The 57,349-nt window shown below is 74.7% G+C and carries 44 protein-coding genes (1 of these 44 cut by a window edge); 23 read left to right on the forward strand and 21 right to left on the reverse strand.

Going from position 1 to position 57,349, the window contains the following annotated elements:
• Positions 1-386: 386 nt before the first annotated feature.
• Positions 387-1,886 (reverse strand): Ppx/GppA phosphatase family protein, encoded by a 1,500-nt coding sequence (locus HWY08_RS21085; RefSeq protein WP_176068976.1) that lies wholly within the window; start codon positions 1,884-1,886, stop codon positions 387-389.
• Positions 1,887-2,099: 213 nt separating this feature from the next.
• Here HWY08_RS21085 and ppk1 point away from each other — a divergent pair, with 213 nt between their 5' ends.
• The 4 genes from ppk1 (at position 2,100) to HWY08_RS21105 (ending at position 10,036) form a co-directional block, all read left to right on the forward strand.
• Positions 2,100-4,328 (forward strand): polyphosphate kinase 1, encoded by a 2,229-nt coding sequence (gene ppk1, locus HWY08_RS21090; protein ID WP_176068979.1) that lies wholly within the window; start codon positions 2,100-2,102, stop codon positions 4,326-4,328.
• 122 nt (positions 4,329-4,450) lie between these two features.
• On the forward strand, positions 4,451-5,755 hold the full coding sequence (locus HWY08_RS21095) for an inositol-3-phosphate synthase (RefSeq protein ID WP_176068981.1): 1,305 nt from the start codon (positions 4,451-4,453) through the stop codon (positions 5,753-5,755).
• Between the two features lie 139 nt (positions 5,756-5,894).
• Positions 5,895-7,271: a TolC family protein gene (locus HWY08_RS21100; RefSeq protein WP_176068983.1), complete on the forward strand. Its 1,377-nt coding sequence runs from the start codon at positions 5,895-5,897 to the stop codon at positions 7,269-7,271.
• An 86-nt stretch (positions 7,272-7,357) separates the two neighbouring features.
• Positions 7,358-10,036 carry a M1 family metallopeptidase gene (locus HWY08_RS21105; RefSeq protein WP_176068985.1) on the forward strand — a complete coding sequence of 893 codons (2,679 nt, stop codon included), beginning with the start codon at positions 7,358-7,360 and terminating at the stop codon, positions 10,034-10,036.
• 6 nt (positions 10,037-10,042) lie between these two features.
• On the opposite strand, the gene HWY08_RS21110 is transcribed toward HWY08_RS21105, so the two are convergent.
• The 4 genes from HWY08_RS21110 to HWY08_RS21125 all read right to left on the reverse strand — a co-directional run bounded on the left by HWY08_RS21110 (position 10,043) and on the right by HWY08_RS21125 (position 13,960).
• Positions 10,043-10,492, reverse strand: a complete 450-nt coding sequence (locus tag HWY08_RS21110) for a hypothetical protein (RefSeq protein WP_176068987.1) — start codon at positions 10,490-10,492, stop codon at positions 10,043-10,045.
• A 73-nt stretch (positions 10,493-10,565) separates the two neighbouring features.
• Positions 10,566-12,650 (reverse strand): OPT family oligopeptide transporter, encoded by a 2,085-nt coding sequence (locus HWY08_RS21115; RefSeq protein ID WP_176068989.1) that lies wholly within the window; start codon positions 12,648-12,650, stop codon positions 10,566-10,568.
• A gap of 79 nt (positions 12,651-12,729) precedes the next feature.
• Positions 12,730-13,653: an RluA family pseudouridine synthase gene (locus HWY08_RS21120; RefSeq protein WP_176068991.1), complete on the reverse strand. Its 924-nt coding sequence runs from the start codon at positions 13,651-13,653 to the stop codon at positions 12,730-12,732.
• A 28-nt stretch (positions 13,654-13,681) separates the two neighbouring features.
• Entirely contained in the window at positions 13,682-13,960 is a 279-nt protein-coding gene (locus tag HWY08_RS21125; protein ID WP_176068993.1) for an FmdB family zinc ribbon protein, read from the reverse strand.
• 151 nt (positions 13,961-14,111) lie between these two features.
• On the opposite strand from HWY08_RS21125, the gene HWY08_RS21130 reads away from it, so the two are divergent.
• Entirely contained in the window at positions 14,112-15,470 is a 1,359-nt protein-coding gene (locus tag HWY08_RS21130; protein WP_176068995.1) for a hypothetical protein, read from the forward strand.
• Positions 15,471-15,476: 6 nt separating this feature from the next.
• Here the strand turns inward: HWY08_RS21130 and HWY08_RS21135 are convergent, their stop codons facing one another.
• Entirely contained in the window at positions 15,477-15,800 is a 324-nt protein-coding gene (locus tag HWY08_RS21135; RefSeq protein WP_176068997.1) for a hypothetical protein, read from the reverse strand.
• 187 nt (positions 15,801-15,987) lie between these two features.
• Here HWY08_RS21135 and HWY08_RS21140 point away from each other — a divergent pair, with 187 nt between their 5' ends.
• Positions 15,988-16,437, forward strand: a complete 450-nt coding sequence (locus HWY08_RS21140; protein WP_176068999.1) for a CoA-binding protein — start codon at positions 15,988-15,990, stop codon at positions 16,435-16,437.
• Here HWY08_RS21140 and HWY08_RS21145 read toward each other — a convergent pair.
• From HWY08_RS21145 to hflX, 3 genes are all read right to left on the reverse strand, one after another.
• Positions 16,434-17,141, reverse strand: a complete 708-nt coding sequence (locus HWY08_RS21145; RefSeq protein ID WP_176069001.1) for a hypothetical protein — start codon at positions 17,139-17,141, stop codon at positions 16,434-16,436. The genes HWY08_RS21140 and HWY08_RS21145 overlap by 4 nt on opposite strands.
• Before the next feature lie 81 nt (positions 17,142-17,222).
• The gene (locus tag HWY08_RS21150) at positions 17,223-18,203 is read right to left on the reverse strand and encodes a hypothetical protein (protein WP_176069002.1); all 981 of its coding nucleotides are present in this window, start codon (positions 18,201-18,203) and stop codon (positions 17,223-17,225) included.
• Positions 18,204-18,256: 53 nt separating this feature from the next.
• The gene (gene hflX / locus HWY08_RS21155) at positions 18,257-19,942 is read right to left on the reverse strand and encodes a GTPase HflX (protein WP_176069005.1); all 1,686 of its coding nucleotides are present in this window, start codon (positions 19,940-19,942) and stop codon (positions 18,257-18,259) included.
• 129 nt (positions 19,943-20,071) lie between these two features.
• Between hflX and HWY08_RS21160 the strand changes: the two genes are divergently transcribed.
• Entirely contained in the window at positions 20,072-21,712 is a 1,641-nt protein-coding gene (locus HWY08_RS21160) for an AMP-binding protein (protein WP_176069007.1), read from the forward strand.
• Positions 21,713-22,043: 331 nt separating this feature from the next.
• Here HWY08_RS21160 and HWY08_RS21165 read toward each other — a convergent pair whose 3' ends face one another.
• From HWY08_RS21165 to HWY08_RS21175, 3 genes are all read right to left on the reverse strand, one after another.
• Complete coding sequence (locus HWY08_RS21165) at positions 22,044-22,934, reverse strand: transposase (RefSeq protein WP_176069060.1); 891 nt, start codon at positions 22,932-22,934, stop codon at positions 22,044-22,046.
• Positions 22,935-23,062: 128 nt separating this feature from the next.
• Entirely contained in the window at positions 23,063-23,680 is a 618-nt protein-coding gene (locus tag HWY08_RS21170; RefSeq protein WP_176069009.1) for a DUF3761 domain-containing protein, read from the reverse strand.
• 22 nt (positions 23,681-23,702) lie between these two features.
• Complete coding sequence (locus HWY08_RS21175; RefSeq protein ID WP_176069011.1) at positions 23,703-24,098, reverse strand: YidB family protein; 396 nt, start codon at positions 24,096-24,098, stop codon at positions 23,703-23,705.
• Between the two features lie 237 nt (positions 24,099-24,335).
• On the opposite strand from HWY08_RS21175, the gene proB reads away from it, so the two are divergent.
• The 10 genes from proB (at position 24,336) to HWY08_RS21225 (ending at position 38,516) form a co-directional block, all read left to right on the forward strand.
• Entirely contained in the window at positions 24,336-25,475 is a 1,140-nt protein-coding gene (gene proB, locus HWY08_RS21180) for a glutamate 5-kinase (protein WP_176069013.1), read from the forward strand.
• 4 nt (positions 25,476-25,479) lie between these two features.
• Positions 25,480-26,766 carry a glutamate-5-semialdehyde dehydrogenase gene (locus tag HWY08_RS21185; RefSeq protein WP_235969741.1) on the forward strand — a complete coding sequence of 429 codons (1,287 nt, stop codon included), beginning with the start codon at positions 25,480-25,482 and terminating at the stop codon, positions 26,764-26,766.
• An 11-nt stretch (positions 26,767-26,777) separates the two neighbouring features.
• Positions 26,778-27,401 carry a ribosome silencing factor gene (rsfS, locus tag HWY08_RS21190; RefSeq protein WP_176069015.1) on the forward strand — a complete coding sequence of 208 codons (624 nt, stop codon included), beginning with the start codon at positions 26,778-26,780 and terminating at the stop codon, positions 27,399-27,401.
• A 210-nt stretch (positions 27,402-27,611) separates the two neighbouring features.
• Positions 27,612-29,237, forward strand: coding sequence for a B12-binding domain-containing radical SAM protein (locus tag HWY08_RS21195; RefSeq protein ID WP_176069017.1), 1,626 nt, complete (start codon positions 27,612-27,614; stop codon positions 29,235-29,237).
• A gap of 172 nt (positions 29,238-29,409) precedes the next feature.
• Positions 29,410-33,015, forward strand: a complete 3,606-nt coding sequence (gene nifJ, locus HWY08_RS21200; protein WP_176069019.1) for a pyruvate:ferredoxin (flavodoxin) oxidoreductase — start codon at positions 29,410-29,412, stop codon at positions 33,013-33,015.
• Between the two features lie 96 nt (positions 33,016-33,111).
• On the forward strand, positions 33,112-34,737 hold the full coding sequence (locus tag HWY08_RS21205; RefSeq protein ID WP_176069021.1) for a thiamine pyrophosphate-dependent enzyme: 1,626 nt from the start codon (positions 33,112-33,114) through the stop codon (positions 34,735-34,737).
• A gap of 2 nt (positions 34,738-34,739) precedes the next feature.
• The gene (locus tag HWY08_RS21210) at positions 34,740-35,225 is read left to right on the forward strand and encodes an indolepyruvate oxidoreductase subunit beta (RefSeq protein WP_176069023.1); all 486 of its coding nucleotides are present in this window, start codon (positions 34,740-34,742) and stop codon (positions 35,223-35,225) included.
• Positions 35,222-36,556 (forward strand): phenylacetate--CoA ligase family protein, encoded by a 1,335-nt coding sequence (locus HWY08_RS21215; protein WP_176069025.1) that lies wholly within the window; start codon positions 35,222-35,224, stop codon positions 36,554-36,556. Before HWY08_RS21210 ends, HWY08_RS21215 begins: the two co-directional genes overlap by 4 nt.
• A 12-nt stretch (positions 36,557-36,568) precedes the next feature.
• On the forward strand, positions 36,569-37,006 hold the full coding sequence (locus HWY08_RS21220) for an ACT domain-containing protein (RefSeq protein WP_176069027.1): 438 nt from the start codon (positions 36,569-36,571) through the stop codon (positions 37,004-37,006).
• A gap of 55 nt (positions 37,007-37,061) precedes the next feature.
• Positions 37,062-38,516, forward strand: a complete 1,455-nt coding sequence (locus tag HWY08_RS21225; protein WP_176069029.1) for a S41 family peptidase — start codon at positions 37,062-37,064, stop codon at positions 38,514-38,516.
• Here HWY08_RS21225 and HWY08_RS21230 read toward each other — a convergent pair.
• Both HWY08_RS21230 and HWY08_RS21235 read right to left on the reverse strand, forming a co-directional pair.
• On the reverse strand, positions 38,513-38,959 hold the full coding sequence (locus HWY08_RS21230) for a methylglyoxal synthase (RefSeq protein WP_176069031.1): 447 nt from the start codon (positions 38,957-38,959) through the stop codon (positions 38,513-38,515). The genes HWY08_RS21225 and HWY08_RS21230 overlap by 4 nt on opposite strands.
• A 219-nt stretch (positions 38,960-39,178) precedes the next feature.
• A complete protein-coding gene (locus HWY08_RS21235; protein ID WP_235969742.1) occupies positions 39,179-40,753 on the reverse strand; it encodes a ligand-binding sensor domain-containing protein in 1,575 nt (524 codons plus the stop codon).
• A gap of 247 nt (positions 40,754-41,000) precedes the next feature.
• Between HWY08_RS21235 and HWY08_RS21240 the strand changes: the two genes are divergently transcribed.
• Together HWY08_RS21240 and rlmH are read left to right on the forward strand one after the other, a co-directional pair.
• Positions 41,001-41,633 (forward strand): hypothetical protein, encoded by a 633-nt coding sequence (locus tag HWY08_RS21240; protein ID WP_176069033.1) that lies wholly within the window; start codon positions 41,001-41,003, stop codon positions 41,631-41,633.
• On the forward strand, positions 41,630-42,091 hold the full coding sequence (rlmH, locus tag HWY08_RS21245; protein ID WP_176069035.1) for a 23S rRNA (pseudouridine(1915)-N(3))-methyltransferase RlmH: 462 nt from the start codon (positions 41,630-41,632) through the stop codon (positions 42,089-42,091). Before HWY08_RS21240 ends, rlmH begins: the two co-directional genes overlap by 4 nt.
• Positions 42,092-42,522: 431 nt before the next feature.
• Here rlmH and HWY08_RS21250 read toward each other — a convergent pair whose 3' ends face one another.
• The gene (locus HWY08_RS21250) at positions 42,523-43,692 is read right to left on the reverse strand and encodes an HNH endonuclease (protein WP_235969743.1); all 1,170 of its coding nucleotides are present in this window, start codon (positions 43,690-43,692) and stop codon (positions 42,523-42,525) included.
• 137 nt (positions 43,693-43,829) lie between these two features.
• Here HWY08_RS21250 and HWY08_RS21255 point away from each other — a divergent pair, with 137 nt between their 5' ends.
• On the forward strand, positions 43,830-44,420 hold the full coding sequence (locus HWY08_RS21255; RefSeq protein WP_176069039.1) for a DUF2239 family protein: 591 nt from the start codon (positions 43,830-43,832) through the stop codon (positions 44,418-44,420).
• 12 nt (positions 44,421-44,432) lie between these two features.
• Here HWY08_RS21255 and HWY08_RS21260 read toward each other — a convergent pair whose 3' ends face one another.
• The 6 genes from HWY08_RS21260 to HWY08_RS21680 all read right to left on the reverse strand — a co-directional run bounded on the left by HWY08_RS21260 (position 44,433) and on the right by HWY08_RS21680 (position 51,176).
• Positions 44,433-46,175, reverse strand: a complete 1,743-nt coding sequence (locus tag HWY08_RS21260) for a DUF885 domain-containing protein (RefSeq protein WP_176069041.1) — start codon at positions 46,173-46,175, stop codon at positions 44,433-44,435.
• A gap of 42 nt (positions 46,176-46,217) precedes the next feature.
• Complete coding sequence (locus tag HWY08_RS21265; RefSeq protein ID WP_176069043.1) at positions 46,218-46,631, reverse strand: HEPN domain-containing protein; 414 nt, start codon at positions 46,629-46,631, stop codon at positions 46,218-46,220.
• Positions 46,621-46,953 (reverse strand): nucleotidyltransferase domain-containing protein, encoded by a 333-nt coding sequence (locus HWY08_RS21270; RefSeq protein ID WP_176069045.1) that lies wholly within the window; start codon positions 46,951-46,953, stop codon positions 46,621-46,623. The genes HWY08_RS21265 and HWY08_RS21270 overlap by 11 nt, the downstream gene beginning before the upstream one ends.
• Before the next feature lie 9 nt (positions 46,954-46,962).
• Positions 46,963-47,928 (reverse strand): MvdC/MvdD family ATP grasp protein, encoded by a 966-nt coding sequence (locus HWY08_RS21275; RefSeq protein ID WP_176069047.1) that lies wholly within the window; start codon positions 47,926-47,928, stop codon positions 46,963-46,965.
• 10 nt (positions 47,929-47,938) lie between these two features.
• A complete protein-coding gene (locus HWY08_RS21280; RefSeq protein ID WP_176069049.1) occupies positions 47,939-48,130 on the reverse strand; it encodes a hypothetical protein in 192 nt (63 codons plus the stop codon).
• Between the two features lie 73 nt (positions 48,131-48,203).
• Positions 48,204-51,176, reverse strand: a complete 2,973-nt coding sequence (locus HWY08_RS21680) for a serine/threonine-protein kinase (protein WP_209005203.1) — start codon at positions 51,174-51,176, stop codon at positions 48,204-48,206.
• A 166-nt stretch (positions 51,177-51,342) separates the two neighbouring features.
• Here HWY08_RS21680 and gpmI point away from each other — a divergent pair, with 166 nt between their 5' ends.
• The 3 genes from gpmI to HWY08_RS21300 all read left to right on the forward strand — a co-directional run.
• The gene (gene gpmI, locus HWY08_RS21290; RefSeq protein ID WP_235969744.1) at positions 51,343-52,893 is read left to right on the forward strand and encodes a 2,3-bisphosphoglycerate-independent phosphoglycerate mutase; all 1,551 of its coding nucleotides are present in this window, start codon (positions 51,343-51,345) and stop codon (positions 52,891-52,893) included.
• Between the two features lie 72 nt (positions 52,894-52,965).
• Positions 52,966-53,685, forward strand: coding sequence for a ComFC family protein (locus HWY08_RS21295; protein ID WP_176069053.1), 720 nt, complete (start codon positions 52,966-52,968; stop codon positions 53,683-53,685).
• Between the two features lie 111 nt (positions 53,686-53,796).
• Positions 53,797-57,349, forward strand: the 5' portion of a protein-coding gene (locus HWY08_RS21300; RefSeq protein ID WP_176069055.1) for a transglutaminase family protein. The gene runs 176 nt beyond the window's last position; the window shows 3,553 of its 3,729 coding nt (coding positions 1-3,553); it begins with the start codon at positions 53,797-53,799; the stop codon falls past the right edge of the window.

Here is a 57,349-nt window from a genome sequence, read left to right on the forward strand (position 1 = left end):
GAGCAGTTCCGGAAGGGCGCGGACCGGAGCGCTCCACCTACTACCGCCAGCGGAAGCACTTTAGGGGCGTGCGGCGCGGGCGCTGAGACCGCTGGCTCGACGTGAACGCTCGGACGGCGCAGTACCGCATCGTGAGCCGATCTTGCGGCCGGCGCCGCGGCCGGGGAATGACGCCTCGCTGGCGCCGGTCGCCGGACGGTGCCCTGCCTCGACGAGGCGGCGGCCGCGAGACGGCCACGCACCTCTCTGCTGGCTTGGACGGGCGGCGGAGACCTGTGGGCAAGCACGAGCCCCGGCCCTCGCCCCGCTACGCGGGGCGAAAGGGATCGGACGGGAGAGTGCGCCCGCTCCCCGGGGCGAGGGCGTACGCGACCCACGCACACAGCTCACCCGCGCCGGGCGGTGAGCTCGACGCGGCGCCGGAACACCTCGCGGAAGAGCTGCGCCTCGCGGGCGACGTCCCACAGCTCCAGGTCGGCCGGTGCGCGGAGGCGCAGCCGGAGCGCCACCGCGCGGCCGCGGCTCTCGACCGACAGCGCGCGGACCGGCTGCTGGTGCGAGGCGTCGAGGGCGTTCGCGAGCCGGAGCAGCGCCGCCAGCTTGCGCACGGTGGTGAGCTCCGCCGACGAGAGGTGCGACAGGTCGGCGCGGGCGCGGTCCGGCAGGGAGCGCCGGTGGTAGCGCGCCACGGTCGCGACGAGCTCCCGCTCGCGGTCGGAGAACCCGGCCATGTCCGAGTTCGCGACGAGGTAGTAGGTGTGCTTGTGGTGCTTGTGGAAGGCGATGGCCACGCCCACGTCGTGGAGCAGCGCCGCCGCCTCGAGCAGCCGGCGCGCCGAGGCGGGGAGCCCGTGCAGCGTCGCCAGGTCCTCGAAGAGCGTCACCGCCAGCGCGCCCACCTGCACCGCGTGCCGCTCGTCGAAGCCGAAGCGCCGCCCCACCGCCAGCGCCGACTCCGCCGCCGACCGGTCGTCGGGCTGCCGCGCCCCGCGCCGCATGAGGTCGACCAGGATGCCGTTGCGCAGCCCCGTGTCGACGCTCGTCACCGCCTCGAGCCCGAGGTGCTTCATGGCGGCCTCGAGGATGACGGCGCCGGCCACGATCACCTCGGCGCGCCTCGGCTCGAAGTGGCGCCGCCGCTCCTCGACCCCCATCCCCGCCAGCGCCTCCACCGCCCGCCCGATCTCCTTTCGGGTCGCGCTCCGCCCCTTCGAGCCGGCGAAGCCCACCACCGCGTTGATGGTGCCGCTCGAGCCGAGCGCGACGGCCGGGTGGGCGAGGCGCTGGGGCAGGCCCTCGCGGAAGGCCTCGGCGGCGTAGCTGCGGACGAGCGCCAGCCGCGCCGGCGTCGTCTTGCCGGCGATCCCGAAGGTCTCGGTGACCCGCACCGCGCCGAGCGCGACGCTGCGCAGGGCGGTGGGCTCCTCGCCCACGGCGGTGGCCACCTCGGTGGAGCCGCCGCCGATGTCCAGGACGAGCGAACGCGCGCCCGGCGGCTTGCCGTGGAGGACGCCCAGGCAGATGAGGCGCGCCTCCTCCTGCCCGGAGACCACCTCGAGCTCCAGGCCGGCCTCCTCGCGCGCGCGCCGCACGATCTCGGCCCCGTTGCGCGCCTCGCGGATGGCGCTCGTCGCCACCGCCCGCACCCGCGTCGCGTCGCGCCGGCACAGCGCCGCGTAGCGCCGGAGGGTGGAGAGGAGGCGGTTCGCGACCGGGCGCGGGATCGAGCCGGTGGCGAAGACCCCCTCGCCGGGCCGCACCGGATCGCGCTCCTGGTGGAGCGTCTCGAGCGAGCCGTCGGAGAGCGGGCGCGCCAGCTCCAGCCGCACGGCGTTGGTGCCCACGTCGATCGCGCCCAGCACGGGCGCGCGCCCGGAACGCCGCAAAGGCCCCCTCCTCGCTGGCCGGCCCAAGCCCGGGTGGGCGCTCGGGCGTCACCGCCGGAAATTGTATACGCGCCAGCGCGGTGAGCGCCCGTCCATCCGGCGATAGCGGGCGCAATCGGCCCAGCACCTGCCGTCACCCGTTCGTCACGTCCGGTGCCGAGCCCCTCCGCCCCGGGCGCGCTACGATCGACGGTAGCCCGGAAAGGGTGACGCATGGCCACCCCCCAGCCCACCCCGAGCGGCTCCGACGCGCCCATCCCTCCCGCCGCCGAGGCGGCCGCGCCGCGGCAGGCGCCGGCGGGCGACCTCTACATCAACCGCGAGCTCTCCTGGCTCGAGTTCAACCAGCGCGTCCTCGACGAGGCCGCCGACGCCTCGCTGCCGCTCGCGGACCAGCTCAAGTTCCTCGGCATCGTCGCCTCCAACCTGGACGAGTTCTTCATGGTCCGGGTGGCCGGCCTGAAGACCCAGCTCCGCTCGGAGCAGGAGGAGGACGAGGCGCCGCGGCGCTCGTGGGACGGCCTCGACGCCGCCGAGCAGCTCCGGTACGTGAGCGCCCGCGCCCACCGCATGGTCGACGACCAGTACCGGCTCTGGCGCGAGGTGCTGCGGCCGCAGCTCGAGCGGGCCAAGGTGCGGATCGTCCGGCCGGCCGACCTCAACGCCGAGCAGGCCGCCGGCGCCGGGCGCTGGTTCCAGGAGCGGGTGCTGCCGCTCCTCACCCCGCTCGCCAAGGACCGCAGCCACCCCTTCCCGCGGCTCCGGAACAAGGCCATCGCGCTGGCGGTGCAGCTCCCGCGGGCGGCCGGCCGCCGCCGCCGCGGCGGGGCCAGCACGCTCGCGGTGGTGGGCATCCACGGCGCGCTGCAGCGCCTCGTCCCCACCGGCGACGGGCGCACGTTCGTGCTGGTGGAGGACCTCGTCCGCGAGCACGTGAGCGAGCTCTTCTTCACCGGCGCCAAGCTCCGCACCTTCGCCTTCCGGGTGACGCGCAACTGGGACCTCGAGTTCGACGAGGAGGAGGGCGGGGAGCTGCTCGCGCTCGTCTCGGACCGGGTGCGCCGGCGCGACCGCGGCGCGGCGGTGCGGCTCGAGGTGGAGGCGGACACGCCGCGCGAGCTGGTGGCGGAGCTCGCGGGCGAGCTGCGCCTCGACGCGCCCGACATCTACCAGGTGGAGGGGCCGCTCCAGCTCCAGGACATGCCGCAGCTGCCCGTGCCGGAGCCGGAGCGGCGCCGCCCGCGGTCGCAGGGCGGGTACGTCCCGCCCGAGCTGGCGGAGGGCTCGATCTTCGAGGCCATCGCGCGGCGCGACTGGCTCCTCCACCACCCGTACGACGCGTTCGACCCGGTGGTCCGCTTCATCGAGAGCGCGGCCGAGGACCCGCAGGTCCAGGTCATCAAGCAGGTGCTCTACCGCACCGGCAAGGAGAGCGCGTTCGTGCGCGCGCTGCAGCGCGCCGCCGAGCGGGGCAAGGAGGTCGAGGCGGCCGTCTTCCTCGAGATCCAGGCCCGGCTCGACGAGACGGTCAACATCGACGCGGTGAACGCGCTCAAGGACGCCGGCGCGAGCGTCGTCTACGGCTACGACGCGAAGAAGACGCACTGCAAGATCTCGCTGGTGGTGCGGCTCGAGAACGGCGTGCCGCGGCGCTACGTGCACGTCGGCACCGGGAACTACAACACCACCACCGCCCGCCTCTACACCGACGTGTCCCTGCTCACCGCCCGCCCGGAGCTGGCGGAGGAGGTGGCGCAGGTCTTCAACATGCTGACCGCCAACACCACCGGCGAGCTGGCGGCGCGCGGGATCACGCCGCAGTGGCCGTGGAAGCGGCTGGCGGTGGCGCCGCACGGCCTCAAGGAGCGCGTGCTCCGGCGCATCGAGGAGGAGGTGGCGGAGGCGGCGGCCGGCCGGCCGGCGCGCGTGCTCGCCAAGATGAACTCGCTCGTGGACCGCGAGGTCATCGAGGCGCTGTACCGCGCGAGCCAGGCCGGGGTCACGGTGGAGCTGCTCGTGCGCGGCATCTGCTGCCTGCGGCCGGGCGTGCCCGGGATCTCCGAGCGGATCCGGGTGCACCAGGTGGTGGACGGGTACCTGGAGCACAGCCGGATCTTCATCTTCGGCGAGGGGAAGCGGGCCCGGTACTACATCTCCTCCGCCGACTGGATGCCGCGCAACTTCCACACGCGCGTCGAGGTCATGGCGCCGGTGGACGACCCCGAGGCGCGGCAGCGGCTCTTGCAGATCGTCGAGGCGGGCCTGGCGGACACGGTGAAGGGGCGGGTGCTGCGCGCGGAGATGCGCGACCGCTCGCCGGTGTACGAGCGCCCGGCGGCCGGCGCCCCGTTCCGGAGCCAGGAGCTCCTGGAGCGCTCGCCGGCGCGCGACCCGGCGCCTCCGCCGGCGGAGCTGCGCCCCTTGCCTGGTGGTGCAGGGTAGGGGGAGGAAGGCGCATGCCGGGTTGACGCCCCCCCGCCGAGGGTCTAAAGGGGGGCGGGTAACTCGTCCCCCAGGCGGCGCCTCCCGCGCCTCCCGCGCCACTCCCATCCGAGGAACTCGAAATGTCGAAGCTCAGCATCCGTCCCCAGCGCCCTGGGGATCGCCTGGCCGTGCTCATGCCGGGGCTCGGCGCGGTGGCCACCACCGCCATCGCCGGCGTCGAGGCGGTCAAGCGGAAGCTCGGGCAGCCCATCGGCTCGCTCACGCAGCTCGGCTACCTCCTCGAGGAGGACGGAAGCTTCGGGCCCTCCATCCAGAAGGTGGTCCCGATGCCCCAGCTCGACGAGCTGGTCTTCGGCGGCTGGGACCCGATCGCCGACAACGTCTACCAGGCGGCGCGCCGGGCCAAGGTGCTCGACCACCACCTCGTCGACCAGCTCGAGGAGCCGCTCTCGGCCGTGAAGCCGATGAAGGCCGTCTTCGACAAGAGCTGGGTGCGCCGCCTCGACGGCCCGAACGTCAAGACCGGCTCCAAGAAGGCGATGGCCGAGGCGCTCTGCGAGGACATCCGCGGCTTCCTGCAGAAGAACGGCTGCGCCCGCGGCGTCATGGTGTGGACCGGCTCGACCGAGGTCTACGCCGAGGTCGGCCCCGCCCACCAGTCGCTCAAGGCCTTCGAGGCGGCGCTCGAGAAGAGCGACCCGACCATCGCCCCCTCGATGATCTACGCCTACGCCGCGCTGAAGTGCGGGCTCGCCTACCTGAACGGCGCGCCCAACCTCTCGGCCGACATCCCGGCGCTGCGCGAGCTGGCCGAGCGCGAGGGCCTGCCCACCGGCGGCAAGGACTTCAAGACCGGGCAGACGCTCATGAAGACCACCCTCGCCCCCATGCTGCACGCGCGGCTGCTCGGGCTCGAGGGCTGGTTCTCCACCAACATCCTCGGCAACCGCGACGGCGAGGTGCTGGACGACAAGGACAGCTTCAAGACCAAGGAGGTCTCGAAGCTCGGCGTGCTCGACGCCATCCTGGACGCGGAGAAGTACCCGGAGCTGTACCAGGACATCGACCACAAGGTGACGATCCACTACTACCCGCCCCGCGGCGACAACAAGGAAGGGTGGGACGCGATCGACATCAAGGGGTGGCTCGGGTACGGGATGGCCATCAAGGTCAACTTCCAGTGCCGCGACTCCATCCTGGCGGCGCCGCTCGTCCTCGACCTGGCGCTGCTCGGCGACCTCGCCCACCGCGCCGGGGAGAAGGGCCCGCAGGAGTGGCTCTCCTTCTTCTTCAAGAGCCCGGTGACCGTGCCGGGCCGCAGGGCGGTGATGGACCTCTTCCGGCAGCAGCGGAACGTCCACCAGCAGCTCCGCCGCTACGCCGAGGCGATCGCCGCCTCGGCCGCCGGCGCCAAGGTCGGCTAGGGCCCCCTGCGCCTCGCCCGGGCCCAAGGGCCCGGGCGAGCGCGCCGGCGCGGGTGTAGGTCGAGGTGCGGACCCGCCCGCGCCGCGCTCCCGTCGTGACGCTCGTCTTCGGGCGCCGATCGCGGTAGTGCTTGCACCGATGTCCCTCGCCGTCGCGCTCGCGATCGCGCTCACCGCACCCGCCACGGCGCCGGCGGCGGCCGACGCGGAGCCGAAGGCGTGGACCCTCGAGGCGCTGACGCAAGCGGCGCAGGCCGCCGACCCGCGCGTGCTGGCGGAGGCGGCGGAGCTGGCGCGGCTGCGAGGCGCCGAGGCGGAGGCGAACGCCGCCCAGCGGCCGGTGCTCGACTGGATCGTCTCCGCCGACGGCCCCATCCCCGAGCTGCGGAACGACCCCAACCACCTCGACGCGGTGAGCCCGTCGTCGCGCCTGCGCACCGGAGATCTCGGGACGCCGGGCGTGCACGGGCACCTCGGCGCCAACCTCACCTGGCCCGTCTTCACCTTCGGCCGGGCGGCCGCGTCCTCGCGGGCCGCGGCGCGGGCGGCCTCGGCCGGGGCCGCGACCGGCGAGGCGGCGCGGGCGCGCGCGGCGCGCGACGCGGCCGACATCTTCTGGAGCTACCAGGTCGCCCGCCGCGGCCTGGCGTCGCTCGACGAGACCGACCGCCAGCTGGCCGGGGCGCGCGAGCGGGTGGAACGGCTCCTGGGAGAGGGCTCGGCGAAGGTCTCGCGGCAGGACCTGGCGCAGCTCGACGTCTTCCGCGCCGAGCTGGCGGCGCGGCGCGCCGAGGCGAGCGCCGCGCGCGACCTGGCGCTCGAGGCGGGGCGCACGGTGGCGGGGCTGGCGGAGGACGCGCCCTTCGCCATCGCCATGGCCCCGCTGGAGGTCCCCCCGGCGACCCTCGCGCCACTCGCCCGCCACGCGGCGGCGGCGCAGGCGCTCCGGCCCGAGGTGGCCGCGGCGCGCGACCTGGTGGCCTCGCGCGAGGCCGCGCTCCTGGCGCGGCGGCGCGCGCTCTACCCGGAGCTGGTGGTGACGGGGAACCTCGACCTCAACTGGACGGGCTCGGCCACCCCGCAGACGAACCCCTTCGCCTGGGACCCGTACAACCGGCTGTGGGCCGGGCTGGGCCTCGCGCTGCGCGGCTCCATCGACCTGTGGCGCCCCTCGGCGCAGCTCCGCCAGGAGGAGGCGCAGGTGAGCCGGGCCCAGGCGGAGCTGGCCGGGGCCGAGCGCGCCGTGCGGATGGAGGTCGCGCGCGCCCACACCGGGCTGCGCGCGGCCCAGGAGCGCGCCGCCCGCCTCCGCGACCAGGAGGCCGCGGCCCGCCGCTGGCTCGCCCAGGCGGAGGCCTCCTTCGACGCGGGCAGCGCCGGGGCGGAGGCGGTCCTGCTCGCCGCGATGGCGAGCGCCCGCGCCGGCGCCGAGCGCCTCGCCGCCGTCCGCGACGCGCAGCTCGCCTACGCCGACCTGGCCCTGGCCGTGGGCGCCGACCCGAAGACGGTCAAGTAGTCTGGGAGCCGGGTGAGGCGCCGGTTGTGACGAGCGCCCGGTTCTCGCGCGCCCGCGCCCCCCTCCACGCTACACTGCCGGCGCACATGCGCGCGCTCTCGCTCGCCGCCGCCCTGGCGTTCGCCCTCGGCTGTGCCCGGCCGGTGCAGGCTCCGCCGGGCGGCGAGGACAGGCCCCCGGAGCTGGCGCTCCCGTCCGACGTCCGCCCCCTGCGCTACGCGCTCGAGCTGACGGTGCTGCCCGATCGCGAGGGGTTCGAGGGCGCGGTGGCCATCGACGTCGAGCTGGCGCGGCCGCTCTCGCGGCTCTGGCTCCACGCGCGCGACCTCACCGTGCGCGAGGCGACGGTGGAGGTGGGGGGCCTCGCCCGCCCCGCCACCCTCCAGGACGCTGGCGCCGGCGGGGTGGCGCGGCTCGCGGTGGCCACCCCGCTCCCGGCCGGGCGGGCGACCGTCCACCTCCGCTTCGAGGGCGTCTTCGCCGAGGGCGGCCCGGGGCTCGCCCGCGCGGCGGAGGGCGGGCGCGCCTACGCCTTCGCCCGGCTCGGCGCCGGCGAGGCGCGGCGCGCCTTCCCGTGCTTCGACGACCCCGCGCTGCAGGCGCCCTTCGAGGTGGCGCTCACGGTGCCCGCCGACGCGGTGGCCCTCTCGACCGGCGCCGCGGCGTCGGAGGAGCCGCTCGCAGGCGGTCTGAAGCGCGTCCGCTTCGCGCCGACGCCGCCCATCCCGGCGCACCTGCTCGCGCTCGCGGTGGGGCCGTTCGAGGTGGAGGCGCCGCCCCCGCTGGCCGCAGGTGGGCCGCGGGCGGGGGCGCTCCAGGTCCGGCTGCTCCGCCCGCGCGGGGCGCCCGCCGGCGACTTCGGCCCGGCGCTCGAGGCGGCGCGCCAGCTCGCGCCGCTCCTGGAGGTGTGGCTCGCGACCCCCTTCCCGTACCCACGGCTCGACGTGGTGGCGGTCCCGGCGGCGGACGGCGCCGTCGGCGCCGCGGCCGGGGTCGTCCTCGCCCCGGCCGCGCGCCTCGCGGCCCCGCGCGACGGCGAACCCGTCGCGCGCGAGCTCCCGGCCGGCGCGCTCCTCGCGCGGGCGCTGGCGCGCCAGTGGTTCGAGGGGCTGGTCGCGCCGGCCGCGCCGGACGACGCCTGGCTCCCGGGCGGCCTCGCCGCGCTCCTCGAGCGCGTGGCGCTCGAGCGCTGGCGGCCCGAGGCGCGGAGGGCCGACGACGAGGCGCGCGCCGTCGCGGAGGCCCTGCGGAGCTCGGCGCTGGCGGTGGCGCGGCCGCTGCGGCCGCCGCCGAGGACGGGCGCGGCCGGCTGGCCCGCGCTCGACGCCGCGGGCGAGGTGCACGCGGTCGCCGTCCTGCGAGGGCTGGAGCGGCTCCTGGGCGAGGAGCGCTTCCGGGCGGGGCTCGCCGCGCACCTGGCGGAGCACGCGCGCGGGGCTGCCTCCACCGACGCGCTCGCGGCGGCGCTGTCGCGCGCCGGCGGCCGCGACGTCGGCGCCGCGCTGCGCGCGGGGCTGGACGAGCCGGGCGCGCCGCTGGTCGTGGCGCGCAGCGCCTGCGACGCGGCCGGAGCGCGCGTCGAGCTCACCGCCGGGCGGTACCGGCCGATCGGCAGCCGCGCCGCCCCGCTCGCCTCCACGCTCCCGGTCTGCGCCCGCTTCGAGGCGGGCGGCGCGCTGGGCGAGCGCTGCACGGTGGTGGAGCGGGGCCGCGGGTCCCTGGCGCTCCCGGCGTGCCCGCGCTGGATCATGCCCGACGCGGGCGGCCGCTCCTGGCTCACCTTCGCCCTGGGCGCGGCCGACGTGCCGCGGCTGCGCGACGCGGGCTTCGCCCACCTCGCCGCGCCGGAGCGCGTGGCGCTCGGCGCCTCCGTGCTCGCCGACGCCGAGGCGGGCCGGCTCGCCTTCGGCGAGGCGCTCGACGCGCTCGCGCCGCTGGCGCGCGACGGCGCGCCGGCGGTGGCGCTCCTGCCGGCGGAGGCCTTCCAGGAGGCCGCCGACCACCTGGTGCCGGACGCCGCCCGCCCGCGCGCCCGGGCGGCGCTGGCCGAGCTGTACCGGCCGCGGCTGCGCGCGCTGGGGCTCGCCCCGGCCGCCGGGGAGGACCCGGAGCGGCGCGCGCTGCGCGCCGCCCTCGCCCGGGTGCTCGTCGCCGGCGCGCGCGATCCGGAGGCCGTCCACGCGCTCGCCGGCCGGGGGGCGGTCTACGCGCGGCCGGGCGAGGGCCGCTTCCGGGCCGACGCGGTGAGCCCGGAGCTCGCGCCGGTGGCGCTGGAGGCGGCGGTGCTGGACGGCGACGTGGCCACCTTCGACGCGCTGGTGCGGCGGCTCCTCGACGGGCTCGGGGGCGACGAGCGCCGACAGGCGCTGGCGGCGGTGGGGGCGGCCCGCGACGCGGCGCTGGCCGAGCGGGTGCTGGCGCTCGCGGCCGAGCCGCGCCTGCCGGCGCCCGAGCGGCTCGCGCTGCTGCGCGACCAGGCGGCCGGCCCGGAGACGCGCGACGGCGCCTGGAAAGTGCTCCAGAGCCGATGGGCCGAGCTGGCGGTGGCGCTGCCGCCGGACGCCGCCGCCGCGCTGCCGCGGGTGGCCGCGTCACTCTGCGACCGCAAGCGGCTCGAGGAGGCGCGCCGCTTCTTCGAGTCGCGCCTGGCGAAGCTGCCCTCGGCGAGCGCGGCCGCCGCGGAGACGCTGGAGCGGATCGAGGGGTGCGTCGCGCTGCGCGAGGTGCAGGGGGCGAGCGCCGCCGCCTACTTCGAGGCGCGGTGACGGCGGCTAGTCGTCGTGGTGACCGTGCCCGTGCCCGTGACCGTGGCCCTCGCCGTGCTCGCGCCGCTCCTCCTTCCACTCGCGGCGTTCCTCCTTGCGGCGCTCCTTCCACTCGCGCCGCTCGGCCTTCGCCTGCTCCTTGTTCCAGTGGCGGTACTGGCCGGGCGGGATGCGCACCAGCGTCGGCGGGACGCGGCGCGGCTCGACGTAGACGAACGAGGCGCGCGGCTGGCGAGCGCGCCACCAGCGGCCGTCGCGGCGGACCCAGTACCAGCCGCCGGTGTAGAAGACCTCCTCGTCGTAGTTCTCCACCACCTGCACGCCGGGCTGGACGACCACCAGCGGCGGCGCCACGGGGAGCCCGAGCTGGATGTTCATGTTCACGCTCGCCTGGGCGCGGGCGGCGAGCGGGGCGAGCGAGAGGACGAGGGCGGTGAGCGCGATGAGCCGTTTCATAGGGCGCGCAGTGTAGATCCGGAGCTGTACCGTGAAAACGGTACGCGGATGTAGGCGGCGGGCGCCGACGGGGCTACCCCGGCGACGGCGCCTGGGGCTTGCGGGCGACGCGGAACAGCATGAGCGCCATGGCGGCGAAGAAGCCGACGCCGAGCAGCTGGAAGCCGTCGGCGCCGAGGATCGCCTCGAGCCGCGGCTGCAGGTTGAGCGTCTTCTGGATGAACGCGTCCACGCCGTCGTTCACCTGCAGGAGCGCCACGATGACGCCGGTGAGGGCGCCGCCCGCGACGAGCCCGGTCGCGAACAGGCTGCCGCCGCCGAGCTCGCCCTCCTGGGCCGGCTCGCCCTTCGCGGCCGCGATGCGGTCGACGAGCCCCTTCACCGCGCCGCCCGCGAAGATGGGGAGGGTGGTGGAGAGCGGCAGGTAGGCGCCGACGGCGAAGTTGAGGGACGACACGCCGCACAGCTCCATCGTCACCGCCAGGAAGGCGCCGACCAGGACGAAGTGCCAGTCGAGGTTGAGCGAGAGCAGCCCCTTGATGAGCGTCGCCATGAGCGTCGCCTGGGGCGCCGGGAACTTGTCGGTGCCGATCATGTGCACGACGCCCTGCCGGGCCAGCTCGCCGGTGGGCATGTCGAGCACCTTCACCGTGACGCCGATGACGATGGCCGAGGCGACCGCGCCCACGAAGAGCGCGATCTGCTGGGAGCGCGGGGTGGCGCCGACGAGGAAGCCGGTCTTGAGGTCCTGGCTGGTCGCGCCGGCGTTGGCGGCCGCGATGCACACCATGCCCCCCACCACCAGCGCCAGCGGCTCGAAGACGCGGCCGGTCCAGCCCACCGAGACGAACACCATGGCGGTCGCCATGAGCGTCGCGATGGTCATCCCGGAGATGGGGTTCGAGGAGGAGCCGATGATGCCGACGATGCGCGAGGAGACCGTGACGAAGATGAAGCCGAAGACGATGACGAGCAGGGCGATGAGGATCTTCTGCAGCACCGAGTGGCCGGGCACCTGCGGCAGCGCGACCAGCAGCACCACCAGGCCCAGGCTGCCCAGGATGACGGTGACGAACGAGAGGTCGCGCTCGGTGCGGGAGACCGACGCCGCGGCGGTCTTGTCGCCCATGGAGCGGATGCCGTCCCGCAAGGACGACCAGATGGTGGGGAAGGTCTTGGTGAGGGTGATGAAGCCGCCCGCCGCCACCGCCCCGGCGCCGATCTGGCGGATGTACGCGTAGTAGACGGCGCGCGGCAGGTTCGCGAAGGTGTGCAGGGCCGGGTCCCAGCCGAAGGCGGAGGGCTGGTAGCCGACCTTGGGCAGCTGGGCGGCGAGCACGTCCCCTGGCACCAGCACCGCCAGCAGCGGGATGAGGCCGAGCCAGGCGAGCACGCCGCCCGCCACCAGCACCCCGGCGATGCGCGGCCCGATGATGTAGCCGACGCCCAGGTACTCGGGCGTGATCTCGCCGTTCACGGTGGCGTTCGGCAGCCAGCGGTTCGCCTGGCGCGTCACGAAGGCCGGCGCCTCCGCCACCACGTGGAAGACCTTCTGCAGGACGGCGTAGACGAGCGCGGTCCCCACGCCCTGGAAGGCGGTGCGCGCGAACTCGCCGCCCCGGTCGCCGGCGATGAGGACCGAGGCGCAGGCGGTACCCTCGGGGTACTGCAGGTTCCCGTGCTCCTTCACGATGAGCGAGCGCCGGAGCGGGATCATCATGAGGACGCCGAGGAGCCCGCCCACCAGCGCCAGCGCGAAGAGGGTGAAGTAGCTGAAGTAGCCGGCGCCCACCGAGCCGCCGGTGGCGGGATCGGCCGAGAGGAACAGGAACCCCGGGAGCGTGAAGACCACCCCGGCCGCGATCGACTCGCCCGCCGAGCCCGCGGTCTGGATGATGTTGTTCTCGAGGATGGTGGTGCGGAGGAGCTTGCGGCCGAGCGAGATGGCGATCACCGCCACCGGGATCGAGGCCGAGACGGTGAGGCCGGCCTTGAGCGCCAGGTACACGGTGGCGGCGCCGAAGAGGATCCCCATGATCGCGCCGGTGAGGACCGCCTTCACCGTCAGCTCGGCCATCCGCGCCTCGGGCGCCACGTAGGGCCGGAAGGCCTTCGCGCCCGTCGCCGCCGCCTGCACCGCCTGCTCGCCCGCTGCCATGGAGACCCCTCCCGGAGGTGGAAACCGGGCGAGAAAACCACGTTTCCGGGGGCGCGTCGATCCCTTGGAAGGCCCGGAACTAGAGCGCTTCCGCCGGGTCGCCGCCGCCCGGCACGAGCGCGCGCACCACCGCCAGGAAGTCCTCCGGCAGCGGCGCCTCGAACGCCAGCGGGGCGCCGGTGGCGGGGTGGGGGAGGAGGAGGCGGCGGGCGTGCAGGAGCACGCGCGGGACGCTCGTCTCGAGCACGCGGCGCGGGCCGCCGTAGCGCGGGTCGCCGAGGAGCGGCGCGCCCAGGTGGGCGAGGTGGACCCGGATCTGGTGGGTGCGCCCGGTCTCCGGGCGGCACTCCACCAGCGCGGCCCCGCTCGGCCCGGCGCGGAGCGTCCGGTAGCGGGTGGCGGCCGGCTCGCCCGCGGCGAGCACCGCGCGGCGGCCGGGGCGCGCCGGGTCGGGGCCGAGCGGCGCCTCGAGGCGGCCGTCGGGCGGCGCCGGCGCGCGCGCGGCCAGGGCGAGGTAGGTCTTCTCCGGCTGCCCGGTGCGGAACGCCTCCGACAGCGCCGCCGCGGCGGCGCGGGTGCGGGCGAGCACGGTCACCCCGGAGGTCTCGCGGTCGAGGCGGTGCACCACCGTCACCGGCGCCCCCACCAGCGACGCGACCAGCTCGGGCAGCGCGCCCCGGTCCGTGGTGAGCGTGGGCTGGGCCGGGACGAAGGGCGGCTTGTCGACCGCCACCAGGTGCTCGTCGGCGTAGAGGAGGCGGGCGCGGTCGAGGGCCGCGACCACCGGCGCGGCGCGCCCCGACTCCTCCAGGTTCACCACCACCGCCTGGCCGGGACGCACGGTACGGCTCGCCACCTTGCAGCGGTGGCCGTCGAGGAACACGCCCCCGGCGTCGAGCACGCGGCGGGCGAGCCCGCGCGAGATGGCGCCCTGCTCGGCGATGAAGCGGTCGAGGCGCGCCCCGGCGTCGGCCGGGGCGACGCGGAGGGTGAGCCGGCGCAACGGAGGGGATCGCTCGGGGAGGGGGGTGCTACGCGGCGGCGGTCGACTTCGCCGGGCAGCTGGCGCACGCGTCGCTCTTCGGCGCGTCGGCCTTCTTCTTCTCGGGCTTCGACGTCTCGCAGGAGGAGCTCGACTGCTTCTTGTAGTCCGTGATGTAGAAGCCCGAGCCCTTGAAGGAGAACGCGCTCGCGCTCATCACCTTCTTCACCGGCTTGCCGCAGTCGTGGCGGGTGAGCGGGGCGTCCGACATCTTCTGCAGGACCTCGAAGCGACCGCACTTCGGACAATCGTATTCGTAGAGAGGCATGGGCTGAAATCTCCGCAAGGGAACTTAGACTTCCCCGGTCGCCTGTCAAGCAGTCGAGGTCTCGGACTGCCAGAAGCACCGGAAATCGCTCGCTGTAACGCCGGGTTGGGGCTCGTTGTTCCTGGTAGGTCTCGGTAGGGAAAGGTGGCGCATGGGCGCGGTGGTCGAGGTGGAGGTCATCCGGGGCGAGCTCGACGCGCTCGCTTCGGCGCTCGCCGAGGAGCGGTTCCGGCACGTGGCAGGCCTGGAGCCGGCCCCGGCGCTCGCCCGGCTCTTCCGGGCCCACGGCCGCGCGGCGCACCGCGAGACCGCGGCGGCGCTGGCGGCGGCGGGCGAGCCGGAGCTCGGGGCGCGGGTGGCGGCGCTCCGCGTCGAGCGGGTCCAGGCGGAGCGCGAGGAGGCGTGGCGCGAGGGGGAGGCGGCAGCGGCGGGGCAGGGGCCGGACGGGCCGCTGCCGCTCGGCGCGGCGCAGCTCGCCCAGACCCGGGAGCGCGACCGGGAGCGGCGGCTCGCCTTCGGGCGCGCCGCGCTGGACGCCGCGGCCCAGCCGGCGCGGGAGGCGGCCGTCGAGGAGCGCGCCCGGGCGCGCGGCGAGGCGGGCCTCGTCCCGGACTGGGAGCGGGTGGTGGAGGCGGACGCGCTCCTCTCCGCCACCGACGACGGCTACCGGGAGGTGCTCGCCTGGGCGGCCCGGCACGAGGCGGACCTCGCCCCGGCGCCGGCGGGCGACCTCGGGCGGGCGGACCTCCTGTTCGTCCTGGCCGCCCGCCGCTACGAGGCGCTCTTCCCGCGCGGCCTGCTGGCGCTCGCCCTGGGGCGGACCGCCGAGCCGCTGCGGCTCCCGCTCGGGCGGGTGCGGGTGGACGACGGGGACCGCCCGGCGCAGTGGCCGGGGGCGCACGCGCTCGGGCCGCGCGTCTCGCTGCGGCGCCAGGGAGGGGCCGCCGACTGGCTCGGGCTGTTCGGCGCGGTGGGGCAGGCGCTCGCCTCGGCCGCCGTCCCGCCGCACCGGCTCCACCCGGCGGCACCCTTCACGTTCGGCGCGCTGCTCTCGGGCCTGCTCCTCGACCGCGGCTTCCTCGCCGCGCGCCTCGACGTCGAGCGGCGCCAGGCGCCCGACGTCGCCCGGGCGCTGGCGCTCCGGGAGCTGTTCCGGCTGCGGGCCGCCGCGGCCGCGCTGCGCGTCGCGACCGAGGTCGAGCGCGGGCTCTCGGGGGCGGCCTGGCGCGAGGCGCACCGGGAGGCGCTCTCGCGGGCGGCGCTCGCGAGCTGGCCGGGCGGGCTCGCCGCGCGGGACGGCGACTCGGACCGGCTCGCCGCCCAGCTGGCCGGGGCCGCGCGCGCCGAGGTGCTGCGGCGCGGGCTCGTCGAGCGGTGCGACGAGGACTGGTGGAAGAACCCGCGCGCGGCCGACGTCCTCGGCGGCTGGCTGGCGGCGGGCGGGGCCTGGGCCGAGGAGGAGCCGAAGCCGCGGCTGGGAGGCGAGGCGCTGGTGAAGCGGCTGGAGTGAGCCGGCCTACTTCCGCCGCAGCGCCCGCACGATCTTCTCCTTCGTGCGGGAGGCGGTCGGGGTGGCGGTGCGCGCCGGGGCGGCGGCGGAGGCGCGGCGCGCCTTCAGCTTCAGGAAGCCCTCGATCTCGTAGGCGAGCAGCTCGATCTCGGCGTCGGTGGCGACCGCGATGCGCTCCAGCCGGGCGGAGAGCGGGAGCGAGGCGCCGAGGCGCATGCGCAGGGCGCGCTCCTCGGTCGCGTCGAGCTCGGGCGCGGCTCCGCGGCGCAGGGCGGACTGCCCCGCCTGCTCCGTCACCACCGCCGTCCGGGTCCGCCTCGTGCCTGACATGTGCACACCTTTCGCCGCGGCTCGCGCCGCCCTCGAGACGGCTCCATGGTAGGCGGCTCCGCCGCACCGTCCAGAATTCGGCTGCAGCGGGCAGGCGGGCGCTCGGGAGGCCCGGCGCTGGCCTGGCGCGCCGCGGAACCCCTCGTTATCCCGGTGCCGCGGCGCGCGTTGCCGCGGAGGGGGCACCTTGGACTACCGGCAAAACCTGGTCGTGGAGGAGGAGCGGGTGGCGGAGCTCATCCGCTCGTCGCGGCGCGTCGCCGTGCTCGGCATCAAGACCGAGGCGCAGGCGGGGCAGCCCGCCTTCTACGTCGCCGAGCACCTCGCCCGGGCCGGGGTCGAGGTGATCCCCGTGCCGGTCTATTACCCCGAGGTGAAGGAGATCCTGGGCCGGCCGGTCCACCGGCGGCTCGCCGACCTCCCACCGCCGGTCGATATCGTGGACGTCTTCCGGCGCCCGGCCGACATCCCGCAGCACCTCCCCGACCTCCTCGCGCTGCGGCCGCGGGCGGTCTGGTTCCAGCTCGGGATCCGGCACGACGAGGCGGCCCGCACCCTGGCCGAGGCGGGGCTCCTCGTCGTGCAGGACCGCTGCCTCATGGTGGACTGGCAGCGGTACGGGGCCGGTCAGCGCTAGCGACCCGTGCCGGTGCCGGTCTGCGGCGCCCCCAGCGGGACGGCCTGGGCCTGCGCCTGCCGGCGCGCGTCCTCCCACGTCTGCTGGGAGGCGGTGGCCTGCGCCTCCTCGTCGCGCGTCTTCTGCAGCGCGGCGTCGAAGTCCTTCTGCGCCTCGCCGACCCGCTGCTGGAACTTGGTCAGGTCGTACTTCGTCGCGGCGGGGATGCCGGCCTGCTGCAGCGCCTGGAGCTTCGCGAGCTCGACCTTCGCCTCGCCGAGCGCCACCTGCTTGTCGGCGGCGGCGACCGCTTGCTTGCGGGCGGCCGACGCCTTGTCGGCGTAGTCGGCGTGCGCCTTGGCGGCGCGCTGCTGGACGTCGGCCTGCTCCTTGAGGCTCCGCGCCAGCTCGAGCTGGCTCGGCTCGCGGCTGTTGTTCGCCATCTTCGACTGCGCGTCCGCGCGCTCGGCGGCGGCCTTCGCGGTCTGCGCGTCCGCTTTCGCCATCTGCGCCTCGCCCTGGCCCTCCTGCAGGCGCAGCTTCGCGCGCGCTTGCTCGTCGTGCGCGCTGGCGAGGAATTGCCGCGCCTGATCCACGGGTCCCATCTGGCCCACCTGCAGCCGGCCGAAGTCGGCGTCCGAGACGGTCGCGCCGCCGTGACCGCCGCCGCTCGTCGCGCACCCGGCGGCCAGCGCCAGGGCGATCCCCCAGGTCAGTCTGTTCATGGTCGTTGCCCCCTCACCCGAAGTTAGGGACTGAGGGAGCGCGGAGCAGGGGGGCGAGAGAGAGCGTGCAGCGGCGGGCGCTCACTCGTCCGGTGGGGCCTCGTCCTGCTCCTCCTCGGCCGCGGCGCCTCCGTCGCGCTGGCGCAGCCCGGCCGCCTCGAGCGCCCGTGCCACGCCCTTCGGCTTGCGCTCGTCGCCGAGGGCCCCCCGCGGCGGCGCGACGGGGGGGACGTCGCCGCCGAGCGAGCGCACGGTCGCCGCCAGGTCGACCTCGGCCCGGAGCTGAGGATCGGACTGCTGGGAGAAGGCGCCGCGCAGCGAGACCGAGAGCGGCAGGCCGCTGGCGGCGTCGAGGAGCAGCTCGCCCGAGAGCGCCGCCGGGACCCGGCCCTCGAGGAAGTCGAGCCGCTTGCGGGTGCCGGGGTCGTACTTGCCGTCCGGGAGCGCCGCCGGCGGCGGGCCAGCCCTGGCGGGCGCGGCGCCGGAGAGCGAGAGCACGTACCGCCGCGCGCGCCGCCCGAGGAAGGTCACCTCGCCCGAGGGATGGGCCACGAGCGCCGCGCCGTACAGGTCGGCGAGGTCGGCCGCCAGCCGGAAGCTCTCGTCGCGGAAGCGGCGCGCGTCGCGGCCGCGGTCGGTCGGCCGCTCGCGGAAGGGCGCCCAGCGGCCCCGCGCGTAGGTCATCCCGCCGGCGTAGACGAGCTGCTTGCCGGTCTCGGAGCCCGGGCCGGCGCCCGGGTCGAGGTCGGCCGAGACGTCGAACTCGCCGGTCGCGAGCTGGCGCACCCGGTGCCGCTCGACGAGGTGCACCGGCGCCGCGCCCGGCCTCGCCACGGTCCAGCTCACCTGCGCCTCCCAGGCGAAGGAGCCCGCCCGCGCCGCGGCGTCCCCGGCCGAGAGGCGGAGCGCCTCGAGCGGCTGGCCGGGGTCGAACGCCTGCGGCCGGCTGGCTTCAGACTCGGCGAGCGCCTGCGCGCGGCTGGCGCGGTCGCCGCCGCGGGAGCAGGCGAGGCAGGCGGCGAGGGCGGCGGCGAGCGCGAGCGGCGGCGGGCGGAGCGGCATGCGGCGGCGAAGGTATGTCATCCCGGGACGGCGTGAAAGCGGGCTGGCGGGCTTCAGCCGCGGCGGACCGGCGCGGCCGCCCAGGCGGCGGTGGCGGGCAGCGCCTTGCCGTCCGCCCACAACATCCGGTCGCACCGCTCGAGCAGCGCGTCGAAGCCCTCGCGACGGGCGGCCGAGACCGCCACCCCGCCCGCCTGGTGCGCCAGCGCGGCGGCCTGGCCGGGGGGCAGCTTGTCGGCCTTGTTGAAGACGAGGAGCCGCGGCTTCGCGTCGAGCTCGAGGTCGCGCAGGATCGACTCCACCGCCGTCACCTGGGCCTCCAGGTGCGGATCGGCCGCGTCGACGACGTGCAGGAGCAGGTCGGCGTCGCCGAGCTCCTCCAGCGTGGCGCGGAAGGCGTTCACGAGGTCCTCCGGCAGGTCGCGGATGAACCCGACGGTGTCGGTGATGATGACCTCCCGCTCGTCGGGGAAGCGCAGGCGCCGGCTGGTGGGGTCGAGGGTCGCGAAGAGCACGTCCTCGGCCACCACGCTCGAGTTCGTGAGCGCGTTGAGCAGGGTCGACTTGCCGGCGTTGGTGTAGCCGACGATGGAGATGACGGGCAGCCCGCGCTCGTTGCGCTGCTTGCGGCGCACGTGGCGGTTGGCGGAGAGGGCGTCGATGCGCCGCTCGAGCGCGGTGATGCGGTCGCGCACCCGGCGGCGGTCGATCTCGAGCTTCGTCTCGCCCGGGCCCCGTCCCCCGATGCCGCCGGCGAGCCGCGAGAGCGAGTCGTCGCGGCCGACGAGCCGCGGGTAGAGGTACTCGAGCTGCGCCAGCTCCACCTGCAGCTTGCCGTCGGCCGACTGCGCCCGCTGCGCGAAGATGTCGAGGATGAGCTGGGTGCGGTCGAGGATCTTGAGGCTGGTCGCGTCGGCGATGCCGCGCGCCTGCGACGGCGAGAGGTTCCAGTCGAAGACGATCACGTCCGCCATGAGCTGCATGGAGCGGAGCAGGATGTCCTCCAGCTTCCCCTTGCCGATGAGCGTGCGCGGGTCGATCTCGCGGCGCATCTGCAGCGTCGCGTCGACCACCGCCACCCCGGCCGTGCGGGCCAGCTCGCGCAGCTCCTCGAGCGAGGCCTCGGCGTCGGCGCGGCCGCGCTTCTTGCCGTCGCCGAAGCCGACCAGGAGCGCCCGCTCGCGCCCGCCGGTCCTGCGGAGCGCGGAGGCGCGGGCGAACTCGTCCTCGAGCGCGAGCGGCGCCGAGGCGGCGTCCCAGGCGAGCTCGTGCACCGACGGCGCCACCTCGTCCTTCCACATCGCGCCGGCGGCGTTCTCGGGGAGGAGGTGAGCGTAGTGGATCTTCCCGGGCAGCCCGCCCGCCAGCACCTCGATGGCGGCGACGAGGTCGAGCCGGAGCAGCGCCAGGTCGGTGTGGTCGTCGCGCGTGAGCGGCTCGCCGTGCAGGTGCGTGTGCACGAGCCGCAGGCCGCGCAGGCGGTGTGAGCCGGCGCGGGCGCGGCCGACGTCGGGGAGCTCGAGCTTGCGGGCGTCACCCACGATGACCGCCTGGACGTCGCCCTTGCGGTCGAGGAGGACGCCGATCTGCCGGCCGGTCTCGAGCGACACCTCGGCGAGGTGGCGGGCGAGCTCCGGCGAGACCACGTCCTCCGCGCTGACGCGGCGGCGGTACGTGCGGCGGAGGGCGTGGAGCTGGGAGGGCTTGAGGCCGAGGGTGTTGCCGGAGACTTCTTGCATTCGCGGACGGCGAGCATAACGGACGGGCCGCCCGGCGGCCACGCCCGGGGCGGCGCCGACGCGCCGCGCCTTCCCAGGAGGGGCCGGCCCGGCGTACCCTCGCCGCTTTCCTTTTTCGGAGGGATCCGCGTGTCGAACCCGTCCTACGTCCACGGCGTCAGCGCCACCCCGCTGCTCGGCGAGACCATCGGCCAGAACCTGCGCCGGACGGTTCAGCGGTTCCCGGATCGCGAGGCGGTCGTCGCCCCGTTCCAGGGGTACCGCGCCACCTACCGCCAGTTCTGGGAGCAGGTGAGCCTGGTGGCGCAGGGGCTCATCGCGCGCGGGGTGAAGAAGGGCGATCGGGTCGGGATCTGGTCGCCGAACCGGTACGAGTGGGTGCTCGTCCAGTACGCGAGCGCGCGGGTGGGCGCCATCCTCGTCAACGTGAACCCCGCCTACCGGCTGCACGAGCTCGAGCACGTGCTGAAGCAGTCGGGCACGAGCTTCCTCATCACCGCGAAGGGGTTCCGGCAGGCGAACTACGTGGAGATGGTGCGCGAGGCGGTGCAGCGCTGCCCGCTCCACCGCGAGACGCTCGTCATCGACGAGGAGTGGCGGGAGCTCCTGGAGGAGGGGCGCCGCGCCGGCGCGGGCGCGCTGGCCGAGCGCGAGCGCACGCTCGACCCGGACGACGCCATCAACATCCAGTACACGAGCGGCACCACCGGCTTCCCCAAGGGCGCGACGCTCAGCCACCACAACATCCTCAACAACGGCTTCTTCATCGGGGAGGCGCTGCGCTACAGCGAGCAGGACCGGGTGTGCATCCCGGTGCCGCTCTACCACTGCTTCGGGATGGTGCTCGCCAACCTGGCCATCACCACGCACGGCGGGTGCATGGTCTACCCGGGCGAGAGCTTCGACCCCGGGACGGTGCTGCGGACCGTGGAGCAGGAGCGCTGCACCGCGCTCTACGGCGTGCCCACCATGTTCATCGCGGAGCTCGAGCACCCCGACTTCGCGAAGACCGACTTCAGGACCCTGCGCACCGGCATCATGGCGGGCTCGCCCTGCCCGGTGGAGGTCATGAAGAAGGTGCAGAGCGCGATGCACATGCCCGAGGTCACCATCTGCTACGGGATGACCGAGACGTCGCCGGTGTCGGCCCAGAGCGCGGTGGACGACCCGCTCGAGAAGCGCGTCTCCACGGTGGGGCGCGTCCACCCGCACGTCGAGGTGAAGATCGTGGACCCCAGCACCGGGCGCGTGGTGCCGCGCGGGGTGACCGGCGAGCTGTGCACCCGCGGCTACTCGGTGATGCTCGGCTACTGGGAGGACCCGCACTCCACCCGGCAGGCCATCGACGCCGGGCGCTGGATGCACACCGGCGACCTCGCCACCCTCGACGAGGAGGGGTACGTGAACATCGTCGGCCGCATCAAGGACATGGTCCTGCGCGGCGGCGAGAACGTCTACCCGCGCGAGGTGGAGGAGTACCTGTACACGAAGGCGGAGGTGGCCGACGTGCAGGTGATCGGCGTGCCGGACATCAAGTACGGCGAGGAGCTCATGGCCTGGGTGAAGCTCCGCCCCGGCGCGACCGCGACCGCCGAGGAGCTGCGCGCCTTCTGCAAGGGCAAGATCGCGACCTACAAGATCCCGCGCTACTGGAAGTTCGTGGACACGTTCCCGATGACGGTCACGGGGAAGGTGCAGAAGTTCAAGATGAGGGAGCAGGCGATCGCCGAGCTCGGCCTCGAAGCCGCCGCGAAGGTCAAGACCGCCTAGCTCCCGACCCAGAGTAGTTTTGCAGGGGAAAGACCGGCTCTAGCTCCCCGGCTCTGGCTCCGTGTTTCGGTTGGTTCGCCGCCGCACCCAGAGTAGTTGGCACCGGAAGAACGCCTCTGCCGGCGGCATTCCGACTCATCCTGCGGCGCAGGCGTCGAGGGAACGCTCCAGGCACACGCGGTGGGGCACTGACCGTCGGTCTCCGGGGGGTGGAGAGGCGCGCCGGCGTGGTCAGCTGGAGGCAACGAGGGACCTCCGAGGCACCAAGCTGCAGCGGCGCGGGACGGCCGCGCTCTCCAAGAATGAGGCGGACCGCGCGAACAGCTCGGGCCTAAGTCGCCGCGCACGGCGCGCCGTGCGCGACCCGCAACAGATAGGTGCCGGGTGGGAACAGGGCGGCGAAGTCTCCGGCGCGCCTCGCCCGCCAGGCTGCGCGGTACCGCTCGAGGAAACCGCGGAGTCGCTGGAGGGCCTCGATGCGTTTCCACCTATCCCGCGCAGCGACGCGGGGGTTGAGCGTCCGCCGCGGCTCACGTTGCACGGCCCGCCTCCGGACCTCTTGTGCGAGCACGCGCTCGGCTCCGACCACGCGCACGCCTGAGCTCTCGCAGGCTCCAGCGGCGGCTTCCGCCCGGCCGAGAGCCGCGGCGACCCGCTCGCGAAAGTCGGCGGGGGAATCGAATCCGGGCGGCGCGGTGAGCGTCAACTCCACGCTCTCCGGCATGCTCCCGTTCTCGCGGAAGAAGGTCTGCGGTCGCCGCACGGTGAGTGGCTGACCGCCGACGAGCTCGGGCGCAGACCAGAGCCCCGGCCAATCCCGGCCGCGGCGGACCAGGCCGGCCGCGACCGGGTTCGCCAACACGTAGGCGGTCTTGTCGACGACGTCGGCGGGCGAACCAAGGGCGACGGCGCTGTAGCTCGACGGAGCCCAGAACGCCTCCCACCGGCCGAGGGAGGCGTTGATGGCGCGCGCGACGAGGGAGTCGAGGTACTGCTCGAAGGCGGGGAGCCGCGCGCCGGGATCCGTGAGGATCAAATGGAAGTGGTTGGACAGCACGCAGTACGCGTGGATGTTCATGCCGAACCGGCCGGCTGCGACGGCGAGCACGTAAAGGAAGATGGCGTTGGTGATCTTGGACGGACGGAGCAGGAACTGACGCTGCGCGCAGCGACGCGTGATGAGATACGTGGTCCCGGGCAGAACCTGGCGGGGCGCGGTCATGGCTCGGTCGGAGAGCAACCGCCGCGCCGATGTCAAACCACGAGTTTTCTTGAGCCTCATTTCGGTCGCACGCTCCGCCCGGCGGACCACGTGTCCGCCAGGCGGTACTCTGGGTCGGGGCCCGGGCGCTATTTGGCCGTCGATCCGTCGAGCCACTCCGCCACGCCGCCGTGCCGCGAGCAGGCGCCGGAGTGACCCTTGGCGTGCGAATAGGTGCCGTCCTTGCACTTCGCGATCGCGCCCGTGGCATCGGTGTTGGCCGCGTTCGCGGGCGCCGCGGCGGGCCGGCGGGTCACGGCGGAGGGCGCGGCCGGGGTCGCAGGCGGCGCGCTCGGAGCCTGGACCTGGGCGGGCGCAGCGGGCGGCGCCGGCGGCGCCGCACCGGCCGCGGCGGGAGGCTGGCCGCCCGCGGCGGTGGCCTTCTTGTCCACGCCACCGTGCCCTCTGCAGGCGCCGCGGCCACCCGGTGCCGTCGTCCCGTCCTTGCAGATCACCGTCCTTGCGGCCGCGGCCCCGGCCGGCGCCGCGGTCGCGGCGGGCGCCGCCGCCCCCGCCTTCGACTCGGCCTTGCTCGCCTTCTTGTCGACGCCGCCATGGCCGCGGCACGCCCCCCGCCCACCCGGCGAGGTCGTCCCGTCCTTGCACGTGACGGTCGTGGCCGTCGCCGCCGCCTGCGCGACGGCCTCGGCCGGCGAGAGGAGGAGTCCAGCGAGCACCAGGCACAGCGAGCCGAAGAGCAGCCTCATGTCATCCCCCTGCGTTGGAGCATCAGATGCCGAGCTTCGACCGGAGCGCCGCCAGCCCCTGCTCGGCCCCGGTGCCCTGGGGCAGCTGGCCGTTCGGCGTGAGGTGGTCGATGAGCTGGGGCAAGAGCTGAGAGAGCGCCTGGCTCACGGCGTCCGGGCTCAGCCCGTGCTGCTGGGCCAGCGCCTGCACCTTCGGGCCGAGCGCCTGCTGGAGCTGCTCCGCCGAGACCGGCAGGTTCTGGCCCGTGCCGATCCACGACTCGACGATCTTTCCGAGGCCGCCCTGCCTCAGCTCGCCGACGAGGCTCCCGAGCCCCCCGCCGCCGAGCATGCCGAGGACCGAGGCCGCCAGCGGCGATTGCGCCTGACCTGCTGCGCCACCGAGCAGCGAGCTGCGAAGGCCGTCGAGGATGCCCACGGGGACCTCCCGGTCGAGGGTGAGCGGCGCGCCGGCTTCACGATATGTCGCCCTCGCGCGGCGGGCACGGCCAACTCGACCCGGAGTCCGCCAGGGTCCGCCCCTCGGCGGCCCTCGGTCGCCGCCGCGGTGCGATGCAGCCTCCAGCGCGCGACACCTCCCGACAGGGGGCGAGCAGAGCCCCGCCCGCGACGCGCTCCTACCTCCGGGTGCCTCGCGGTATGCTGCGCCTCCCGCATGCCTCGCAACCACCTCGCTCACACCAAGACGCTGGTCGTGAAGGTCGGCACCGGGACGCTCACCGACGCGTCCGGGCGCGTCGACCCGCAGAACTGCGCGCGCCTGGCGGCGGAGCTGGCCAAGGTGGGCCGCGGGCGGCGGCTGGTGCTCGTCAGCTCGGGGGCCATCGCCTTCGGCGCGGAGCGGCTCGGCCTCGTCCGCTCCCGCGCCAAGCCCTGGGACATTGCCACCAAGCAGGCGGCGGCGGCGGTGGGGCAGCCGGACCTGTTCCGCGCCTGGGGGGAGGCGTTCGCGCCGCACGGGGTGAAGGTGGCGCAGGTGCTCCTCACCGCCGAGGACCTCGCGAACCGCAAGCGCTTCCTCAACGCGCGCCGCACCTTCGCCCGGCTGCTCGAGCTCGGCGTGCTGCCGATCGTGAACGAGAACGACACGGTCGCGGTCGCCGAGATCAAGGTCGGCGACAACGACTCGCTCGCGGCGCTCGTCGCCGGCTGCGTCGAGGCCGAGCTGGTGGTGATGCTGACCGACGTGGACGGCCTCTACGACCGCGACCCGCGCCAGGCGGGCGCGCGCCTCTTCGAGCTCGTCCCCCGCGTCACCGCCGAGGTGGAGCGCATCGCCGGCGGCGCCGGCAGCGAGCGCAGCGTCGGCGGGATGGCCACCAAGGTGCGGGCGGCCCGGCGGCTCTCGGCGCAGGGGACCGCCACCGCGCTCCTCTCCGGCCGGCGCCCGCGGGCGCTCCTCGACCTCCTGGCGGGGGTGAAGGTCGGGACGCTCTTCCCGCCCGAGCCGGAGCGCCTCAACGGCCGCAAGGGCTGGCTCGCCGCCGCCGCGCGCGGGAAGGGCACCATCCTGGTGGACGCCGGCGCCGCCCGCGCCCTCAAGGAGCGCGGCAAGAGCCTGCTCCCCTCGGGCGTGCGCTCGGTCGACGGCCAGTTCGGGGTGGGCGACCCGGTCGACATCGCGGTGGACCGCCGGCGGCCCTTCGCCCGGGGCCTCGCCGGGTACGGCGCGGACGAGGTGCGCCGCATCGCCGGGCTCAAGACCAGCGAGATCGAGCGGGCGCTCGGCTATAAGGACCTGGACGAGGTCGTCCACCGAAACGACATGGTCCTGCTCGACGCGGGGCCGGAGTAGCGCCATGCGGCAGCCCGCCGAAGCCACCCTGGAGCAGGAGATGCGCCGCCTCGCCGAGGCCGCCCGCGGCGCGGCGCGCCTGCTCTCCTACGCCCCGACGGCGCAGAAGGACGCGGCGCTGCGCGAGGCGGCGGCAGCGCTCGCGACCCGCTCGCGCGCCATCCTCGAGGCGAACCGCGCCGACGTAGACGCCGCGCGGCAGGCCGGCCAGGGCGCGGCCTTCCTCGACCGCCTGGCGCTCGACCCGAAGCGGCTCGACGGCATCGCCCGGGCGCTGCGGGAGGTGGCGTCGCTCCCCGACCCGGTGGGCGAGGTCACCTCGAGCTGGCGGCGGCCGAACGGCCTCGCCGTGAAGAAGGTCCGCATCCCGCTCGGCGTGGTCCTCATGGTGTACGAGGCCCGGCCCAACGTCACGGTCGACGCCGCCGCGCTCTGCCTCAAGAGCGGCAACGCCGCCATCCTGCGGCCCGGCTCGGACGCGCTGCGCTCCTCGCTGGCGCTCTCGGAGGCATTCGCCGACGGGCTCGCCGCGGCCGGGCTGCCGCGCGAGGCCGCCCAGGTGGTGCCGACCCCCGACCGCGAGGCCACCTTCGCGCTCCTCCAGCTGGACGAGCTCATCGACCTCGCCATCCCGCGCGGCGGGCCGTCGCTCATCCGCGCCGTGGCGGAGCGCTCGCGCGTGCCGGTGGTGAAGCACTACCAGGGCGTGTGCCACCTGTTCCTCGACGCCTCGGCGCCGCTCGACCAGGCGGTCGCGCTCGCCATGAACGGCAAGGTGCAGCGCCCCGGCGTGTGCAACGCGCTCGAGTGCCTCCTCGTCCACCGCGCCGCCGCGGCGAAGCTCCTCCCTCCGGTCGGGCGCGCGCTGGCCGCCGCCGGTGTCGAGCTCCGCTGCGACCCCACCGCGCTCACGCTCCTGCGCCGGGCGGCGGTGAAGGCGGTGGCGGCGCGCCCCGAGGACTACGGCCGCGAGTTCCTCGACAAGATCCTGGCCGTGCGCGTCGTGCCGCACCTCGACGCCGCGCTCGACCACATCGCCCGCTACGGCTCGCTCCACACCGAGGCCATCCTCACCCGCGACCTCCCGAGCGCGCGGCGCTTCGAGCGCGAGGTGACGGCGAGCGCGGTCATGGTGAACGCCTCCACCCGGTTCAACGACGGCGGCGAGCTGGGGCTCGGCGCCGAGATCGGCATCTCCACCACCAAGCTGCACGCGTTCGGGCCCATGGGGCTCGCCGAGCTCACCACCCAGAAGTACGTGGTGGAGGGCGACGGACACATCCGAAGCTAGCCAGAGGAAGCATGCGCAAGACTGTCGTGAAGAAGAAGGGCCCGCCGAGCAAGAAGCCGTCGTCGAAGGGAAAGGCCGCCACGCTGCGCGGGAGCGGCCCGCCCAGGAAGAAGAAGGGCGGCCCGCTCCGCAGCAAGAAACCGGGGCGCAACCAGATCGCGCAGGCGCGCAAGCAGCCCGCGCCGGTGACCGCCGGCAAGCGCAAAGCGCTCCGCCCGAACGCGCCCGCCGAGGCGAGCGCCCCCGCCGCCGCGCCGTCCGCGGCCGCCCCCGCGCCCGCGGAGCGGCCCGACGCGGCGCGCCCGCGCGCGCTCGAGATCGCCCAGGCCGGCCTCGACAAGAAGGCGGAGGACGTGCTCGTCCTCGACGTGCGCGGCCTCACCAGCTACGCCGACTACTTCGTCCTCATGACCGCCGACTCCGACCGGCAGGCCGGCGCCATCGCCGACGGCGTGGACGAGCGGCTCAAGGCGCAGGGCGCCACCAAGGTCGGGGTCGAGGGCTACGAGAGCGGCCGCTGGATCCTGGTCGACTACGGCGACGTGGTGGCGCACGTCTTCAGCCGTGAGGCGCGCGGGTTCTACGACCTCGAGGGCCTCTGGGCCGACGCCCCGCGCTTCCAGGTGCAGAGCTGACGACCCCCGCGCGGGGTGGGTCGGCTCGCGTCAACGCCTCACCCAGAGTAGTTGGCGCCTTACCGAGAGTAGTTCTTCTACCCTGGCCTTACCCAGAGTAACGAGCTGGCCCCCCGGTCGGGTAAACGCCGCTCGGGTGGACGCGTGCCCCGCCGGGTCACGCGTCCGCCCATGACCACCCGATGACAGCCCCGGGCGTACGAGTTCCTCGTGCGCGCCCTCCTCGTCCAGCCGCGTTCGCCGCTCACCTACTGGAGCTACCACTTCGCGCTGCCTTACGCGGGCAAGGCCGCGGCGCTGCCGCCGCTCGGCCTCGCCACGCTGGCGGCGCTGCTGCCCTCGCGCTGGGAGGTGCGGATCGTCGACCTGCACCTCGCGCCCCTCGACGACGCCGACCTCGCCTGGGCCGACGCCGTGCTCGTCTCCGGCATGCTGGTGCACGCCGACGGCATCCGGACGGTGCTGCGCCGCGCCCGCGCCCTCGGGAAGCGCACCGTGGTCGGCGGCCCCGCCGCCACCACCTCGCCCGGCCTCTTCCCGGAGGCGGACCACGTCTTCCGCGGCGAGGCCGAGGGGCGGCTCGACGCGCTGGTCGCCGCGCTGGAGGCCCCCTCCGCGTCCGCCCCGCGCCTCCTCTCGCCCGCGCCCGGCGCGCCGCGCCCCGACCTCCGCACCTCGCCCACCCCGCGCTTCGAGCTCCTGCAGCTCGACCGCTACGCCTCGCTCGCGGTGCAGCTCTCCCGCGGCTGCCCCTTCCAGTGCGAGTTCTGCGACATCATCGAGGTGTTCGGGCGGGCGCCGCGCCTGAAGAGCGCCGAGCAGATCCTCGCCGAGCTCACCGCGCTCTACCGCCTCGGCGGCCGGGGCTCGCTCTTCTTCGTGGACGACAACTTCATCGGCAACCGCCGCGCGGTGAAGGCGCTCCTGCCGCTCCTCGCCGCCTGGCAGGAGGAGCACGGCCACCCCTTCGACCTCTACACCGAGGCGAGCCTCGATCTCGCCGGCGAGCCGGAGCTCCTCGCGGCGATGGTGCGGGCCGGCTTCTCGGCGGTGTTCGTGGGCATCGAGTCGCCCTCCGAGGAGGCGCTGGCCGAGGCCGGCAAGCGCCAGAACCTGCGCCAGGACCCGGCGGAGGCGGTGCGCGTGCTCACCCGCGCCGGGCTGGAGGTGATGGCCGGGTTCATCGTCGGGTTCGACGCGGACCGCGAGGACATCTTCGACGAGCAGCTCGCCTTCATCGCGGCGAGCGCCATCCCGCGCGCCATGGCCGGGGTGCTCATGGCGCTGCCCGGCACCGCGCTCTGGCGGCGGCTCGAGCGCGAGGGGCGGCTCCGGCGCGCCGCCACCGGCGATCAGTTCGGGCGGCCGAACTTCGAGCCCGCCCTCGACGAGCGCGCCCTGGTGGCCGGCTACCGGCGGCTCCTCGCCGCGCTCTACACCGACGAGGCGTTCTACGCTCGGTGCGAGCGCCACCTGGCCGAGGCGGCGTTCCCCGGCGCGGGCGCGCTCACCCCGGGCTGGCCCGCGATCCTGGCCCGCGCCGCGCTCGGCATCGGCGTGGCCGCGCGCCGGCGGGCGCGCTTCTGGCGTCTCGTCGCGCTGGGCGCGCGCCGCGGCCGGCAGGCGTTCGGGCGCGCGGTGACGCTCGCCATCCTCGGCGAGCACATGATCCGCTACACCGAGGAGGTGGCGCTGCCTCGGCTCGACGCCGTCCTGGCGGCGATCGACGCCCGGCGCGAGGCGAGCGCCGCCCCGCTGGCGGCGGCCTCGCCCGCCGATCGCGCGTCCGGCTGTCGCGCCGCGTCATCGGACGCTCGCCGCGAGCTGCCTTGCTGATCCCGCCGGCGATCTGCTAGTCGGATCGCTCCCCGTTTCACCACATGCTTGACCTGGCGCAAGTCGGGCCTGGTCCTTGCAGCCTTCGCCGGGCATTTCCGCAGGTTCCGCACGGTTTGCGGCGAGAGCACCTGTGGCACACTGCCGCGCACGCCTTGCACGAGGAGGACGCATGTCGAAGAGGACGATGGTCACCATGGACGGCAACGAGGCGGTGGCCTCGGTCGCCCACCGCATCAACGAGGTGATCGCCATCTACCCCATCACGCCCTCCTCCAACATGGGCGAGTGGGCGGACGAGTGGTCGTCGAAGGGCCAGCAGAACGTGTGGGGCACCGTGCCGTCGGTCTCCGAGATGCAGTCGGAGGGCGGCGCGGCGGGCGCGGTCCACGGCGCGCTGCAGGCCGGCGCGCTCACGACGACCTTCACGGCGTCGCAGGGCCTGCTGCTCATGATCCCCAACATGTACAAGATCGCGGGCGAGCTCACCGCGTTCTGCATGCACGTGTCGGCGCGCACGCTCGCGACGCACGCGCTGTCGATCTTCGGCGATCACTCCGACGTGATGGCCGTGCGGCAGACCGGGTTCGGCCTGCTCTCCTCCGGCAACGTGCAGGAGGCGCACGACTTCGCGGCCATCGCGCAGCGCGCCTCGATGCGGAGCCGCATCCCCTTCCTGCACTTCTTCGACGGCTTCCGCACCTCGCACGAGGTGTCGAAGATCGAGCTGCTCGACGACGCCGACCTGCGCCGGATGATCCCGGACGAGCTGGTGGCGGCGCACCGCGCCCGCGCGCTCACCCCGGAGAAGCCGGTCGTCCGCGGCACCGCCCAGAACCCGGACGCGTTCTTCCAGGCGCGCGAGGCGTGCAACCCGTTCTACCTGGACTGCCCGGCGGCGGTGCAGGAGGCGATGGACGAGTTCGCCGAGATCACCGGCCGCCAGTACAAGCTCTTCGACTACCACGGCCACCCCGAGGCCGAGCGCATCGTCGTGGTCATGGGCTCGGGCGCCGACGTGGTGCACGAGACGGTCGACGCGCTCCTCGCCAAGGGCGAGAAGGTGGGCGTGGTGAAGGTCCGGCTCTACCGGCCCTTCGCGCTGGGCGAGTTCATGGCGGCGCTGCCCCGCACCACCGCGCACGTCGCGGTGCTCGACCGCACCAAGGAGCCGGGCGCGCTCGGCGAGCCGCTCTACCAGGACGTGGTGACGGCGCTGCGCGAGGCGCACCAGGCGCACATCGACCGCTTCCACCACGAGATCAACGTCCTCGGCGGCCGGTACGGGCTCTCCTCCAAGGAGTTCACGCCCGCCATGGCGAAGGCGGTCTTCGACGAGCTCGGCAAGGCGCGCCCGAAGCGGCACTTCACGGTCGGCATCAACGACGACGTGACGCACCTCTCGCTCGACTACGACCCGGCCTTCGAGACCGAGCCGAAGGAGGTCGTGCGGGCGGTGTTCTACGGCCTCGGCGCGGACGGCACGGTCGGCGCCAACAAGAACTCGATCAAGATCATCGGCGAGGACACGCCCAACTACGCGCAGGGCTACTTCGTCTACGACTCCAAGAAGTCGGGCTCCGTCACCATCTCGCACCTGCGCTTCGGCCCGAAGCCGATCCGCTCGGCCTACCTCGTGACGAGCGCCAACTTCGTCGCCTGCCACCAGTTCAACTTCCTCGAGAAGTACGACATGCTCGAGGGGGCCGCGCCCGGCGCCACCTTCCTCCTCAACGCGCCGTTCGGCCCGGACCGGATCTGGGACGAGCTGCCGCGCGAGGTGCAGCAGCAGATCCTCGACAAGGACATCAAGCTCTTCGTCATCGACGCCTACAAGGTGGCGAAGGAGACCGGCATGGGGGTGCGCATCAACACCATCATGCAGACCTGCTTCTTCGCCATCTCGGGCGTGCTGCCGCGCGAGGAGGCCATCGCCGCCATCAAGCACGCCGCCGAGAAGACCTACGCGCGGAAGGGCGCGGAGGTGGTGAAGAAGAACTTCGAGGCCATCGACGCCACGCTGGCGGGGCTGTTCGAGGTGAAGCGCCGCGGCGCCGCCACCGGCGCGCCGCGCCCGCCCATGATCCCGGCCGAGGCGCCGGACTTCGTGAAGCGCGTCACCGGCCTCATGCTGGCCGGGCACGGCGACAAGCTGCCGGTGTCGGCCTTCCCGGTGGACGGCACCTGGCTCACCGGCACCTCGAAGTGGGAGAAGCGCGCCATCGCGCTGGAGGTCCCGGCCTGGGACAAGAGCCTCTGCATCCAGTGCAACAAGTGCTCGCTCATCTGCCCGCACGCGGCCATCCGCACCAAGTTCTACCCGGCGGAGGCGCTGCAGCAGGCGCCGGCCACCTTCGACGCGATGGACTTCAAGTCGCAGGAGTGGAAGGGCCAGAAGTACACGGTCCAGCTCGCCCCCGACGACTGCACCGGCTGCACGCTGTGCGTGGAGATCTGCCCCGCCGAGTCGAAGACCGAGAAGGGCCACAAGGCCATCAACATGGTCCCAGTGGTGCCCATCCGGCAGAAGGAGCGCGAGAACTTCGCCTACTTCCTGAAGCTCCCCGAGGCCGACCGCACCAAGGTGAAGCTCGACGCGAAGGGGACCCAGTTCCTCGAGCCGCTCTTCGAGTACTCGGGCGCCTGCTCCGGCTGCGGTGAGACGCCGTACATCAAGCTGCTCACCCAGCTCTACGGCGACCGCGCCATCATCGCCAACGCCACCGGCTGCTCGTCGATCTTCGGCGGCAACCTGCCGACCACCCCGTACACCTGCAACGCCGAGGGGCGCGGGCCGGCCTGGTCGAACTCGCTCTTCGAGGACAACGCCGAGTTCGGCTTCGGCATCCGCCTGGCGGTGGACAAGCAGCAGGAGCACGCCCGCGAGATCCTCTCGCGGCTCGGCACGGTGGTCGGCGACGGGCTCGTGAAGGAGCTCCTCACCGCCGACCAGGCGGGCGAGGCGGGGCTGGCAGCCCAGCGCGAGCGGGTGAAGGTGCTGCGGCAGAAGCTCGCCGGCTCGTCGCTGCCCGAGGCGGCCTGGCTCGACAAGATCGCCGACTACCTGGTGAAGAAGTCGATCTGGATCGTCGGCGGCGACGGCTGGGCCTACGACATCGGCTACGGCGGCCTCGACCACGTCATCGCCCAGGGGCGCGACGTAAACATCCTGGTGCTCGACACCGAGGTGTACTCGAACACCGGCGGCCAGGCCTCCAAGGCCACCCCGCTCGGCGCCGCCGCCAAGTTCGCCACCTCCGGCAAGACCACCGGCAAGAAGGACCTCGCCATGCTCGCCATGACGTACGGCCACCCGTACGTGGCGCGGGTGGCGATGGGCGCCAAGGACGCGCAGACGGTGAACGCGTTCAAGGAGGCGGACAGCTACCCAGGGACGTCGGTCATCATCGCGTACGGCCACTGCATCGCCCACGGGTACGACCTGTCGGAGGCGCTCGGCCAGCAGGAGCGCGCGGTCGAGTCCGGCTACTGGCCGCTGTTCCGCTACGACCCGCGCCGCGTCGCGGCCGGCGAGAGCCCGCTCAAGATGGACTCGCCCGCCCCGAAGCTCTCGCTCTCCGAGTTCGTGAGCCGCGAGAACCGCTTCAAGCAGGTGGCGCTCACGCAGCCCGACCACTGGAAGCGGTTCCTCGAGGAGGCGCAGAAGGGCGTGAAGGAGCGGTACGCGCTCTACGAGCACCTCGCCCGCGCCATGACCCCCGCCGCCCCGGCCGCCGTGCCGCCGCCGGCGAACGGCACGCCGAAGGCGAGGGCGTAGCGGCGACACAGGGCGGGGCCACGCGGCCCCGCCCTACGATATGGCGTCCGTAGGGCGGGGGCTCGTCCCCCGCCGGCCACAGCTCCGGGAGCCCCGATGCCCGACCAGCAGCTCCTCTCCGGCGACGAGGCGGTCGCCCACGCGGCCTTCGACGCCGGCGTCGCGCTCGGCACCGGCTACCCGGGCACGCCCTCCACCGAGATCCTGGAGGCGTTCTCCGCGCTGGGCGGCCGCGCCCAGTGGGCGCCCAACGAGAAGGTGGCGCTCGAGGTGGGCCTCGGCGCCGCCTACGGCGCGGTGCGGGCGCTCGTCACCATGAAGCACGTCGGCCTGAACGTCGCGGCCGACCCGCTCTTCACCGCCGCCTACACCGGCGTCACCGGCGCGCTGGTGGTGGTCTCGGCCGACGACCCCGGCATGTCCTCCTCGCAGAACGAGCAGGACAACCGCCGCTACGGGATCGCGGCCGGCCTGCCGGTGCTGGAGCCGGCCGACGCGCAGGAGGCGTACGACCTCTTCTTCACCGCCGTCGAGCTCTCGGAGCGCTGGAAGCTGCCGGTGCTCTTCCGGATGACGACGCGCGTCTGCCACGCCAAGTCGCTCGTCCGCCCGCGCGGCCGCCGCGAGACGCCGCGCCCCGGCCACTTCGAGCGCGACATCGCCGGGCGGGTCATGATCCCCTCGAACGCCCGCCCGGCGCACCGCCGGCTCCGGGCGAAGCTGGCCGAGATCGCGGCCTGGGCCGAGGAGGCGCCCCTGAACCGCGTCGAGGCGCGCGACCCGGCGCTCGGCCTCATCACCGACGGCGTCGCCTACCTGCACGCCGCCGAGGCCGCCCCCACCGCCAGCGTGCTGAAGCTCGGGCTCGTGCACCCGCTGCCGCTCGAGAAGCTCCGCCGCTTCGCCGCCTCGGTGGAGCGGTGCGTGGTGGTGGAGGAGGGCGACCCGGTCATCGCCGACGCGCTGCGCGCGGCCGGCATCGCGGTCGAGTCGAAGCCGGAGATGTACCGCTTCGGCGAGCTCGACGTGGCGCGCGTGCGCCGGATCGTGGCGCGCGACACCTCGCCCGAGCCGGCGCCGCCGCGCGGCAAGCCGCCCGAGCTGTGCCCGGCCTGCCCCTACCACGCCGCCTACGCCGCCCTGAAGAAGCTCGACTGCATCGTGGCGGGCGACATCGGCTGCTATTCGCTCGGCGCGCTCCAGCCCTACCAGGCGATGGACACCTGCGTCGCCATGGGCGCGGCGCTGGGCGTCGGGCTCGGGCTCCGGCACGCGCTCCCGCCCGAGCAGGCGCGGCGGGTGGTCTCGGTCATCGGCGACTCCACCTTCGTCCACTCCGGCATCACCGGCCTCGCCGAGGCGGTCTACAACCCGCCCCCCACCGGCCACGTGGTGCTGGTGCTCGACAACGGCACCACCGCCATGACCGGTCAGCAGGAGCACCCGGGCACCGGCCGCACCCTCGACCACGCGCCCACGGCGCAGCTCTCGATCGAGCGGCTGGCCGAGGCCATGGGGGTGCCGAGCGTCACCGTCTTCGACGCCTTCGCCGACCCGGCCGGCTTCGAGCGGCTCCTGGCGGAGCGGCTGGCGGCGCCGACGCTGTCCGTCATCGTGGCGCGGCGGCCCTGCATCCTCGCCGCCGCCGACATCCGGAAGTGGGAGAAGGCCGGGGCGGAGCGGCGCGCCGCCCAGGCGTGCCTGGCGCAGGCGGAGGAGTGAGGATGAAGGTCACCAACGTCGTCCTGGCCGGCCTGGGCGGGCAGGGGGTCATCAAGGCCTCCGACATCCTGGCCGACGCCGCGGTGCGCGCCGGCCTCGACGTGAAGAAGTCCGAGGTCCACGGCATGAGCCAGCGCGGCGGCTCGGTCACCTCCGACGTGCGCTTCGGCGAGAAGGTGCTCTCGCCCATGGTGCCGCGCGGCGAGGCGGACTTCCTGGTGGTGCTCTCGCCCTCGGAGGTGGAGGTGGCGCGGCCGCTGCTCGCGGCCGGCGGGGTGCTCCTCGGCCCCGACCTCGTGCCCGAGGCGAAGCTCCCGAACCGGAAGAGCCTCAACGTGGCGCTCCTGGGCGCGCTCTCGAGCCACCTGCCGTTTCCGCCCGCCGCGCTCCTCGCCGCGGTGAAGGCGGCCCTGCCGGAGCGGCTCCACGCCGTGAACGAGCAGGCCTTCGAGCTCGGCCGGGCCGCGGCCGGGGGGAGCGTCCGATGAGCCCCGGCCGCGTCGCCTGGAACGACCCCCCCGGCGGCTTCCACCCCGCGAGCGCCCCCGACTACCTCCCGCTGCCTCGGCTGCGCGAGCTGCAGCTCCAGCGCCTGCAGGGCGTGGTGGCGCGCGCCCACGAGCGCGTCCCGCTCTTCCGCCGGCGCATGGAGGAGCGCGGCCTCGACCCCGGGGCGCTGCGGGCGCTGCCGGACCTCGGGCGCCTGCCGTTCACGGTGAAGTCCGACCTGCGCGACACCTACCCCTTCGGCCTCTTCGCGAGCCCGATGGAGGAGATCGTCCGGCTCCACGCCTCCTCCGGCACGACCGGCAAGCCCATCGTCGTCGCCTACACCAAGGCCGACCTCGAGGTGTGGACCGAGGTCATGGTCCGCACCTTCGCCGCCTGCGGGCTGCACCGCGGCGACATCGTCCAGAACGCCTACGGCTACGGCCTCTTCACCGGCGGGCTCGGCGCCCACTACGGCGCCGAGGCGCTCGGGGCGACGGTCATCCCGACGAGCGGCGGCAACACCGAGCGTCAGCTCATGGTGCTGCAGGACTTCGGCGCCACCGCCCTCTGCTGCACGCCGAGCTACTTCCTGCACCTCGTCGAGCGCGCCCGCGAGCTCCAGGTCGACCTCTCGCGGCTGCGGGTGGGCGTCTTCGGGGCCGAGCCGTGGAGCGAGGCGATGCGCCAGCGCATCCAGGAGGAGAGCGGCATCCGCGCCTACGACATCTACGGGCTCTCCGAGATCATCGGCCCGGGCGTGGGCGCCGAGTGCGCGGCGCAGGACGGCCTGCACCTCTTCGAGGACCACTTCTACCCGGAGATCATCGACCCGGTGACGGGCGAGGTGCTGCCGGAGGGCGCGGAGGGCGAGCTCGTCCTCACCACGCTCTCCAAGCAGGCGATGCCCATGATCCGCTACCGGACCCGCGACGTGACCGCGCTCGTCTCCGAGCCGTGCCGCTGCGGTCGGACCCTGCGGCGCATCCGCCGCATCGGGCGCCGCTCCGACGACATGTTCATCATCCGCGGCGTGAACGTCTTCCCGTCGCAGGTGGAGACGGCGCTGCTCGAGGTGAAGGGGACCCTGCCGCACTACCAGATCGTCCTCACCCGCGCGAAGGGCCTCGACGAGATGGAGGTGAAGGTCGAGGTCACCCCCGAGCTCTTCTCCGACAAGATCCGCGAGCTGGAGGGGCTCCACCGCCGGCTCGAGGCCGCCATCGACCACGTGCTCGGCATCCGCGCCAAGGTGACGCTGGTCGAGCCGCGCTCGCTCGCCCGCAGCGAGGGCAAGGCGAAGCGCGTCACCGACCTGCGCAGCGTCTAGGGGAGAACCGCCATGCTGCGACAGCTCTCGCTCTTCCTCGAGAACCGCCCCGGCCAGCTGCGCGCGCCCTGCGAGGCGCTGGCCCGGGCGGGCGTGGACATCCTCACCATGTCGCTCGCCGACACCGACCAGTTCGGCCTGCTCCGCCTCGTGGTGCGCGACGCGGAGCGCGGCCGGCGCGCGCTGGAGGAGGCGGGGATGGTGGTGAACGTGGCCGACGTGGTGCCCATCGAGGTGGACGATCGCCCGGGCGGCCTGGCCGCGGTGCTGGCGGCGCTGGACGAGGGGCAGATCGGCGTCGAGTACATGTACCCGTTCGCCGCCGGCCCGCGCGCCGGGAAGGCGGCCATCGTCTTCCGCTTCGACGATCCGCCGCGGGCGCTGGCCGCGGTGCAGGCGCGCGGGCTCCGGGTGCTGGACGAGTCGGAGCTGGTGGCGAAGAAGCTGTGAGCGCCTGCCCCGGCCCGGCGCGGGCGCGCGCCCGGCGCTGGGCTATGCTCTCCGGATGACCTCGACGCGTGGACGCCTCCTGGGCGCGCTGGCCGCGCTCGCCGCCGCGGCCGCCGGCTGCAGCGACAACCCCTTCGGCGCCGGCACCGCCTGCACGCCCGCCGCCGAGAAGGCGCGGCTGCTCGCCACCGCCCAGGACTGGTACCTCTACCAGGACCTCGTCCCCGGCACGGCGCAGTACCAGCAGCTCGTCCCGACGCCCTTCGACCCGGGCGCCTTCGCCACGCCGCAGGACCTGCTCGACGGCTTCACCGCCGCGGCGCGCGCGAAGCACGAGGACCGCGGCTGGAGCTACCTCCTCACCCAGGCCGAGGCGCAGCAGTACTTCCAGTCCGGCCAGTCGGCCGGGTACGGCTACGGCTACGTGCTCCCGGCGGCGGGCCCCTTCGCCGGCAAGCTCGTGCTCACGCAGGTCATGGGCGGCTCGCCGGCCGCCCTGGCCGGCTTCGCGCGCGGCGATCAGATCCTGGCCGTGGGCAGCACCGCGCAGACCATGACCGACGTGACCACCCTCGTCGGCCAGGGGACGCTCGGCACCGCCCTCTCCGGCAGCACGCCCGGCACGCCGAAGGTCCTGAGCGTGCTCCCGCGCGGCCAGACCACCGCCGTCACCCGCTCCATGACGAGCGCGGTGTACGACCTCGACCCGGTGGTCTCGAAGGTGATCGCGAGCCCGCTCGGCAAGCCGGTGGGCTACGTGCTCCTCCGGACCTTCGTCACCCCGGCCGAGCAGAAGCTCCGCGACGCCTTCGCCGCGTTCAACGCGGCCGGGGTGAAGGACGTGCTGGTGGACGTGCGCTACGACGGCGGCGGCCTCCTCGCGACGGCCCGGGTGCTGGCGAGCCTGCTCCACCCGGCCGCCGGCGAGCTCATGTACCAGGGCCAGTACAATGCGAACCACGCGGGCGACAGCTGGAGCGAGAGCTTCGGCGACGAGGCGAACCGGCTCCCGGCGGTGAACCGGGTGGCGTTCATCACCACCTCCGGCACCGCCTCCGCGAGCGAGCTCGTGCCGAACGCGCTCGCCGCGTACCTGGGGCAGAGCCTGGCGGTCGTGGGCGGCCGCACCTACGGCAAGCCGGTGGGGCAGACGCCGTTCGCGCTCGGCAGCTGCCAGGACCAGCTCTACCTCATCTCGTTCCAGCTCCAGAACAGGGCCGGCTTCGGCGGCTACTACGACGGGCTGCCCGACGCGGCCGGCCAGTTCGGCGGCGCCTCCTGCGCCGCCGACGACGACCTCGCGCACGAGCTGGGCGATCCGGCCGAGACCTCCACCGGCCAGGCGCTGGCGTTCGTGGACGGCGGGGCGGCGAGCTGCACCGCCATCCCGCCCGCCACCGCCACCGCCGGCGCGGCGCCCACCGGCCTCAGCGCCGCCCGCGCGGCGGCGATCTACCCGCGCCCCGCGCGGCCCTCGCCGGCGCAGCTGGAGATGCCGGGGCTCTTCTAGCGCCGGATCACCGAGGAGGGATCGGGCAGCACCCGGTCGTAGTCCGACGACAGCAGCGGCGACGACACCACGAAGTCGGCGGTGGTCCGGTTGCAGGCGGTGAGGATGTTGTAGAGCACCGCGATCCGGAGCAGCGCCTTGATGTCCGGGTCGTGCGGCAAGGGCTCGAGCGGATCCCAGAAGAAGATGAGCGCGTCGAGCTGGCCGCAGGCGATCATCGCGCCCACCTGCTGGTCGCCGCCGAGCGGGCCGGAGAGGAGCCGCTTCACCTCGAGCCCGAGCTCCTCGACCAGCATGCCGCCGGTGGTGCCGGTGGCGTAGAGGTCGTGGCGCGAGAGCGTCCCGACGTTGTAGCGGGCCCAGGAGAGGAGGTCGGACTTCTTGTTGTCGTGCGCGACGAGCGCGATGCGCTTGCGCGGCGACATGGGCGTGGTCTTCGGCATGGGCGCATCCTCTAGCGCGACGCGTCAGACGGATGCAACCCGCAGGCGGGGCCGACGAGGTGACGAGGTGGTGAAACCGAGGTGTCGCCGGCACCTGCTCGCCCTGCGCGCAGCTGCTCGCCGGGCGCGCACGTTCACCATGAGTACATCACGGCGCCCGGACCGCGGAGGGGCGGAGCGACCTCGCGGCCCCTCCGCCCCTCCCCCCTCCCACGCCCTTCACTTCGGGAGCTGCCGCAGCACCGCCACCCCGCTCCCGGTCGCGACGTAGAGCGCGGGCGGATCGACCCGCGTGTCGAGCGACAGCTGCTGGACCGCGTCGTCCGGGAGACCCTGGCCCGCCCGAAGCGCGCTCTTCGCGCCGGTGACCGGATCCCAGAAGACGAGCCCCGTGTGCGCGCCGGCGAGGACGAGCCGCCCGTCGGGCAGCGCCGCCAGATCCTGCACGTCCTGCTCGCTCATCCCGGCGGCGGACGGGCTCACGTAGGTGAACCTCGCGTTCCCGGTGTCGTGCGCGAGGCCGCGGCCGGAGCCGGGCGAGGGCACCGACGGCACCGCGCCGTAGAAGAACGAGCTCGCGAACCAGGGCGTGCCGTCCTTCGCCAGCGCGACGCCCGACAGGCTCACCACGTCGCCGATCTGGCTCACCGGGAAGACGGGGTCGCTGCCGTTGCCGTACGCGACCGCATAGGCCTGCGCGCCGCTGCGCATGTTCCACTGCTTGAGGTCCGCCACCCAGCGGATCTTCCCGGCGCTCCAGCGCCCGGCGTGCCACAGGTCGCCGTCGGGGTCGATGGTGAGCCCGCGCCAGTCGCCCATGCGCGCGTTCCCCTCGCCGCCCGCCTCGCAGGTCGTGTCGCCGTGGAAGCACACCTGCACGTGCAGGTGATCGCTCATCCACTCCTGGATCGAGAAGCCGGTCCACTCGCCCGGGCTCGGGTCGCGGTACCTGTCCGGGAAGAACATGTCCACGCCGTGGTCGGTGCCGGCGTAGAGCGTGTGCGGGTGGACCACGTGGTCGTAGGCGAGCCGGTAGACGGTCCGGTTGTGCCAGAACATCATCCCCATGCCGGTGCTCACCATCTGGAAGCGCGTCACCTCGAGCGTCCCGTCCGGCTTCAGCCGCACGCGGTCGAGCTGGCCCGAGTGGCGGTCGACGGCGGAGTCGCTGCAGTCGCCCTTCACGGCGGTGTTGCCGTGGTAGCCGACGAACACCTCGCCCGCGGCGCCGCCGACCAGCGCCGAGATGCCGTCGCCGTTGGCCGCGCCGGGCACGCCCTTCTCGCCCCCGCAGTAGTCCTCGTCGTAGAGCTTCGGGTGGTCGGCGAGGTGGAGCCCGTCCTTCGAGGAGAAGCGGGTGAACTTCGCGTCGCCCGGCTTCAGGAGGTAGACCGCCTGCGGCGTCGCCACCCACAGGTTCTGCGCCTCGTCGGTCGAGGCGGCGACGACCGGCGACTCCTGCAGCCCCTCCGCCGCGCCGTAGGTCCTGTTCTCGAGCGGCCAGGGCCCGGGGCCGCCGAAGCTCGTCCCGCCGTCGGGCGTGCCCGCGTCCGGCGTCCCTGCGTCCGGTGCGCCGGCGTCGGGCGTCCCCGCGTCGGGGGTCCCGGCGTCGGCGCCGCCGTCGGGCGAGCCGCCGTCCGCCTGGTTGATCGTGACGCCGCCGTCGTCCCCGCCGGCGCCCTTCGTCCCGCCCGAGCCGCTGCACGAGCCGAGGAGCGCCGCGACCGCGAGTCCCCCCAGCAGGGCGACGGTCGCGACCACGCGCGGGACGGAACGCGCCACGAAGGGATCCATGCGTGAGGCCTCCTGGCGGCGGGCGCGCGGGGGCGCTCCTCGCCGAGGGGCCTGGTGGATGCGAGAGTCGCGCCACCGCGGCCATGCCACCCGGGACGGCGCGCCGCGCGGGGACGCTGGGCAGCGCGCGGGAGCGGCGGGGAACTCACCTTCCCAGGCGGCGCGGTCGCGCTGACCGAAGTGGCCCGAGCGCGCCCGCCCGCCAGGCTGCTAGACTCGGGTCCGTGGCTTCACCGAGAGGAGAGTCGTGAGCGGCGGCCCACCCGGCGAGCGCGGCCCAGGCCAGGAGCCGGGCGTCGGCGCCTCGCTGCGCGCCTTCTCCCTGCGCATCCTCGTCGGGACGGCGCTCGCCACCCTGGTCGTGGTGCTGGCGCTGCGCTGGTGGAACGTGGGGCCCGGCGCGCCCGTGGCGCCTCCATCCCCCCCGGGGGAGAGGGGGCAGAGCGCCGCGCGGCCACCCCCGCGCGACGCTGCGCTCCCCGACTCCGCCCCCGTCACCGCCTCCGCCCGCGAGGTCGAGCGCCGCCACGCCGCCGGGGCGCTCTCGGAGGCGCAGAAGCGCTTCGACCGCTGCTCCGGCGGCGACCTGCGCCGCCTCGCCTGGATCGACCCGACGCACGGCGTGGTGAAGCTCGTCCGCGAGCGCGAGGACGGCGTGACGCTGGAGGAGTGGTTCGACGACGACGGCCGGCTGCGCGAGGCGCGCTGGCAGGGGCGCACCGCCGCCGGCCGGTGGTCGCGCCGCGTGACCCTCGACGCGGACGGCCGCGCGTCGCCCGAGGAGGCCGCGGGGAGCGCCGTCCCCGACGCGGCGCCGCCCGCGCTCGATCGCCAGGACCCGACCGCAGCCTTCTTCGCCAGCCCCGCCTGCCCGCCATGAAGCTCCGCCTGCTCGCCATCGGCAAGGACCGCTCCGGCCTCTACGCGCCGGCCGTGGCCGAGTACGGCACGCGGCTCGCGCGCTACGTGAAGTTCGAGCTCGTGGAGCTGCCCGAGGCGAAGAAGCACGCGGGCACCCCGCGCGCGAAGGACGAGGAGGGCGCGACGCTGCTCGCCAAGGTGGACCCCCGCGAGCGGGTGGTGGTCCTCGACGAGCGGGGGAAGGAGTACACGAGCGTCGAGCTGGCGCGCCGGGTGGAGGGCTGGCTGCAGGGCGGCCGCGACGTGGCGCTCCTCATCGGCGGCTCCGACGGCCTCGCCCCCGAGGTGCTGGCCCGGGCCGACGAGAAGCTCGCCCTCTCGCGCCTCACCCTGGCGCACCGGCTGGCGCGCCTGGTGCTGGTGGAGCAGCTCTATCGCGCGTTCACCATCCTGCGGGGCGAGCCGTACCACAAGTGAGGGTGACCGTGTCCGCACTCTCCCCTCGCCCCCCCCGCATCCCGGAGGGGAGTCCAGCGAGGTCGCACTCTCCCCTCGCCCCGCGGAGCGGGGAGAGGGGCGGGGGAGAGGGGCCTCTCGGCCACGCCCGCTCACGGCTCGGTTCGGAACGGGCAACCCCGGCCGCCCCTCGCCCGCGCGCGCGTCGGCGCCCGTGCTCCGCGCCGCCGGGTGTCCCCAGGCCGGAACGCGCAGCGTGGTCCTCACGACGCGGGCTGCGGAACCTTGCACCGCGCCGCTGCGCGTCGCGGAGCTTCGAGCAGTCCTCGCCCGCGGCGAGGTCCCACGGACGCGTTCCGGCGAACCTGGAGCCGGGGGCGGCGCTCCGCAATGGCGCCTCGTGCGCGCGCGGACGCGGTGCGGCTCAGCCCTGAGCTCAGGTCCGCGGTGTGTTACCCATGTGCCCGGTCTGCCTCCCATGGCGCCGCCGCCGCTCGCGGCCCGCTACACGGCCTCCCGCCCAGGAACCACCGCAGCCCATCCGGCGCCCGGCCCACGACGCGCAGGTAGCCGCCGTGGATGCAGCGGAGGTGGTGGAAGCGGCAGAGGCCGATCTGGTTGTCGAGCTCGTCGCCGCCGCCCTGGGACCGGAACAGCACGTGGTGGGAGTCCACGGCCCGGTGGCTGCAGCCCGGGACCTGGCAATGCCCCGCGTCCCGGTCCCGCACCTTCCGCGAGCGGCTCCGATTGCGCTTCACCACCCCCTTCCAGGTGTCGAGGAAGTGCTGTGCGAGGACGGCGAGGCAAGTCCCGAGCGGCAGCGGCTTCCCGGTCCGGTCCCGGACGGCCTGCACCGCGGCGGCGAGCACCGCCGCGATCCGGAGGGCCAGCGGGGCGGCCAGCTTCCCCCACGCACGCATCCGGAGCCGGTGCAGCTGGCTCTTCCGCACCGCGAGCGCGCAGTAGCCGATGAGGTCCTCCCACTCGGCCCGCTGGACGGCCAGCTCGCGCAGGCGGGCGTCCACGTCGTGGGCGGTGGCGGTCTCGTAGAAGCGCACGTCGGGAGCGGCCACGTCCGGGATGGCGGGGAGGGCCGCCCAGCGCTCCGTCTCCTCCTCGAGCGCCGCGGCGCGGGCGTCGTCGCCGGGGCGGAGCTGCCGGACCGCGGCGCCGAGCACGCGCGCCTGGTCGGGGTCGGCCTCGCCGGCGTAGGCGCCCGCGAACTCCTGGGCGATCGCCTCGAGCCGCTCGGCGCGCGTCGCGCCCGGCAGGAGCTCGCCCGCGAGCGCCAGCGCCTCGTCCAGCGTCTCGCGCTGGGCCGCGCGCTTGCGCAGGTCGAGCACCTCCCGGGCGTAGTCGTCGAGGTGGTACCCCAGCTCCGCCAGCCGCTCGCCCTGGCGGAGCGCGTCGAGCCCCTCGGCGATCGCGACGTCGAGCGCGCCCCGCGCCCGGCCCGCCCAGACCAGCAGCGCCTCGCAGGCGTCGGCCTCCGGCTCTCCGCCGCGGAACCAGACGTCGAGCTCGCGCCCGGTGAGCGGCGCGAGGTCCACCGGCGGCGGCGCGTGGCTCGTCCGCCACGCCTCCCAGGGCGAGCGCGCGGCGGGGTCCGGTGCGGCGGCCATGGACGAGATCATCACACGTGCGTCTGACACCTCGAGTCAACCGGCTGCCTTCCAGGCTCGCCAGCCAGCGGCACCGGCGGGGCCGGTTCTATCCGGATACAATGGACAACCGGGTTGTATCCGGGTATAACGCCGCCATGGACGAACCCCGCAGCTACACCGCCTTCGCCGACGATCGCCTCATCGCCTCGGGTCCCCTCGAGGAGATGCTGGCCGGGACGAAGGCCTGGGTCGATCGGAAGGAGCGCGCCCGGCTCCTCATCTTCGACGACGCGACCGGGCGCGAGGTCGACTTCGACCTGCGCGGCTCGCTCGAGCGGGTGCTCGCTCGCGCCGCGCCGCCGGCCGCCGAGCCGGGCCGCCCCGGGCGCCCCCGCCTGGGGGTGGTGGGGCGCGAGGTCTCGCTGCTGCCGCGGCACTGGGAGTGGCTGGAGGAGCAGCCGAACGGGATCTCCGCCGCCCTGCGCCGGTTGGTGGACGAGGCGCGGAAGCGCGAGCCGGGTAAGCAGCGCGCCCGGTCGCTGCGCGAGGCCGCCAGCCGCTTCATGACCGCCATGGCCGGCGATCGCGACGGCTACGAGGAGGCCTCGCGCGCCCTGTTCGCCGGCGACATCCCTCGGTTCGAGCGGCTCGTGCGCGCTTGGCCCGCCGACGTCCGGAAGTACCTCCTGCGGTGGGTGAGGGAGGCGGCGAAGGTCGAGGGGGCGGACGGGGGAGCGGAGGGGTGATTTCGGCGGGGGTCACTTCCCCAGCACGAACCTCCGGAGGTGCTTCACCGCGATGGTCCCGTGCGACAGGAGCTTCTCGTCGAACCCGCGCTGGTCGAACGCGCCCGCCGCCCGCGCGTCCTCCTCCAGCCGGCCGATCTCGGTGAACCCGAGGAAGTACTGGGTGAGCTGGGTCGAGTCGAGCTTCGCCCGGAGCAGCTTCCGCTCCGCCTGCGTCTGCTCCTGGAAGCCCTCCTCCACCATGAAGCGCACCGCCTCCGCGTCGGTCATCTCGCCGCCCTGGAGGCCGGCGTCGAGGATGGCGTTCGAGGCGACGATCATGTGGCCGCGCAGGTCCATGAAGCGGTAGCGGTCGTTCTGCTCGCCGCCGAAGCCGTTCTTCACCACCAGCCCCTCGCCGTAGACGGCCCACCCCTCGGCGAAGGGGCCGCTCCACAGCGTCGCGCGCAGCGCCGACGGGTCGCGCCGCGCCCACCACGCCTGCGTGTGGTGGCCGGGCAGGGCCTCGTGCGCGGCGGTGAGCGTGATCTCGTAGGTGTTGTTGCCGCGCAGGTAGCTCTCGGCCTTCTCGGCGGGCCAGGTGGGGTCGACCGGCTCGACGTAGTAGGTGCCGTGGAAGGGCGCCTGCTTGTCGAGCGCGTCGGGCGAGAGGTACTCGGCGCCGCCGCCGCCGCGCTTGAACTCGGGCATGGGCAGGACCGAGAGCGTCTCCTTCGGCGGGAGCGCCACGAACCCGTGCTGGTCGACGAAGGCTCGCAGGAGGTCGAGCTTCGCCGCGCTCGCCTCGACCAGCTCGTCGCGCTTCGGGTGGTCGGCGGCGAGGGCGTCCTTCACCCGGTTGATGAGCGCCGCGCCCACCGGCGCGGGCTCGTTCGGGAAGAGCTGTCCGAAGAGGCGGCGCGACACCTCCTCCAGCTCACCGCGCGAGCGGGCGAAGTCCTCGCGCGCGGCCTTCACCGTCTCCTCGGGGCCGAGGTCGGTCTGGAGCGCCAGCGGGAACTTCTTCCGGAAGAGCTCCGCGCCGAGGCGCCAGTCGCGGGTGGCGCGGGCGGGGAGCGTCTTCTCGAGGAACGCCTGGTGCGCCTGCAAGGCCGTCACCGCCAGCTTCCGCGCCTGCTCCGCGCGGCGATCGCCCTTCGTGAAGGCGGCCACTTCCGTCTGGAAGAACTCGATCCGGCCCCGGTTGTCCTTCACCGCCTGCTCGAGGTGGACCTTCGAGACCTGCTCCATCCACCGCTCGCGCGCTCGCAGCCAGGCCGGGAGCGCGGCGAGCTGCGAGGCCGCCGCGCGCCGCCGCTCGACGACCGTACCCCAGGTGCCGTGGACCAGGTCCGAGAGCCGCGCCGCCACCACCTCGCGCGGGTCGAAGTAGGTGAAGCCGTCGCGGAGGCGCGGGTCCCAGGCCCACTCCCGGATCTCCGTCAGCTCGAGGAGCTCGAGCGCGATCCCGTCCTGCAGGATGGCCGCGTCCACCTGGGCGTCCGGGTCGAGCGCGGCCCGGTCGATGCCGGCGAGCTCGCCCTGCTGCGCCCTCAGCTCCACCGCGCGCCGCTCCACGCCCTTGGGCGTGACGTCGGAGAGCTTCCCGGCGAAGCGGTGGTCGCCCATGTAGTCGGCGAGGTAGGGCTTCGCGCGGAAGAGGCCGTCGAGGTACCGCTGCTCGAGCGCGGCGAGGCGCTGGGCGGGGGAGGCAGGGGTTGCGGACCGCGCGACGTGCGGGACCGTCAGGAACGCCAGCAGCAGGAGTGTGCGCACGGTGGGGGTCTCCAGGCGATTCGAGGTAGGATCGGCCAGGTCTCAGGGGCGGGCTGCCGCCGGGACGCGCCCGACGATCGCATCGAACGTGCGACGCGCTATCGCGAGAGCTTCGTCTGCTTCGTCGGACGGAGGCTCAGCTTGTTCACCGGGGTACCGGAACTTCCAGGCGTACTCCGTGAGTGGCGCGGCATCCTCCACCACGCCCGCGAGCGAGCCGTCGATCGCGAGCACGGCCTCGCCGATCTCCTCGATGCTGTGCGTCTTCCGGAAGGTCCGGCCGTGAAGGACGAGGAAAGCCTTCAACGCCTTCTCCGCCGCTTGCTGGGCATGAAAGACCACCGCGTCGAGGAGCGAAGGGTCGGCCGCGCGAGCGACGCCCGCGGTACGCAGATCCGAATCCGCCCGCGCGAGCCACCCCTTCACCTCGCGCAACGTCGCGGCGTCAGGGGGCAACGAGGGCTCCTTCGCGAGCGACGGTAGCGGGGAGCGAAGCGACGACCGAGAGCCGCTCGTCGAAGGCGGACCGTGTCCAGACGAGCACGTCGGCCGCGACGCCGGTTCCTCGCAGGGCGCGGTAGGCGAGCTTGGCGCGGCGGCGCTCCGGGGGAGCGTCGTCCGGTACGACGAGCAGCAGGTCGTAGTCGCTATCGGGTCCGCTCTCGCCGCGGGCCCGCGAGCCGAACAGGTACACGCGCTCGGGCTGGTAGGCCGCTCGCAGCCGGCGCACCAGCTCCTCGAGCACGGGATCGTCCCGTCTGAGGTCCGCCCTGTTCATGCGTCGATCCTACTGCGGGGACGTGCGTCGCGCGACCCTGGCGAGAAGCGTGGCCACCGCCGCCGTGACGGGCTGCCCGGTCCTGCGCTCCACGTACAGCCACTCGCCGGAGGGGTTCACCTCCAGGAACACGTGCTCGCCGTCCTCGCGCCGGCGGAGGTCGAGGGCGGCGTAGGTGAGGCCGAGGGCGCGGACGAAGCGCTGGAGCTTCGAGGCGACGGCGGGCGGCAGCGGGACGGGGCGCATGCGGGCGCGGGGGAGGGCGGCGCGGACGTCGACCGGGTCGGCCTCGACGTCGATCTCGGCGGCGAAGAGGTCGTCGCCGACCACCGTCACGCGCAGGTCGGTGCCGGGCACGCGCTCCTGGATCATGAGCGGCAGGTGGCGGACGGAGGCGAAGAGGGCGCGATCGCCCTGGCGGGCGAGCGCGGTGTGGCGCAGGAGCGCCGGGGCACCGGTGACGTTCTTGTGGATGGTCGCGCCGTCGGGCCGGGCGGCGACGAAGGCGCGCGCGGCGGCGGGGTCGTTCGTGACCAGCGTCTCGGGGATGGCGAGGGCGAGCCGCGCGGCCAGCGCGAGCTGGCGCGGCTTGTGCTCGGCAGCCTCGTCGCGGGCGGGGTCGTTCACCCAGCGCGCGTCGAGCGCGGACCAGAACGCGCCCAGCGCGTCGTCGGCAGCGCAGAAGGCGCCGTCGCGGCGGCGGCCGCGCAGGGAGGGGTGGAGGCGGTACGGCTCCGGGCGGCGCCACCAGACGGCGCGGACCCGCTCCGGGTCGAGCGCGTCGCCCGAGCGCAGCGCCCCGCGCCACGAGGACCCGGCGTCGAGGTGGAGCGCCAGCGTCGCGCGCTCGGGAAAGCGCGCCGTGTCGAAGGAGGTGGCGGGGACGCGGCGGCGCCGAAGCTCGGCGAGGACCGCGCGCGCGTGGGAATCGGCCGCCGGCGCGACGACCAGGACGGTTCCGCGCCGGCGGCTCACGGCAATCGCGCTACTTCTTCGCCTTGCGCGCGCCGCGCTTGGCCGCGGTCTTCCGCGCCGGCGCCTTCTTCGTCGCCTTGCGCGCGGTGGTCTTGCGGGCCGTGGTCTTCTTCGCAGCCGGCTTCTTTGCGCCGCGCTTGGCGCTGGCGCGCTTGGTCTTCAGGTCGGCCATCAGGTGCGGCGGGTCTGTGTTGGAACCCATCGTGTGCTCCCCCGGGTTGGTCCGATGCAGCCGCCGAGCGTGCGCTCGGCCGGTCGCTATTGTCTTAGCATAGTCAGCGCCGATCGCGCGGCCCAAGACCGGCACGCAGGGCTCGCGCGTCGATCGCGATCGGGTCGTCGGAATCGGCGCGAGCACATTGTGTGAGGAGTCGGTCGAGGCTGGTGCGAGCCTCGTCGATGCGGCCGAGGCGCGACTGCGCGCGAGCTTCCAGCAGCATCATCCGGGGCATGGCCCAAGCGCCGCGCGATCCGAGTTGTGACCATACGGATCGGAAGCGCCGGGCGGCCTCGAGCACGGCCACGTCCTCACCAGCGGCACTCGCGATCTCGGCCAGCAAGAACGACGGCGGCAGCCCCCATTCCGGCACGGGCTCGACCGCATCGAGCGCTCTCAACCGGGCGGTCGCGCCGGGCGCGTCGCCTGTTCGCCACGCGATGGCTGCAGTGGCGAGCTCGTGATCGGGAGTGCGCGGCTGGAGATGTGCCAGGAGTTCGCGCGCGTGTGCGACATCGCCGAGGAGTGCGAGGTCGGCTGCTAGCGTGGCCGCTGCCCCTGGATTCGTCGTACCCGCTTGCTGCACCTCGGACCACACCGCCGACGCTGGGGCCGTACCGACCAGGGCCAGCGCGAGGCCCACGTGACGATCCCACGCGTCGATCTTCGGAGATGCTCGCGCTGCGAGCTCGACGGATTCCCTACGGCGACCCTGCGCGCCGACGGCGATCGCGAGGTAGGCGCTCGCGCGTTGACGGTCCGGATAGTCGTGCATGGCGCGTCGAAGCGCCCGCTCTGCGTCGATGAAGTCGCCGCGCGAGAACTGAACTGCGGCGAGATCGATGAAAGGCGAGGGATCCGATGCCGAGGAGGCGTTCTTTCGAGCCTCTTCGAGCGACCGATCGAGGTCCCCCATCCACACCGCCCCGCGCACCGCCGCCGCCCGCAGCGCCGGATTCTGCGGCAGCCGAGCCCAGCGGTCGAGCAGCGTCCGCAGCTCCTCCTTGCGTTGCAGCTTCCCGAGCGCGTGGACGAGGCTCCGCACCGCGTTCTCGAAGAAGGGGTCGAGCTCTGCCGCCTTCTGGAGGTACGGGATGGCGCCCGCGTAGTCGCTCCGGTCATACAGGAGGTCGCCAGCCAGATACAGCGCGTGCTTGTCGTCCGGGTAACGCCGGATGAGGTCGTCGTACCGCCGCAGCGCGCCCGCGTCGTCGCCGGCCAGGTGCGCCTGCAGCGCCAGCACGAGCGACCGCTCGCGCGCCGGGAGCTGCGCCTCGTCGCGCAGCGCCGACGAGAGCTCGGCCTCGATGAACGGCCGCTGGGACCCGGCCGACCCAGACACGTTGATGGTGCTCGCCAGGTACGCGAGCTGGTAGTGGGCGAGCGCGAAGCCCGGATCCGCCGCCACCGCGGCGCGGAAGAAGTCGGAGCAGCCGATCCACTCCCGCTCCTCCCTCGGCCGCTCGATGCACTCCACCCCGCGGAAGTAGTGCTGGTAGGCCTCCAGGTTCTTCGTCACCGCGGCGGCCATCTCGACGCGGGCGTCGCGCACGTCGTCGTCGTGCTCGCGCAGCGCCCGGCGGGCGCGCTCGGACACCCGGTCGATGAGCGCCGGGACGTCCTCCTTCCGGCTCACCTGCTCCGTCACCGCGAACAGCGACCGGTCGTCCCTGGGGTCGAGGGCGCGGAGCTGGAGGGCGTAGTCGCCGCCGAAGCGGCGCACCGAGGCGAGGAGGAGCGCCCGCGTCTTCACCGCGCGCCCCACCTCGCGCGCCAGTCGCTCGTCGATACGCTCCACCTCGCCGTGGCCCAGCTTCCGCAGCTCGTCGCGCATGCGGGAGCGCGTCACCACCGCGAGGCGGTGCGACTGCTCGAGCGAGGTGATGAGCAGGGCGGACAGCCCCTCGAGCTGCGGGTCGCCGGTGGCGTTCTCGAAGTCGGCCACCGCCACCGTCATGCGCTGGAGGTCGCGGGCCCCGAGGGCTCGCGCCCCCAGCCCCGCCGCGACCCCGCCGCCGCCCGCGAAGAGCACCGCCACGGCGAGCGCGAGCCAGCCGCGCCGGCGCCGGCCCGCCGCCACCGGATCGAGCGCGCGCGCGATGGCGCCGAGGTCGTCCACCGCCTCCTGCGCCGAGCGGGGGCGGTGGCCCGGGTCCTTCGCCAGGAGCCGCCCCGTGAGCCGCGCCAGCCGCGCCGGGATGCCCTCGCCGCGGGGCTCCGGGGAGGGGCCCTCGTCGAGCACGGCGCTGCGCCCGTTCTTCACCTCGAACGGCAGCCGCCCGGTGAGCATGCGGTAGAGGAGGACCCCCAGGCCGAAGAGGTCGCTCCGCTCGTCCTCGCGCTCGCCGCGGATCTGCTCGGGCGCCATGTAGCCGGGGGTGCCACCCTTGGCGCCCGCCGCGCCGAGCAGGTGCGCCAGGCCGAAGTCGAGCACCTTCACGGCGCCGGACTCGCAGACGAAGACGTTGCCGGGCTTGAGGTCGCGGTGCACCACCCCCGCCGCGTGCGCGTGCACGAGCGCCTGTCCCACCTCCCGGGCGATGCGGACGGCTTCACCGGGAGAGAGAGGCCCGTCGTCGAGCCGCTGTGACAGCGCCTCGCCCCGGAGCAGCTCCATGATGAGGTAGGGGCCGCTGGGGCAGCTCCCGAAGTCGTGGATGGTGACCAGGTTGGGGTGGTTGAGCCGCGCCGCCGACTCCGCCTCGTGACGCAGCGCTTCCACCTGCTCGGCGTCGAGGGGCCGCCCGGGCCGGAGCGCCTTGAAGGCCACCCGCCGGCCCAGGTCGCGGTCCTTCGCCTCGTACACCACCCCGAAGCCGCCGCGCCCCACCTCGCGGACGAGCTCGAAGCGCCCCACCACCTCGCCCGGCGCGAGCCGCGCCTGCCAGACTTCGGACAGCTTCACGTCCGGGGTGCGCGCCAGCTCCTCCAGGAGCCGCGTCAGGCCATCCGCCGCCGCCCCCGCCGCGACGGAGGGCTCGGTGCGATCGGGTTCGAGGCGGCGCGCCTCGCTGCGGGCTTCGGTGGCCATGGCCGGGGAACCGGCGCATGTTACCGCCGAACGGACCCTGTGTCGCACCCGCGGCCGTCCCACGAGCCGGGCGCGCGCCTTGCTACGCCCGGGAGGGAATCATCCCTTGAGAGCGGACGCGAACGAGCCTAGACAGAGGGGCGACTTCCCCATACCCGAGGTGACCGTGCCCAAGACCAAGCCCGTTCTGCTCGTCGTCCTCGATGGTTGGGGCCTGCGGACCGAGCGCGAGGCGAACGCCATCGCCATCGCCGGGACGCCCAACATGGACGCCCTCATGCGCGATTACCCGTGGACCGCGCTCGAGACGAGCGGGCTCTCGGTCGGACTGCCGGAGGGGCAGATGGGGAACTCCGAGGTCGGCCACACGAACCTCGGGGCGGGGCGGATCGTCTACCAGGACCTCGTCCGCATCAACCGCGCGGTCGAGGACGGGTCGTTCTTCCAGAACCCGGTGCTGCAGGAGGCGATGCGGCGGGCGAAGTCGGGGAGCGGAACGGTCCACTTCCTCGGCCTCCTCTCCGACGGCGGCGTGCACAGCCACGTCGAGCACCTGCACGCCTGCCTGGAGCTGGCGCGGCGCGAGGGCGTCCCGCGCGCCTTCGTGCACGCCTTCCTCGACGGGCGCGACGTGCCGCCGAAGAGCGGCCTCGGCTACGTGCAAGCGTTCGAGAAGCGGCTCGGCGAGACCGGCTACGGGCAGGTCGCGACGGTGATGGGGCGCTACTACGCCATGGACCGCGACAAGCGGTGGGACCGGGTGGCGCTCGCCTACGGCGCGATGGTGCGCGGCGAGGGCTTCAAGGCCGCCGGCGGTGCGAAGGCGGTGGAGGAGGCGTACGGCCGCGAGGAGACCGACGAGTTCGTGAAGCCGACGGTGGTCGTCAACGGCGCCGGCGAGCCGCGGGCGCGGGTGAAGGACGGCGACGTCATCGTCTTCTTCAACTTCCGCGCCGACCGGGCGCGCGAGATCACGCGCGCCTTCACGCAGGAGGGGTTCGCCGACTTCGACGCGAGGCCGCGGCCCCAGCTCGCGTACTACGCGTGCATGACGGAGTACGACCAGACCTTCGGGCTCCCGGTGGCCTACGCGCCCGACCAGCCGACGCACATCTTCCCGGAGCTCGTGGCGCAGGCCGGCATCCCGCAGCTCCGCTGCGCCGAGACCGAGAAGTACGCCCACGTCACCTTCTTCTTCAACGGCGGGCGCGAGGTGCAGTTCCCGGGCGAGGAGCGGATCCTCGTGCCCAGCCCGCGCGACGTGAAGACCTACGACGAGAAGCCCGAGATGAGCGCGCGCGAGGTGACCGACCGGCTGGTGCCGGCCATCGAGTCGCGCAAGTACGGCTTCATCCTGGTCAACTTCGCGAACCCGGACATGGTGGGGCACACCGGGAAGCTCGACGCGGCGGTGAAGGCGGTGAAGGTGGTGGACGAGTGCCTCGGCCGGCTCTGGAAGGCCGCGCGCGCCTCGTACATGGCGATGCTCGTCACCGCCGACCACGGCAACTGCGAGCTGATGGTGGACCCGGTGACCGGCCAGCCGCACACGGCGCACACGCTCGGGCCCGTGCCGTTCATCCTGGCCGACCCGGACTTCAAGGGCGCGAAGCTGCGCGAGAAGGGCGTGCTGGCCGACGTGGCGCCCACCGCCCTCCAGGTGCTCGGGCTGCCGCAGCCGAAGGAGATGAAGGGGCTGGGCTTGCTCATGCGCTGAAGACGGGCCGCTCGCGGTCGCGGTCGAAGTCGAGGTCGAGGTCGCTGTTGCAGTCGAGGTCGAGGTCGATCGATGAACGCATCCTCCGGTCCATGCGCTTTCACCTCGACCTTCACCTCCGCCCTCCTCGACCTCCTCTACCCCCCTCGCTGCGCCGCCTGCCGCGAGCTGCTCGCGAGCTCCGCGGACGAGCCCTTCTGCCCCACCTGCCGCGACGCCATCGACTCCGTCCCCCCGGGCTGCGCCCGCTGCGGCCTGCCGGGCCCGCACGCGCTCTGCGGCGCGTGCCTGGCCGCGCCGCCCGCCTTCGCCTCCTGCCGCGCCGGCGCCCTGTTCGGCGGCCCGCTCGCCGACGCGGTCCACGCGCTCAAGTACGGCGATCGCCCCGCGCTGGCGCGCCCGCTCGGCGCCTGGCTCGCCGCGGCCGCCCCGTGGCCCGAAGGCGCGGCGGTGGTCGCGGTGCCGCTCGGCCGCCGCCGGCGCCTCGCCCGCGGCTACGACCAGGCGCAGCTCGTCGCCCGCGCCGTGGCTCGCGCCCGCCGCGCGCCCTTCCTTCCGGCCGCGCTGCGCCGCACCCGCGAGACCGCGCCGCAGGTGGGCACCTCGCGCGCGGAGCGGCTCCGCAACGTGCGCGGCGCATTCGCCGCCGAGCGGCGCCTGGTGGCGGGGCGCGCGCTCGTGCTGGTGGACGACGTGGTCACCACCGCCGCCACCGCCGGCGCGTGCAGCGAGGCGCTCCTCGTCGCCGGCGCCCGCGAGGTGCACGTCATCGCCCTGGCGCGCGCCGACTGACGGGCCGAGCTTCGCGCGAGCGAAGCCTGAGCCCGGCGGAGCGCCGCCGGCGAGGCGGCGAGCGGGCGTTCCCGCGGAATCTCCCTCGTCCCCTTGGGTTAGATTGGGGCCATGCTGCAAGCCGCCCGCCGCCCCGCTCACCTCGCCGCCTGCGCGCTCGCGCTCGCCCTCTGCACCCGCGCCGCCGCCGAGGCGCCCGCGCCCGCCGAGCCGCTGGAGGCGCGCGCGGGGGAGCTCCTCGCCGAGCTGGAGCGCGACCACGCCCAGCCGCGCGCGCTCCCGGTGCTGATCGAGCTCTCCGGCCTGGAGGGCGAGCTCTCCGACCTCGGCAAGCTGGCCGCCGCGTACGACGCGCTCGCGACCGACCGCGCCGCGCACCCCGAGGTGCGCGCCTACGCCCGCTTCCGGCTCGCGCACCTGGAGCGCGCCCGCGGCAACCTGCGCCGCAGCGAGGCGGACCTGGCGCAGCTCGCGTTCCTGCGCGGCTGGCAGGTGGCTGGCCCGTTCGACAACGAGGGGAAGCGCGGCTTCGACGAGGCCTTCCCGCCGGAGGCGGAGCAGGCGCTCGGGGCGCGCTACCCCGGCAAGGGGCGCGAGGTGGGGTGGCGACCGCTGCCGCAGGAGGCGCTCGCGGCCGGCTTCGCGCACCTCGGCGCGGCGGTGCGGCCGGCGCGCGAGGTGGTGGTCTACGCGCTCACGGCCGTGGAGTCGCCGCGCGACGCGCGCGCGGTCCTGTACCTGGGCGCGAGCGGCGCGGTGAAGGTGTTCGTGAACGGCGCGCTCGTCCACGCCGACCCGAGCTACCACCGGGCGCGGCTCGACACCTCGGCGGTGGAGGTGGGGCTGCGCCGCGGGCCGAACCGCATCCTGGTGAAGCTGTGCCAGGCCGAGGGGATGATGGGCTTCTTCGTGCGGCTCGCCGACGAGCGCGGCGAGCCGCTCGCCCTCCGGCCCGCCCGCCTCCCGCCGCTCCCGGCCCTGGCGCGTCCCGCCGGGAAGGCCTCGCCGCGGCCGGGCGTCCTCGACCTGCTGGAGCGGCGCGCCCGCGCGGCGAGCGGCGCGGCGGCCGGCCCGGCCCGGCTCGACCTGGCGCTGGCGCTGGCGGAGCGGCGCCCGGGCGAGGACCGCGAGCGGCGCGCCGCGGCGGAGGCGAGGCGCGCGGCGAAGCTCATGCCCGGCTCGGTCCGCGCCCGCCTCCTGGCGGCGCGGCTCGACGACGACGGCAACCGCCGGCGCGAGCAGCTCGAGGCGGCGGTGGCGGCCCACCCCGACGACCCGCTGGCGCTCGCCGCGCTCGGCCGGCACGAGCTCTCGCACAACCGGCTGGCGCGGGCGCAGCGGCTGCTCGAGCGCGCCGTCCGGGCCGCCCCGCGCTTCGCGGCGGCGCGCCTCGCCCTGGCGGACCTCCACGAGCAGGCGGGGCTCGCCGCCCGGGCGCAGCGCGAGCGGGCGGCGCTGGCGCGGGAGCTGCCCTTCCACCCCGGCGCGGTGGCGGCCGCGGTGCGCGGGCTCCGCGCCCAGGACCGCCTGGACGAGGCGGCGCCGCTCCTGCGCAAGGCGCTCGCGCTCCGCTTCGACGACGCCGCCGCGCGGGCGAGCCTCACCCAGGTGCTCCTGCAGCGCGCCGACCTCGACGGCGCGGTGCGCCTGCTCGAGGAGGCGCTCCGGCTCGACCCGGCCGACCTGGAGGCGCGCCTGCGCCTCGCCGACCTGCTCGCCGGCAACGGCCGGTCCGACGAGGCGGAGGCGACCTACGCCGCCGCGCTCCGCATCGCCCCGGAGGAGCCGGAGATCCTGGAGCGGCGCGGCCAGGCACGGCTCCGCGCCGGGCACGCCCAGGAGGCGCTGGCCGACTTCCAGGGCGCCCTCGAGCTCAAGCCCCAGAACCCCCAGCTCAAGGAGCTGGTGCGCGCCATCGAGCCCAAGCGCGAGCCGTTCGAGCAGCCCTACCTGCGCGACGCGCGCCTCCTCGCCGCCGGCGCCCCGGCGGCCGCCGCCGACGAGGACGCGCTGGTGCTCTCGGACCTCCAGGTGCGGAAGGTCTTCGCCTCCGGCCTCTCCTCCGCCGTCCACCAGCTGGTGGTGAAGGTGCTCACCCCCCGCGGCGTCGAGGCGTGGCGGAGCTGGGCGACCGGCTACACCCCAGACCGCCAGGAGGTGAAGGTGGCGCGGGCGCGGGTGCTGAAGCCGGACGGCGCCGAGGTGGACACGTACCAGGAGAGCGACCGGAGCGCGAGCGAGCCCTGGTACCGGCTCTACTACGACACCCGCACGCGCCAGCTCGGCTTCCCGGCGCTGGCGCCGGGCGACGTGCTCGAGATCGCGGTGCGCACCGACGACGTGGCGAGCGAGAACCTCCTCTCCGACTACTTCGGCGAGGTGGTCTTCTTCGGCGACGACACCCGGCGGGCGCAGACCGAGTACGTGCTGCTGGCGCCGGAGGGGCGGAAGATCTTCGCCTCCGACCCGGCGCTGCCCGGCCTCCAGAAGTCCGAGCGCGCGCTCGAGGGCGGGGTGGTGGAGCGGCGCTGGGCGGCGAAGGACGTGCCGCGGCTCCGGCCCGAGCCGGGGATGCCGGGCTGGAGCGAGGTGGCGCCCTACCTGCACGTCTCCACCTACGCGAGCTGGGACGACGTGGCGCGCTTCTACTGGGGGCTCGTGCGCGAGCAGCTCGTCCCGACGGCGGAGGTGCGCGAGACGGCGCTCCGGCTCGCCGCCGAGACGCGCGCCGCGCGGCGCAAGCAGGGGCTGCCGCCGGCGGGCGACGAGCTGGCGGTGATCCAGGCGGTGCACCGCTTCGTGGTGACGAACACCCGCTACGTCGCGCTCGAGTTCGGCATCCACGGCTTCAAGCCGTACCGGGTCGAGCAGATCCTCGACCGCCGCTTCGGCGACTGCAAGGACAAGGCGAGCCTCACCCACGCGCTGCTCGAGTCGCTCGGGATCGACTCGCGCCTGGTCCTGCTGCGGATGCGGCGGCTCGGCCGGATGCCGGAGCGGCCCGCCTCGCTGGCGGTGTTCAACCACGCCATCCTCTACGTCCCCCGGCACGACCTCTGGCTCGACGGGACGGCCTCGTACTCCGGCTCGCGCGATCTCCCCGGCGAGGACCGCGGGGCGACGGTGCTGGTGGTGAACCCGGGCGCCCCGGCGCGCTTCACCACCCTCCCCGAGGGCCAGCCCGGCGACAACCGCAGCGAGAGCCGGTACGACGTCGCGCTCGCCGCCGACGGCAGCGCCGCCGTGACCGGCGAGGCGCGGGTGGCCGGGGTGCAGGCGCCGGGCTACCGCCGCGCCTACGCCGCCGAGGGCGACCGCCGCGCCCACCTCGAGCAGGCGATGAGCCGCACCTTCCCCGGGCTGGCGGTGAAGGAGGTCTCCGTCTCCGATCTCGGCCGGCTGGAGGACGACGTCCAGCTCCGCTTCGCGCTCTCCTTGCCGCGGCTCGCCGACCGGCAGGGGGACGGGTTGCGGCTGCCGCCGTTCGGCGCCGGGCAGCGCTTCACCGAGAGCCTGGCGCCGCTCTCGGCGCGCCGGCAGGACCTCGTCCTCGGCGCGCCCTGGGAGGCGCGCCTCGCCTACCGCTACGCGCTCCCCGCCGGCTGGCGCGCGGTCGAGCTGCCGCCGCCCGCGGCGCTCGACGGCGACTTCGCCGCCTTCGAGG

Origin of the sequence: Anaeromyxobacter diazotrophicus (assembly GCF_013340205.1) — a bacterium.
GTDB lineage: Bacteria > Myxococcota > Myxococcia > Myxococcales > Anaeromyxobacteraceae > Anaeromyxobacter_A > Anaeromyxobacter_A diazotrophicus.

Bases quoted from the DNA above. Each gene is read 5' to 3' on its own strand.
- proB (WP_176069013.1), top strand. From the start codon at position 24,336: ATGCCTCGCAACCACCTCGCTCACACCAAGACGCTGGTCGTGAAGGTC.
- HWY08_RS21250 (WP_235969743.1), bottom strand. From the start codon at position 43,692: ATGGCCGCCGCACCGGACCCCGCCGCGCGCTCGCCCTGGGAGGCGTGG.
- HWY08_RS21115 (WP_176068989.1), bottom strand. From the start codon at position 12,650: ATGGCAGCGGGCGAGCAGGCGGTGCAGGCGGCGGCGACGGGCGCGAAG.
- HWY08_RS21170 (WP_176069009.1), bottom strand. From the start codon at position 23,680: ATGAGGCTGCTCTTCGGCTCGCTGTGCCTGGTGCTCGCTGGACTCCTC.
- HWY08_RS21095 (WP_176068981.1), top strand. From the start codon at position 4,451: ATGTCGAAGCTCAGCATCCGTCCCCAGCGCCCTGGGGATCGCCTGGCC.
- HWY08_RS21130 (WP_176068995.1), top strand. From the start codon at position 14,112: ATGGGCGCGGTGGTCGAGGTGGAGGTCATCCGGGGCGAGCTCGACGCG.
- nifJ (WP_176069019.1), top strand. From the start codon at position 29,410: ATGTCGAAGAGGACGATGGTCACCATGGACGGCAACGAGGCGGTGGCC.
- HWY08_RS21235 (WP_235969742.1), bottom strand. From the start codon at position 40,753: ATGGATCCCTTCGTGGCGCGTTCCGTCCCGCGCGTGGTCGCGACCGTC.
- rlmH (WP_176069035.1), top strand. From the start codon at position 41,630: ATGAAGCTCCGCCTGCTCGCCATCGGCAAGGACCGCTCCGGCCTCTAC.
- HWY08_RS21225 (WP_176069029.1), top strand. From the start codon at position 37,062: ATGACCTCGACGCGTGGACGCCTCCTGGGCGCGCTGGCCGCGCTCGCC.
- HWY08_RS21135 (WP_176068997.1), bottom strand. From the start codon at position 15,800: ATGTCAGGCACGAGGCGGACCCGGACGGCGGTGGTGACGGAGCAGGCG.
- HWY08_RS21105 (WP_176068985.1), top strand. From the start codon at position 7,358: ATGCGCGCGCTCTCGCTCGCCGCCGCCCTGGCGTTCGCCCTCGGCTGT.
- HWY08_RS21210 (WP_176069023.1), top strand. From the start codon at position 34,740: ATGAAGGTCACCAACGTCGTCCTGGCCGGCCTGGGCGGGCAGGGGGTC.
- HWY08_RS21215 (WP_176069025.1), top strand. From the start codon at position 35,222: ATGAGCCCCGGCCGCGTCGCCTGGAACGACCCCCCCGGCGGCTTCCAC.
- HWY08_RS21110 (WP_176068987.1), bottom strand. From the start codon at position 10,492: ATGAAACGGCTCATCGCGCTCACCGCCCTCGTCCTCTCGCTCGCCCCG.
- HWY08_RS21270 (WP_176069045.1), bottom strand. From the start codon at position 46,953: ATGAACAGGGCGGACCTCAGACGGGACGATCCCGTGCTCGAGGAGCTG.
- HWY08_RS21680 (WP_209005203.1), bottom strand. From the start codon at position 51,176: ATGGCCACCGAAGCCCGCAGCGAGGCGCGCCGCCTCGAACCCGATCGC.
- HWY08_RS21295 (WP_176069053.1), top strand. From the start codon at position 52,966: ATGAACGCATCCTCCGGTCCATGCGCTTTCACCTCGACCTTCACCTCC.
- hflX (WP_176069005.1), bottom strand. From the start codon at position 19,942: ATGCAAGAAGTCTCCGGCAACACCCTCGGCCTCAAGCCCTCCCAGCTC.
- HWY08_RS21125 (WP_176068993.1), bottom strand. From the start codon at position 13,960: ATGCCTCTCTACGAATACGATTGTCCGAAGTGCGGTCGCTTCGAGGTC.
- HWY08_RS21145 (WP_176069001.1), bottom strand. From the start codon at position 17,141: ATGAACAGACTGACCTGGGGGATCGCCCTGGCGCTGGCCGCCGGGTGC.
- HWY08_RS21220 (WP_176069027.1), top strand. From the start codon at position 36,569: ATGCTGCGACAGCTCTCGCTCTTCCTCGAGAACCGCCCCGGCCAGCTG.
- HWY08_RS21255 (WP_176069039.1), top strand. From the start codon at position 43,830: ATGGACGAACCCCGCAGCTACACCGCCTTCGCCGACGATCGCCTCATC.
- HWY08_RS21185 (WP_235969741.1), top strand. From the start codon at position 25,480: ATGCGGCAGCCCGCCGAAGCCACCCTGGAGCAGGAGATGCGCCGCCTC.
- ppk1 (WP_176068979.1), top strand. From the start codon at position 2,100: ATGGCCACCCCCCAGCCCACCCCGAGCGGCTCCGACGCGCCCATCCCT.
- HWY08_RS21165 (WP_176069060.1), bottom strand. From the start codon at position 22,934: ATGACCGCGCCCCGCCAGGTTCTGCCCGGGACCACGTATCTCATCACG.
- HWY08_RS21280 (WP_176069049.1), bottom strand. From the start codon at position 48,130: ATGGGTTCCAACACAGACCCGCCGCACCTGATGGCCGACCTGAAGACC.
- HWY08_RS21150 (WP_176069002.1), bottom strand. From the start codon at position 18,203: ATGCCGCTCCGCCCGCCGCCGCTCGCGCTCGCCGCCGCCCTCGCCGCC.
- HWY08_RS21205 (WP_176069021.1), top strand. From the start codon at position 33,112: ATGCCCGACCAGCAGCTCCTCTCCGGCGACGAGGCGGTCGCCCACGCG.
- HWY08_RS21100 (WP_176068983.1), top strand. From the start codon at position 5,895: ATGTCCCTCGCCGTCGCGCTCGCGATCGCGCTCACCGCACCCGCCACG.
- rsfS (WP_176069015.1), top strand. From the start codon at position 26,778: ATGCGCAAGACTGTCGTGAAGAAGAAGGGCCCGCCGAGCAAGAAGCCG.
- HWY08_RS21230 (WP_176069031.1), bottom strand. From the start codon at position 38,959: ATGCCGAAGACCACGCCCATGTCGCCGCGCAAGCGCATCGCGCTCGTC.